Annotated in this window: 33 protein-coding genes and 1 pseudogene (2 of these 34 cut by a window edge); 28 read left to right on the top strand and 6 right to left on the bottom strand. The window is 37.4% G+C overall.

Annotation, left to right across the window (positions count from 1 at the left end; translation table 11 throughout):
- The 19 genes and pseudogenes from Q0486_RS04205 to Q0486_RS04115 all read left to right on the top strand — a co-directional run.
- A protein-coding gene (locus Q0486_RS04205; protein ID WP_299230527.1) for an MFS transporter crosses the window boundary here: on the top strand, positions 1-878 show its 3' portion. The gene continues 754 nt to the left of window position 1, outside the view; 878 of the gene's 1,632 nt are visible here — the last part of the coding sequence; the start codon falls outside the window, past its left edge; its stop codon occupies positions 876-878.
- Between the two features lie 59 nt (positions 879-937).
- Complete coding sequence (locus tag Q0486_RS04200; RefSeq protein ID WP_299230526.1) at positions 938-1,810, top strand: helix-turn-helix domain-containing protein; 873 nt, start codon at positions 938-940, stop codon at positions 1,808-1,810.
- 131 nt (positions 1,811-1,941) lie between these two features.
- On the top strand, positions 1,942-2,535 hold the full coding sequence (locus tag Q0486_RS04195; RefSeq protein WP_299230525.1) for an RNA polymerase sigma-70 factor: 594 nt from the start codon (positions 1,942-1,944) through the stop codon (positions 2,533-2,535).
- A 72-nt stretch (positions 2,536-2,607) separates the two neighbouring features.
- On the top strand, positions 2,608-3,633 hold the full coding sequence (locus tag Q0486_RS04190) for a FecR family protein (RefSeq protein ID WP_299230524.1): 1,026 nt from the start codon (positions 2,608-2,610) through the stop codon (positions 3,631-3,633).
- Between the two features lie 214 nt (positions 3,634-3,847).
- Positions 3,848-7,060 carry a TonB-dependent receptor gene (locus Q0486_RS04185; RefSeq protein WP_299230522.1) on the top strand — a complete coding sequence of 1,071 codons (3,213 nt, stop codon included), beginning with the start codon at positions 3,848-3,850 and terminating at the stop codon, positions 7,058-7,060.
- 18 nt (positions 7,061-7,078) lie between these two features.
- Positions 7,079-8,857: a RagB/SusD family nutrient uptake outer membrane protein gene (locus Q0486_RS04180; RefSeq protein ID WP_299230521.1), complete on the top strand. Its 1,779-nt coding sequence runs from the start codon at positions 7,079-7,081 to the stop codon at positions 8,855-8,857.
- 62 nt (positions 8,858-8,919) lie between these two features.
- A complete protein-coding gene (locus Q0486_RS04175) occupies positions 8,920-10,104 on the top strand; it encodes a glycoside hydrolase family 88 protein (protein WP_299230519.1) in 1,185 nt (394 codons plus the stop codon).
- A 43-nt stretch (positions 10,105-10,147) separates the two neighbouring features.
- The gene (locus Q0486_RS04170; RefSeq protein WP_299230517.1) at positions 10,148-12,184 is read left to right on the top strand and encodes a hypothetical protein; all 2,037 of its coding nucleotides are present in this window, start codon (positions 10,148-10,150) and stop codon (positions 12,182-12,184) included.
- A gap of 100 nt (positions 12,185-12,284) precedes the next feature.
- Complete coding sequence (locus Q0486_RS04165; protein WP_299230515.1) at positions 12,285-14,171, top strand: hypothetical protein; 1,887 nt, start codon at positions 12,285-12,287, stop codon at positions 14,169-14,171.
- A gap of 10 nt (positions 14,172-14,181) precedes the next feature.
- Positions 14,182-16,653 carry a hypothetical protein gene (locus Q0486_RS04160; protein WP_299230513.1) on the top strand — a complete coding sequence of 824 codons (2,472 nt, stop codon included), beginning with the start codon at positions 14,182-14,184 and terminating at the stop codon, positions 16,651-16,653.
- Between the two features lie 35 nt (positions 16,654-16,688).
- The gene (locus Q0486_RS04155; protein WP_299230512.1) at positions 16,689-18,068 is read left to right on the top strand and encodes an alpha-L-fucosidase; all 1,380 of its coding nucleotides are present in this window, start codon (positions 16,689-16,691) and stop codon (positions 18,066-18,068) included.
- A 143-nt stretch (positions 18,069-18,211) separates the two neighbouring features.
- On the top strand, positions 18,212-20,755 hold the full coding sequence (locus Q0486_RS04150) for a family 78 glycoside hydrolase catalytic domain (protein ID WP_299230576.1): 2,544 nt from the start codon (positions 18,212-18,214) through the stop codon (positions 20,753-20,755).
- Positions 20,756-20,897: 142 nt separating this feature from the next.
- A complete protein-coding gene (locus tag Q0486_RS04145; RefSeq protein ID WP_299230511.1) occupies positions 20,898-22,214 on the top strand; it encodes a sialate O-acetylesterase in 1,317 nt (438 codons plus the stop codon).
- A 117-nt stretch (positions 22,215-22,331) separates the two neighbouring features.
- The gene (locus Q0486_RS04140) at positions 22,332-23,648 is read left to right on the top strand and encodes a glycosyl hydrolase family 28 protein (RefSeq protein ID WP_299230509.1); all 1,317 of its coding nucleotides are present in this window, start codon (positions 22,332-22,334) and stop codon (positions 23,646-23,648) included.
- 5 nt (positions 23,649-23,653) lie between these two features.
- Entirely contained in the window at positions 23,654-24,658 is a 1,005-nt protein-coding gene (locus Q0486_RS04135) for a family 43 glycosylhydrolase (RefSeq protein WP_299230507.1), read from the top strand.
- A gap of 3 nt (positions 24,659-24,661) precedes the next feature.
- Entirely contained in the window at positions 24,662-28,243 is a 3,582-nt protein-coding gene (locus tag Q0486_RS04130) for a DUF4450 domain-containing protein (RefSeq protein WP_299230505.1), read from the top strand.
- Positions 28,244-28,310: 67 nt separating this feature from the next.
- Positions 28,311-29,123, top strand: a pseudogene (locus Q0486_RS04125) (rhamnogalacturonan acetylesterase); the annotation flags it as partial.
- 238 nt (positions 29,124-29,361) lie between these two features.
- Positions 29,362-32,805, top strand: a complete 3,444-nt coding sequence (locus Q0486_RS04120) for an alpha-L-rhamnosidase (RefSeq protein ID WP_299230574.1) — start codon at positions 29,362-29,364, stop codon at positions 32,803-32,805.
- A gap of 345 nt (positions 32,806-33,150) precedes the next feature.
- Positions 33,151-35,064 carry a glycoside hydrolase family 97 protein gene (locus Q0486_RS04115; RefSeq protein ID WP_299230504.1) on the top strand — a complete coding sequence of 638 codons (1,914 nt, stop codon included), beginning with the start codon at positions 33,151-33,153 and terminating at the stop codon, positions 35,062-35,064.
- A 107-nt stretch (positions 35,065-35,171) separates the two neighbouring features.
- Here the strand turns inward: Q0486_RS04115 and Q0486_RS04110 are convergent, their stop codons facing one another.
- The 4 genes from Q0486_RS04110 to lysS all read right to left on the bottom strand — a co-directional run bounded on the left by Q0486_RS04110 (position 35,172) and on the right by lysS (position 40,174).
- The gene (locus Q0486_RS04110; protein ID WP_299230502.1) at positions 35,172-35,906 is read right to left on the bottom strand and encodes an HAD-IA family hydrolase; all 735 of its coding nucleotides are present in this window, start codon (positions 35,904-35,906) and stop codon (positions 35,172-35,174) included.
- Between the two features lie 85 nt (positions 35,907-35,991).
- Positions 35,992-37,341: a glucose-6-phosphate isomerase gene (locus tag Q0486_RS04105; protein WP_299230500.1), complete on the bottom strand. Its 1,350-nt coding sequence runs from the start codon at positions 37,339-37,341 to the stop codon at positions 35,992-35,994.
- A gap of 10 nt (positions 37,342-37,351) precedes the next feature.
- Positions 37,352-38,347 carry an NAD(P)H-dependent glycerol-3-phosphate dehydrogenase gene (locus tag Q0486_RS04100; protein ID WP_299230498.1) on the bottom strand — a complete coding sequence of 332 codons (996 nt, stop codon included), beginning with the start codon at positions 38,345-38,347 and terminating at the stop codon, positions 37,352-37,354.
- A 96-nt stretch (positions 38,348-38,443) separates the two neighbouring features.
- Positions 38,444-40,174: a lysine--tRNA ligase gene (gene lysS, locus Q0486_RS04095; protein ID WP_299230496.1), complete on the bottom strand. Its 1,731-nt coding sequence runs from the start codon at positions 40,172-40,174 to the stop codon at positions 38,444-38,446.
- Positions 40,175-40,419: 245 nt separating this feature from the next.
- Between lysS and Q0486_RS04090 the strand changes: the two genes are divergently transcribed.
- The 6 genes from Q0486_RS04090 to Q0486_RS04065 are packed head-to-tail and all read left to right on the top strand — an operon-like array spanning position 40,420 to position 46,529.
- The gene (locus Q0486_RS04090) at positions 40,420-41,181 is read left to right on the top strand and encodes an amidohydrolase (RefSeq protein ID WP_299230495.1); all 762 of its coding nucleotides are present in this window, start codon (positions 40,420-40,422) and stop codon (positions 41,179-41,181) included.
- 8 nt (positions 41,182-41,189) lie between these two features.
- Positions 41,190-42,812: an indolepyruvate ferredoxin oxidoreductase subunit alpha gene (locus tag Q0486_RS04085; RefSeq protein ID WP_299230494.1), complete on the top strand. Its 1,623-nt coding sequence runs from the start codon at positions 41,190-41,192 to the stop codon at positions 42,810-42,812.
- A complete protein-coding gene (locus Q0486_RS04080; protein ID WP_299230492.1) occupies positions 42,809-43,390 on the top strand; it encodes an indolepyruvate oxidoreductase subunit beta in 582 nt (193 codons plus the stop codon). Before Q0486_RS04085 ends, Q0486_RS04080 begins: the two co-directional genes overlap by 4 nt.
- A gap of 22 nt (positions 43,391-43,412) precedes the next feature.
- On the top strand, positions 43,413-44,726 hold the full coding sequence (locus tag Q0486_RS04075; RefSeq protein WP_299230490.1) for a pyridoxal phosphate-dependent aminotransferase: 1,314 nt from the start codon (positions 43,413-43,415) through the stop codon (positions 44,724-44,726).
- A 42-nt stretch (positions 44,727-44,768) separates the two neighbouring features.
- Positions 44,769-46,070: a phenylacetate--CoA ligase gene (locus Q0486_RS04070; protein ID WP_299230488.1), complete on the top strand. Its 1,302-nt coding sequence runs from the start codon at positions 44,769-44,771 to the stop codon at positions 46,068-46,070.
- A 42-nt stretch (positions 46,071-46,112) separates the two neighbouring features.
- Positions 46,113-46,529, top strand: a complete 417-nt coding sequence (locus tag Q0486_RS04065) for an ACT domain-containing protein (RefSeq protein ID WP_299230486.1) — start codon at positions 46,113-46,115, stop codon at positions 46,527-46,529.
- Positions 46,530-46,594: 65 nt separating this feature from the next.
- On the opposite strand, the gene Q0486_RS04060 is transcribed toward Q0486_RS04065, so the two are convergent.
- Complete coding sequence (locus Q0486_RS04060; protein ID WP_299230484.1) at positions 46,595-50,539, bottom strand: response regulator; 3,945 nt, start codon at positions 50,537-50,539, stop codon at positions 46,595-46,597.
- A 303-nt stretch (positions 50,540-50,842) separates the two neighbouring features.
- Here Q0486_RS04060 and Q0486_RS04055 point away from each other — a divergent pair, with 303 nt between their 5' ends.
- From Q0486_RS04055 to Q0486_RS04045, 3 genes are all read left to right on the top strand, one after another.
- Complete coding sequence (locus Q0486_RS04055) at positions 50,843-53,947, top strand: TonB-dependent receptor (RefSeq protein WP_299230482.1); 3,105 nt, start codon at positions 50,843-50,845, stop codon at positions 53,945-53,947.
- An 18-nt stretch (positions 53,948-53,965) separates the two neighbouring features.
- Positions 53,966-55,573: a RagB/SusD family nutrient uptake outer membrane protein gene (locus tag Q0486_RS04050; protein WP_299230480.1), complete on the top strand. Its 1,608-nt coding sequence runs from the start codon at positions 53,966-53,968 to the stop codon at positions 55,571-55,573.
- Positions 55,574-55,653: 80 nt separating this feature from the next.
- Positions 55,654-56,463: a glycoside hydrolase family 16 protein gene (locus Q0486_RS04045; RefSeq protein WP_299230478.1), complete on the top strand. Its 810-nt coding sequence runs from the start codon at positions 55,654-55,656 to the stop codon at positions 56,461-56,463.
- Between the two features lie 25 nt (positions 56,464-56,488).
- On the opposite strand, the gene Q0486_RS04040 is transcribed toward Q0486_RS04045, so the two are convergent.
- On the bottom strand, positions 56,489-57,671 hold the 3' portion of the coding sequence (locus tag Q0486_RS04040; protein WP_299230476.1) for an ATP-binding protein. 65 nt of this gene lie beyond the right edge of the window; the window shows 1,183 of its 1,248 coding nt (coding positions 66-1,248); the start codon falls outside the window, past its right edge; it ends in the stop codon at positions 56,489-56,491.

Genomic DNA, 57,671 nt, shown 5'->3' with positions numbered 1-57,671 from the left:
CTCTCGACTGGTATTCCGATCCTACAATAGTCCGTTCCACTGTGCTTGCCGTGGTGTTCGGTGCAGCCTTCTTCTATATGGAATCTTCCGGACGTTCGCCGTATTTCATGACAGAAGTGTTTCGTTTGCGTACTATCAATATGGGTATCGTACTTTTCCTTCTGCTGATGATATTCAACACCAGTTCCATGTTTGTCAATGTCTTTACCGGGGTAGGCATGAAGATTGATAACTGGCAGAACGCTGCCCTAGGCAACTGGAGCATATTGGGATATTTCATAGGGGCGGTAATAGCCATAGTATTGGGTTCAAAAGGAGTGAAACTGAAATACCTTTTCGGAATGGGCTTTTTTCTGATAGGAATGTCGGCACTGTTCATGTATTTCGAAGTACAGACAGCAGGACTATATGAGAGAATGAAATATCCGGTGATAATCCGTTCCACAGGGATGATGCTGTTATATTCCCTTGCTGCTGTACATGCCAATCAGCGTATGCCATATAAATATATGTCCACTTGGATTTGCATAATGCTTTCTGTACGTATGATTTTAGGACCATGTATTGGTACTTCACTTTATACCAACGTGCTTCAGCATCGCCAACAACACTATATCACACGTTTTGCGCATGACGTAGATAGGGTAGAAGCACAGAATGCCGCTTCGTACGACCAGACAGTGCGAGGAATGCGCTATCAGGGTAAGAGTGAAACCGAAGCAGAGAACATGGCTGCCATATCCACAAAGGGTAAGGTACAGGTTCAGGCTACACTCTCGGCTGTGAAGGAAATGTCCGGCTGGACATTCTACGGATGTATGATTTCTATGATTTTCGTTCTTGTTTATCCATATCGCAAGAGGAAATTATCGGCTTAGCGTGAATTTTTTCCGCTAAGTCCGGTAATTTTACTAACTTAGCGCAAAGTTAAGTTGATATGATAAACTGTTCTGAAAGATTAATAAAGCTGGAAGAAAAAATATCCGGTCAGTCTGATGTATGTTCATCGGGCGGACCGGTTTTTGATTTTCCGGAAAGTATGAAAAAGGGGTTCGTCAATTTCGGTATAGGATTAATTGTATGCCATGAGGGTCAATTTGATTTTATACTTTCCGGGAAACAATATTATGCTCATAGAGGTGAGACAGTTTTCATTCACGAAGGTTCATCCTTCCGTATAACGGGACAGTCGGACAATATTGAAGTAAGTATCATTATATATAAGGTAGATCCTATACGTGATGTTCTCGGTAATATGGTTTATTCCGTGCATCTCTACTCGCAGATGTCGCCGGAAACACATTGTGTATGGAATACCGGTGATGAAGATGATGTGGCAGGGTATATATCACTTATCGGAACAGAACAGCCGCAGCAGGATGATTTCTTTCCGGTATACGAAAAGCGCTTGCTATTATTGTCTCTTACATATCGTCTTTGTTCAGTATTTCAGAAGAAATTCCTTTCCGGAAATTCTGTAGGAGCAAGGCGCACAGAAATATTCCTCCGTCTCATCCAGCTTATCGATCGTTATTTCATGTCAGAACGTGGAGTTGAGTTCTATGCCGACAAACTGTTTCTTTCTCCGAAATATCTTTCCGGACTTTCGAAAGCCTTATGTGGATACACGGTTCAGGAATTGGTGTTCAAGGCCATAATACGTAAGTCAATGGCTATGCTCGACAGTACAAACAAGACCGTTCAGGAAATATCCGATGAGTTCAATTTCCCTAACCCTTCCAGTTTCGGAACATTCTTCAAGAAACAGGTAGGGATGTCTCCTCAGAAATATAGGGATAGGGAAGGGTAAAGGTTTTCATGCTCTTAAAACCGGATAAACGGTTTCTGAACCATTGATACAAACAAATCAAATACTTAAAGCCTTTTTGTTTGCTTAAACATTTTTTTTGTACATTTGTCTGATTAAAAATTCTTAATATTATGGAAGAACTGATTTTGGAAAGACTTAGACAAGGAGATGAAAAGGCGTTCAAGCATATATTTGATCGCTATTATACACTCCTGTGTCGCTTTGCAAATCAGATATTAAATGATACTTCTTTGGCTGAAGAGATAGTGGATGATGCTATTTTCTATCTATGGGAGCACCGTGCGGATATTGAAATCACACATACTATCCGCGCATATTTGATGAGATCTGTACGCAACCGTTGTCTTAACGAACTTAATTCATTGTCACACCGCACGGAACACAGCTTTTCCACTTATCTCTCTGATGATAATCTTGAATTTCTCGATACACTTTTCGCCGATGAAAATCATCCTTTGGGCACCCTGATAGAGCAGGAATTGGAAGATGAGTTGATGCGTTGTATCAATTCATTGCCCGATGAATGTCGCAAAGTTTTCAAGAAAAGCCGTTTCGAACAAAAAAAATATGAAGAAATCGCTCAAGAACTGAATATTTCTGTTAATACGGTTAAATATCACATTAAGAATGCATTAGCATATCTTAATACTCATCTTGCCGAATATCTTAAACTCATTCTGATATATATTTTTATAGAAAAATGAAAAAAAGTTCATTTTTCCACTACCCTATAAATCTATTATTTTGTCTAACCTATAAAGCCACTAATAAAATATATGGAAAGAAAAGAAATACATAAAGAAGAAATTGACAATCTGATATCTATGTATCTTACTGGAGATATAGATTCGCAATCTTTGAAGACTCTTGTTGCCTGGAGTAAAGAGTCGTCTGAGAACAGTCTTTATGTAAGAAACAAGATAGAAATATGGTTTTCATCAGGAGTGGCAGGCAGTATGACTTCTTTCGATAAGGAAAAAGCCTTCGAAAGATTTAAGAACCGTATTGAAAAAGCTACTATAGCAGAAGAGCAGAAACAGCGATTTACAAAATCCCGCAGCTTTAAGATCTTCTATCGTGTGGCAGCAGCAATACTTATTCTATTACTTCCACTTGCCGGTTATTGGGGCGGTGTGGAAACAGTGAAAAGTGGTTTCTCTGATATAGTGGTAGAAGCGCCAATGGGAGCACGTACAAAACTTTACCTTCCTGACGGAACGCTGGTTTGGCTTAATGCTGGTTCAAAAATTACCTACTCACAGGGTTTTGGTGTTGATAATAGAGATCTGACACTTGAGGGAGAGGGGTATTTTGAAGTTAAGAGGAATGAGGAAGTGCCATTTAAGGTTAATACCGAAGATTTGAATTTACGTGTCTTGGGAACAGTATTTAATTTCCGTAATTACATAGAGGATGACGAAGCTGTTGTTGAATTAATTGAAGGTTGCGTTGAATTAAATAGAAATGCAATAGAAAATGATAGATATGTAATGTCTCCTTCTGATAAATATATTATGAATAAGAAGGATGGTTCTTATCGTTTATCACGTTCGAAACCAGACAATGCCAGAGCATGGACTAATGGTGAGTTATTTTTTGATAATGATTGCCTTTCAGAAATTGCACGAATACTAGAGAGAACATATAATGTAGATATTGTTGTAGCTGATTCTTTAAAAAATCTTAGATTTTACGCATCTTTCGTATCTTCTGAAATGAATGTTGAAGAAATATTAAAATCTTTTGCGGCTACAGAACGTATGAAATATGAAATTAAAAACAATAGATATCTTTTGTATTAATTAACCAACCATGAAAAAATTTAATTATGAATGCACATCAAAAAGAATTTACCGGCTAGTAACTAGAAAACCGGAAGACAAGGGGGGTCTCCCGGTTTGGGAAATGTTTTTCTGTTAGGGAAAGAAAAACACGGATTAAGGTTTCGCAAAGTTACGAAAACTTTATCCATTCTAGATTTATTTCATTTTTTTAAACTTAAAATCACATGTTTTTATGATTAAGAGAAAAAGGGTCATTTTAATGACCATGGCTGCTTTTTGCCTTAATTTTGCTGCTTATTCTCAGAACATTACTCTGAAAATGAGGAATATAACAGTTAAAGAGGCAATGGACGAACTAAAGAAAAAGAGTGGATATTCTTTTGTCTTCTCATCTTCGGATGTAGATACAAAGAAACGTATTTCAGTGTCGGCTCAAGACGAAAGTTTAGGATCAGTAGTTGACCAGATTCTTGCAAATCAAGGTTTGACATACGAAATTTCAGGAAAAAATATTATTATCAGAAAAGCTTCGGTTAAAGATAATTCTATAAAAGGTAGGCTTATTGATATCAATGGAGATCCTATTATTGGAGCGACTGTAGTAGTAAAAGGTACTAATAATGCCACTATTACAGATATGGATGGAAATTTTGTTATTAAAGCCGGTAGAAATGAAAAGTTGGAAATATCAATGTTGGGATTTACACCACTTGTGGTAACAGGTGCGCAGGTCGGTGGAAAACCTTTGGTTATGAAAGAAGATGTGCAGATGCTTGATGAAGTTGTTGCTATTGGTTATGGTAGTGTGAAGAAAAGTGACTTGACAGGTTCTGTAGTAAATGTTTCTTCAGAAAAACTTATGAATCAGGCAAAGATGAATGACCCTATACAAGGTTTGCAAGGTCAGATTGCCGGTGCTGATATAACTAGTGGTAACGGTCCAGGTTCAACTTCTTCAATAATAATTCGTGGTTACAATACACTTATGCGTTCTGGTGGTGACGCTCCTCTTATTATTGTGGATGATGCTCCATTTCTTGGTTCAATAGATGAAATAAATCCTTCTGAAATTTCAAAAATTGATGTATTGAAAGATGCTTCTTCATGTGCTATTTATGGTGCTCGTGGTGCAAATGGTGTAATTATCATTACAACAAAACGTCCAAATAAAGAAAGTCGCTTGGAAGTTGAATATGATGGTTTCTTCGGTATGGGTAAATCGTTCCGTGATTTTGATGTAATGGATGGAGAAATGTATGCTGCATATAGACAGCAGGCATATATAAATAACGGTGATCCGGATGTAGCATTTGATGATGTTCAGAAAAGAGTTATGGAGTCTGGTAATTATATAGACTGGCAGAAACTGATGTTTGATGACTGGAGTTACAAAACAAACCATAGTTTGACTATTAATACTTCCACAGGTAAAAACCGTAATGTAGTTGTATTAGGTTATAATAAGGACCAGGGTATTATTGACAATATGTCATATCAGCGTTTTACAGGACGATTTACTGGAGAAATGCAGCTTCATGATAAATTCTCTATGGGATATTCTATAAATCTCGCTTTGACAAATAGAGAGGTAGGAGATGCAAATGTTTGGCGTATGGGTATGCGAATGGACCCTTTGTCAGAACTTTATGATGAAGAGGGAAACATGAATTTCTACACAAATAAATGGATGAGGGATGCATCGCTTGGAAATCCTATTTTTGATACTAAGAAGGAAAATGTAGATGTTCAGAAAAACAGAACAAACATTTCGGGTAATCTTAATGCGAATTGGGAGATTATAGATGGATTAAAATTCAAGACTACTTTCACTTATGGTTTTTATGCTAGTGAAGATGGTGCATATTTTGGCCCTAATAGTAATAATAGAAAGCAGATTATGAATGGGGCTAACTTTATGAAATCAACCATTCAGCAGTTGAACTTTACTAATATGCTTAATTATAACAAGCAGTTCGGTTCAAATCATAAATTGGATATTTCATTAGTACATGATATGCAGACATACGATACTAATGCTGTAAGTTTAGCTGGATTTGATATTCCATATTATGGTATGTGGTATAATGTTAATGAAGCACAGCAAAATGTTACATACGGTTCAAATAGAAAAAGATGGACTTTATTGTCATTCATGGGACGTTTGAATTATACTTTGATGGACCGTTATTTGTTTACATTGACAGGTCGTTATGATGGATCTTCACGTCTAGCTAAGGGAAATAAATGGGATTTCTTCCCTTCTGCTGCTTTTGCATGGCGTATTAGTGAAGAAGAATTTGCTGAAGAACTTGAGAACCTTTCAAACTTGAAGTTAAGATTGAGCTATGGTATGTCTGGTAATACAGCTGTAGATGTTTATGCCACTCAAGGAAAATATGGTAGATTCCCTTATAATTTTGGAACAAAGGAAGTACCGGCTTGGGGATATGTACCAACAGAAATTGCAAATCCAGATCTTGGTTGGGAAAGAACAGGTGAGTTGAATCTTGGTGTTGATTTTGGAGTGTTTAATAACAGAATTTCAGGTACAGTTGAATTTTATGAACGTAATACATACGATCTTTTGATGCAGAGGAATTTACCAACATTTACTGGTTATACCTCTGTTTGGCAGAATGTAGGGCAAGTGCGAAACCGTGGTATAGAAATGTCATTACAGTTTGTGCCTATAGAAAAGAAAGATTTCAGACTTTCAATAAGTGCCAATATGAGTTATAATAAGAATGAGATTGTTAAATTATTTAATGGAACAGAAGATTTTCCAGCTAATAATTGGTTTATAGGTAAACCTGTAAGCGTTGATCGTTTTTATGAGTATATTGGTGTATGGCAATTAGATGAGGCTGAAGAGGCTGCCAAATATAAAACAGTTCCTGGTAAGATTAAACTTTTGGATAAAGACCAAAATTTTGTGTATGATCAAGAAGATATGAGCATATATAACAGGATACCAAAATGGCTTGCCGGACTTACAATAAATGCGCAATATAAACAGTTTGATTTGAGTGTATATACATACGGACGTTTTGATTATGGTACACGTATGGGAAGTATTACATACGAAGCAAGTTCTACAAGATTTAATCAAGTTGGTATTAAAGATTTCTGGACAGAAGATAATCCTACAAATGCACATCCTGCCCCAGATATCGTAAAGAATGGATATTTAGGTGGAAGTTCTTGGGCTTGGCGAGATCTTTCTTTTGTTAGAATAAAGAATATCAATTTGGGGTATACTCTTCCAAAAAGTGTTACAGAAAAATTTGGAAGTAAGCATGTTAGAGCTTATTTGGCTGTTGATAATCCATTCTTGTTTACAAGAAAAGATTATAAAGGTATAGGTCTTGATCCTGAAAACTGTAATTCTGAAGATGTTGCTCGCCCTCTTACCAGTTTTATCTTTGGTCTAAATGTTAAATTCTGATTTATAATTATTACTATTATGAAGACAAAATATATATTATCCAGCCTTTTCTTAGGCTTTTTGTCAATGTCCTGTGCTGATTTCTTGGAGGAAATTCCTTATAATAAAGTTACGCAGGGAAATTATTTTACTACTGCTGAAGGTATTAAAGGTGGTATAAACGGTTTATATGGAAGTTTGAGGGATATATATAATACTGAGAATTTCATGAATTTTGCTGAAAGTGAAACTGATATTACTATTTGGCCGTCAAGTGCTGCTCGTCAACCAGTTTTTGCCGATAATGGTTATGTTACGGGTATGTGGAATACATTTTATAATTGTATCAACAGATGTAATGAAGTAATACAATCGTTGGAGAAAAATAATATACCTGGACTTTCAGATGATTTAAAGAATCGTTATCTAGGAGAAGCTAAATTTATTAGGGCTCATATTTATGCACATCTGGTAAAGCAATGGGAAGATATCCCAATGCCACTGACTCCTACTGTAGGTATAGTAACAAAGGCTCCTAAGACGCAAGAGAAAGATGTTTGGGTGCAGATATTGGCAGATCTGGAATTCGCAAAAAATAATTTACCAGAATCATATCCTGCTGATACTGACTATGGAAGGATTACAAAATATGCAGCTCTACATGAACTGGCTTTAAGTTTGTTGACATGTAAAAGAGATGATCCAGCATCTTTGGAATTGGCACAACAGTATGCTGAAGAAGTGATAAAATGTCCTAATTATGAACTTATGGAAAGTACATGGAATTTATGGGATATGTCTTACGTTAGAAATAATAAGGAAGTGATTTTTGCTATTTGTTATTCAAAGGATAATTTACTTAATGGTTCTGGAAATCAGTCGCACATGTATTTTGTTGCTGATTATACGCAGCATAAAGGTTTGACAAGGAGCCTTGAATATGGTCGTCCTTGGATTCGTGTAAAACCAACAAGATATGCATACGAATTGTATTTGAATCCAGAACTTGATGATGAAGCAAATAATAAAATAGCTGATAGACGTGCAAAAGACTGGTTTCTGACTGATTGGAAAATAAATAGTGGTAAAGATTACACTGAAACATTATTTAGTCCATACACAAAACAAGATGAAAAGGTAACAATAAAAAATGGTGAACTAGCAATGATTGCGTGTCCTTGGTATAATACAATAGAAGCTGCTGAATATGCAAAACAATTTTGGCCGGTTTGGGTTTGGATACCAGATCATATGGAACAGTTTGTTAAAGAAACAGGTGGAATACAATCTAAGGATAACCCTAATGGAATTTGGCCATCTAATGTTAAGTTCTGTAAGATATTGTTCTATCCATATTTGAGGAAACATCTAGATCCTACTAGAATTGATGCAAATTATGCTCAAGGTTCTCGTGACGTTTTTGTATATCGTTTAGCAGATACTTATTTACTGGCTGCAGAAGCTGCATTTTTACGTAATGATAAAGAGACTGCTGCTAAATATATAAATGTAGTTCGTGAAAGGGCAGCAAGACCAGAATTTAAGGAGGCAATTAAAATAACTGCTGATCAAGTTACTGCTGATTTTATACTTGATGAAAGAGGACGTGAATTGATTGGAGAAATGAAACGTAGAAATGATTTGAAACGTTTTGGAGTTTATACAAAACGCATGACTGAACTTCATGATAAAATATGGTATTTGGATCCAGCTTATGAATTCGAAGAATATATGGAGAAACGTCCATATCCTAGAAGTTTCTTATTGAGCATTGAAAATCCTGAAGATTTTAAGAATGCTCCTGGATATGGTAATTAAAATAATAAGGTATAAAAAGATTGTTTTTAGGGATAACTTAATTATAACAAAATAGAACAGATATGAATTTTTTACAGACAACTTTATTAACTATCTCTGCCTCGCTGATGATGTCGTGTGCTGAGACTACACAAAAAAAAGATTATTTTTCAGATTTTCCACAAGGAGCAGATCCTATAGAAGTGGGACAGATTGTTGCAAACAGATTTTTATCACGTCCACATTCAAATACCGGTTCTTGGTACACTGAGGAACAACAAAAGGATTCTACATTGTTTAATAATCCGGTTGGATATGTTGTTTATCCGGATGTATGTGCATGGTATGGAGCATTACTATATGCAAAAGAAGTGAAGAATCACGATTTGGTAAATCGTCTTACTGAAAGAGCTGCTAAAGTGGTATATGGAGAAGAAAAAAATCTTATTCCTGTAGCAAACCATGTAGATAACAACGTTTTTGGTGTGATTCCATTGGAGGTTTATGAAAATACAAAGGATAAGCGATTTCTGGATTTAGGACTTTACATGGCTGACGAACAGTTCAAGGAGCTGACTCCAGAAGAGCTTGCTAAGTTGAAGCCTAACGAGCAGAAGTGGTATAATCAGGGACTTAGTTGGAATACACGCATGTGGATAGACGATATGTATATGATTACAATACTTCAGGCACAGGCATATAAAATGACAGGCGACAAGAAATATATAGAACGTGCAGGTAAGGAAATGGTAGTCTATTTGGATGAATTGCAAAAAGAAAACGGTTTGTTCCATCATGCGGATGATGTTCCTATCTATTGGGGACGTGGTAATGGATGGATGGCAGCAGGTATGGCAGAACTCTTAGCCTATCTTCCTGAAAATGATCCGAACAGGGCTAGAATAATGGAAGGATATCTGAAGATGATGGATACCCTATTGAAGTATCAGGATAAGAAAGGTATGTGGCATCAGATATTGGATGATGAGAATGCTTGGGCTGAGACTTCTGGTACTGGTATGTTTACTTTTGCTTTCATAACTGGGGTAAAGAAAGGATGGCTTGATGCTGACGTATATGGACCAGCGGCTCGTAAAGCATGGATTAGTCTGTGTTCGTATATAAATACAAATGGTGATGTTACAGATATTTGTATTGGTACAAATAAAAAGAATGACTACCAGTATTATTTAGATAGAGAAAAAGTTATAGGCGATTTACATGGACAAGCACCTGTATTATGGTGTGCCGCAGCTATTTTGAAATAATTTTAAATAGATTTTCTTCCACAAAAAATTAGATTTTACAGCTATGCGATTCAATAGGTTTCATTTATTAATATTAGTTCTGTTCTCATTGGTACATTTTTCATGTGCCGATGAGATTAAGATAGAAAACGGTGATAAGCCGGAATATGATGATAGTAAAATAGATATTATTAGGGACGCATTTGATACTAAGAGGGACAATGCTTTTTTAGAGCTTAAAGGTAAACCATTGAATGAAGGGGAAATATTAGGACCGATTTCAGGAACTGGAGTAAAATTCTATAGAACATATTGTTACAGTCTGATAGATTTTGCGGCAAAATGTTTTTGGTTGGAAGAAATGAATAATGAAGCCAACGAAGCATTGATCAAACATTGTGAGATATTTGATAATGATTCAGAGGAAAGTAAAAATTGGCCCAATATGAGAGACGGGGATAGCTTTTATTGGGCTTCTGATGAATTGTGCAGAATTGTTGAATATTGGGGAACAAAAGGTACAAGAAAAGCCGGATTGTTGAAACCTGATGTGGAAGCTAAAATTCTACATATGATGTGGATCTTTGTTAAGGACCAGTCATATCTTAAGGAATATAAGGAATTGCCAGTTAATGGAAAAATGGGATATCTCTCTATTGTACCTGCTGATTTTTTACAAAATAATACGTGGGATGTAGAAGGATCAGAAAATCATCATATAATGAGATTTTATACTAAATGGCATTTTTCAAAACTTTTGAAGGATCTGCCTGAATATAAGGATTTGAAAAGTGATGATGGTCATACTCCTTTACAACATTATGAAGCGTGGACATCCTATATAAAACAGTATATAAAGGAAAGAGCTAAGAAAGGCTTGTTTGTAGAATTCGCCAATGATTTGTATGGTATGGAGTCATTGAAGTGTATATATACTTTATATGATTTTGGTGATAAGGAGATCCATGATTTGACAGGTAAATTTCTTGATGTATATTGGGCATCATGGGGGCAAGAGCAAATAGACGGTGTCAGAGGTGGAAGTAAGGCTCGCATATATCAGGGATTGAATAGTATGCGAGGTGATACACATTTCAGAAAATTAGCATGGTATAATTTTGGAATAGGCGGTAAAAGCGTTATTAAAGAGAATATATTTTCCTTTATAACAAGTAATTATAGAATGCAGGATGTAGTCATGGATATTGTTCTTGATGTTCATGGTAAGGGGGATTATGAGGTTCTACAAAGGAAATTAGGTCTTTCTCAGGACGGTAAGAGTTTTAATATACCATATTATAGATTTCGTACAGATGCGGGATTAGTAAGATATAGTTATTGTACTCCAAATTTTATAATGGGAACTTTTCACTGTGAAGCATTGCCTTCACCAATTCTTTCAGATGGAACAACTGGAGGTGATGAATGGACAATGTTAAGTGGCCAAAACAGGTGGATGGGAGTTATATTTGAAGGAAATCATAGTGCACGTATATATCCTCAGTGTGTTCCGGAAGGAAGTAACAGGGGAATATACAATCAACACTGGGGAGTACAGAAGAAGGGATGTATGATAGTCCAAAAGATGAAAAATGATTATAGCAAATATGCTAAGGACTTACGTGTTTGGGTTAGTGACTTTGGAAGACATGAAAAGGCAAGTAAGGATGGATGGTTTTTTGCTTCGTATAACAGTGCATATGCTGCGATAAAATTTGTTTCGGGAGGTTATAAAGAAGATTTTCTTAATGATAATTTATGGCCTGGATATTGGTTGACAGCAAAAGAAGAATATTCTCCTGTTATCATTGAGGTTGACAAGAAGTCCAACTATTCCAGTTTTGATGAATTCCAGAATAAAATTATTTCTCTAAATGTTAATGTTTCAGACAATTTTGTTGAACATACTACATTATATGGTGATAATATTAAGTTCTATACAGATTTTAGTAAACTGGCGGAAGTTAATGGAGAAACAGTTAATTTGATCCCGTCAAAGGTTATGGACAGCCCTTATATACAGTCTGATTATAATTCTGGAATATATACAATTAAAAAAGGTGGAAGAAGTTTGATTATAGATTTTAATGTAACTGACTAATTTATTCATTTGGTTTTTGAAAGTTGATTCTTGCCTATAATTATATTTTTATCATTATAGGTAAGATGGAATTTATGTTTTCTAATTTAATTTTTTTGAAATGAAACTAGCAAAATCAATATTTTTAAGTCTTAGTTTGATGCTTTCGTCATCATTGATGGCTGAAAACTATTCGTGGAAACAGTTGGAACAGATAAGGGATGGTTATGAAACAAGACGTGAAGAAGCCTTTTCGCTGTTAAAAGGGAAAAAACTTGTGCGTGAAAAGGTTATTCCTCCTATATTTTCTGATGGATCAGACTTTTCGCGTCATTATAGTTATTCATTGATAGATTATGCTTTTAAGTGTTTTTGGCTAGGTGAGGATATAAAGGGTGCTAATGCTGCGCTTCTTGAAAATGCAAATTATTATATAGGTTATCCTCGCGCTTATAGTGATAAAGACAGTTTCTATTGGGCTGCAGACGAATTGTGCAAAATTTTGGAATTCTATGGAAGTAATGGAACCAAGAAAAAAGGATTGATAAAGAAGAATGTTGAGGAAAGAATATTGCTTATGATGTGGCAATATTCAAAGCAACAATCAAAAGTTGCAAAAGCTGATTATAAAAACACGAATACTTGGTATGTTGATGAATCGGAGAATCATCATGTACAACGTTTTTATGCCGCATGGCATTTTGCCAAATTTCTTATGGCTCATCCTGAATATGCAGGAAAGAAATATGATGATGGATATACTGTGGAGCAGCATTTTGAGGCATGGAACAAATATATTAAAGAGTGGATTAGAGAAAGAGGAAGAAAAGGGCTTTTTGTTGAAATGGCGAACGACAGTTATGGTCTTGAGACTTTAAAAGGTGTTTATAATTTTTATGATTTCGGCGACAATGAAATGAAAGCCCTTACTAAAGATCTTCTAGATTTATATTGGGCTGCTTGGGCTCAGGAGCAGGTTTTTAGTGTACGCGCAGGAGCAAAAAGTAGGGTATATCCATACGAGGCTCATAAAGGTAAAACTCCATTTAGAAAGATGGCATGGTATTACTTGGGTACAAACGAAATCAATGCTCCATACAATAATCTATACACCCTGATTACAAGTGACTACCGTATGCCATTGTTGGTAATGGATATTGCTATGAATATTGAAGAAAGGGGTAATTATGTTATACAACAACGTAGATTGGGACGTGCTGAAAAAGGCTTTTTTACTCCTCCAAACTATCATGTGACTGAAAATGACGGTTTATTGAGATATACATACTGTACACCGGAATTTATGGCAGGAAGTTTTATGTGCGAGGCACTGCCATACGAAGATTGGGTCTTAATTAGCAGTCAGAACAGATGGGCAGGTATTGTGTATGCTGATGATGCGGATGCACGTATTTATGCACATTGCAAGACTGGACGTGATAACCGTGCGTATAACCAGTTCTGGTGTGTTCAGGAAAAGGGTGCTATGATATTCCACAAACTTGATACAGTGGTATGTAGCCGTGGTGCACATGAAATGAGAATGTGGATTAGTAAGGCTGGTCTTACAAACAGAGTGGAGCGAAACGGATGGATATTCCTGGAAACGAAAGGTACATATACAGCAATGAAATGTGTCGGTAGTGGCTATAAAATTAATGAAGAGAAAAACGGTTATTGGGTCGTAGCTGACAATTGGTTTGCGCCTTTTGTAGTAGAGGTGTCTCCTAAATTAGGATATGGTAGTTATGATGAATTCCAGAATGCGGTTATTTCTACAAAATGTGAAATAAAAGATAACAGGGTGGTGTATCGTTCACTTACAAATGATGAACTTTCATTGCCTGTTGACTATAAAGGTTTGCCAACCGTTAACGGATGTAATGTTGACATTACTCCTACTTGGGGAATGAATAGCCCGTTTGTGAAATCGGTATTTGATAGCGGTATTGTAAGAATTGAAAAGGACGGTAAATCCATTATTCTTGATTTTAACAGAAAAATTTAAAATTAATTCTATGGAATTAAGAATTTCATATATCAGTTTAATTATTTCTCTTATATCCTGCTCATCAGTGCAGGATATAGAGAGAAAAATGGATTCTATTTCAGGAATATATCCAAAACTTGCATACTATAATAATGAAGGAGAATGTGGTACAGGGGCAGTAGTGCCATGGGCTAATCGTTTGTGGGTGGTAACTTATGCTCCGCATTCACATAAAGGGTCGTCGGACAAACTCTATGAAATAACTCCTGGTTATAAACAGATTATTCGTGATGAAAGTATAGGTGGAACACCTGCTAATCGTATGATACACAAGGAAAGTGGCCAGCTCTTCATCGGTCCTTATGTCATAGACTCATTGGCAAATGTAAGAGTTGTTTCATGGAAGGATATGCCTGGAAGGCTTACGGGTAATGCGAGACATTTATCTGATTCTTCCAAAAAGATATTGTATGCTACTATGGAGGAAGGTTTCTATAGTGTAGATGTAAATTCATTGGAGGTAGATACTCTTTATTTGGATGGTAATATGATACCTAAAGAGAAAGGTGTTCCTTTCTATGTTAATGAACTTTTGCCAGGTGCACACGGGAAAGGATTTTATTCCGGACAAGGTGTAGCAGTATTCAGTAATAATGGTGAAAATTCACGTGAAGCGAGATATAAATTTGATGCTGTGTCAGGTGTGTTGGCTGAATGGAACGGAAAAGACTGGTCTGTGGTAAGGCGAAATCAGTTTACGGAAGTTACAGGGCCTGGAGGTATATATGGGAATGAAAATCCTGCTACGGATCCTATATGGGCTACAGGTTGGGATTATAAGTCCATATTGTTAGGTGTAAGAGATTACCGTAAAGGATGGAAATTCTATCGTTTGCCTAAAGCAAGTCACAGTTATGATGGTGCTCATGGATGGAATACAGAATGGCCTCGTATAAGGAATATAGGTGAAAATGGAAATCCGGATTATCTGATGACTATGCATGGTATGTTTTGGAAATTTCCTGGAGATTTTAATGTAAATAACGCAAAAGGAATAAGACCGAGATCTGCCTATCTGAAGGTTATAGGCGACTTCGCACGTTGGAATGGACACTTGGTCTTTGGATGTGATGATTCTGCTCAGAAAGAATTTCTTAATAAGAGAAAGGCTAAGGGAGGGATAGAAGGTCCTGGGCAGTCTAATTCAAATTTATGGTTTACATCAGTTTCAAAACCAGATGAACTTGGACCTGCTACAGCCGATGGAGCTGTATGGGCAAATGAAAATGTAAAGGCTGGAGAGTGTTCAGAACCGTTTCTTTTCTGTGGTTGGTCCAAAAGGTGTGCCTGGATTAAAAATGAAGGTAGTACAGATGCTTCTTTAATATTTGAAGTTGATGTGAATGGTAATGATAATTGGAAAGAAATTGAAAACATAGAGTTGGCTGCAGGTAAATCATCTTATATCTTGTTTAACGAAAATGAAAAAGCTGAGTGGATTCGTGTGAAATCTGAAACAGATACGAAAATTACAGTAAGTTTTAATTACACTTCGGACGATAATAGGAAAAATGTTCCTTCTGAAATGTTTAAAGGACTATATAAAACAGACTGTAATCAATATATAGGAGGTTTATTATATGGATTGGGAGACAACAGAAGGGTTCTTGGATTGGTAGCTCATGAGCTTGTAGATGGTAAGATGATAACTTCCGGATATTATGAAATGGGTGATGAACTGAAACTCGTAAAGAAGGATGATGTCAAGACGGCAGATTTTATAATGTCTAAATTTGCTATTCCTGATTCTATTGTAACGATAGAAGAAAACTCAGTTCTGATTATTGATGACCTTGGAAGAAGATGGCGTTTGCCTCTTGGCTCGGAGGACTATCGTTTACCAACAAATAACGGTCTGCTGCGTATCTGCAGGGAAGTGGCTACGGAAAGAGATTTGTTTTCTTGTATGGGAACATTCTATGAGCTTCCTGCCGAGAATGCTGATGGGTTTGCAAAAATAAGACCTGTGTCAACTCATCCATATCATATTAATGATTATGCTTCATATCGTGGTATGTTGGTAATGACCGGGGTAGACCCAGATAAATCAGAAGGAAATCTCCACATAGTTGTTTCAGATGACAAAAAGGCTGCAGTATGGGTAGGAACTATAGATGATTTGTGGGAAATGGGCAAACCGGTAGGAGTGGGTGGACCCTGGAAAAACACTAAGGTAAAAGCTGGTGAAACATCTGATCCATATCTGATAGGTTTCTATGATAGAAAATATCTTACAATAAAACAGGATTCAGATAAAACTGTTGAGATGAAAGTTGAGGTAGATCCTACTGGTAATGGTGACTGGATTGAGTATGCTTCGTACTCGCTTGAGCCGGGAGTGGCAAAGAATGTCACTTTTGACAATAGCTTCCAGGCAAGATGGATTCGTTTCAGCGTAAATGCCGATACCAACGCGACAGCTTGGCTTGAATATAAATAATTATTCTTTGAATAAAATAATTAATAAATTTTGATATGAGACAACTGATTTTGTTAATAATTTATTTATTGACATTTTTGAATTTATCGGCACAGGTAAATGATAGTATAGTCAATTGGTTCAAGGATGCAAAATTAGGAATGTTCATACATTGGGGGCTTTATTCTCACACAGCAGGTGATTGGAAAGGTCGCCCTTCTAAAGGTGCAGAGCACTTTATGCTTTATGAACGTATACCATTAAAAGAATATGCCAAAATAGCTAATGTATTTAATCCTGTAAATTTTAATGCTTCAGATTGGGTTAAGAAGGCTAAGTATGCGGGTATGAAATATATGATAGTTACTGCAAAACATCATGATGGATTTGCTATGTATGACTCTAAGGCGAGTGATTACAATATAGTGAAGACAACACCTTTTGCAAGGGATCCTATGACTGAAATTATAAAAGCCTGTAGGGAAGAAGGTCTCAAGTTTGGCTTTTATTATTCTTTGGGAAGAGATTGGGAAAATCCGAATGTTCCTACAAACTGGCCGGTAAAGGGAGGAAGAAGTAATACATGGGATTATCCGGATGAGGATAATAAGCGTCTTGAAATATATATTGAAGAAAAGGTAAAACCTCAAATAACAGAGTTGCTTACGAATTATGGTAAAATTGATTTTATATGGTTCGATACTCCTGAATTAGTGACGAAAAAACAGAGTCTTGAGTTGAGAAAGTTGATATTTGAAATACAACCGAACTGTATGGTTAATCAACGTATTGGTAATAATTGTGGAGATTATGAAATAGTTGAACAGAAACTTAATAATGATATAAGAAATGAACCTTGGGAAGCGTGTTTGACCATGGGGAAGAATTGGTCTTTCAATAAATATGATACGATTTATAAAAAAACGGACGTGCTAATTAGGCATTTTGTGGATATAGTAAGTAAAGGAGGGAATTTATTATTGAATATAGGTCCAGATGGTAAAGGATGTTTTCCTGTACAAACAGAACCAGGTCTGTTGGAGTTTCATAAATGGTTGGGAAAATATGGTGAGGCTATATATGGTACTCGACCTTGGAGGGTTTATGGAGAGAATCTTATGCAGCAAGTGAATAAAGAACGTATTAATGAGAATTTTCATGATGCTGAGTATGATGGGACACCTCAAGAAATTGTATCTGATTTCAGATATACGTATAAAAATAATGTTGTTTATATCATAGCTAGACATATAGAAGATAAAGATTTTATTTTACATTCTTTTACTTCTGATGATAAAATAAAATCTATTGAAAGTATGGACTCAAGTATGAATGTAGAATGGGACTTCATAGATAGTAAGTTGAGAATATCTGTAGGTGGTAAGCGAAATGATTCAATATATGTACTGAAAGTGAAATTAGTAGATATACAATAAAATTATTGTGTAGATATTTATTGTCGTTTTATTTGAATTCTTAGTTAAGTGTATAATTTACAGAAATTGAAATTAAGTTTAAAATATTTGATATGAAAGTCAGACAAATAAATATGATTATTCCAAAAATGATATTCGCTGGAATGGTTTTGTTCTCATTTTCTTGTAATGAAAGTAAAAATTATAGTATTAAGCGTGCAGAATATCTTGAAAGTTCTGTATGGGATGTTTCATCGTGGATTTCTGTGGCAAATACACCGGTAGTGACTGGAAAAATTGTTGATGGAATGCGTTCGGCAGACGGAGCAAATTGGTTTTATTCACAGATAAAAAATAATAAAAAGGTTTCTTCTGCCATTTGGATGACTACAAGTTTAGGTATTCATGATATTTATTTAAATGGAAGTTTGATTGGTGATGAAATATTTAAACCCGGATTCACTCATTATGAAAAGACAAAACTCTCATTCACTTATGATATAACTGATGCTTTTAATAAAGATGATGGAGCGGAAAATATTCTGTCGGCACAGGTTACTCCGGGATGGTGGGCAGACAAAATAATAACTCCTAATGGTAGCGAAGGTATGAAAGGTAAGAAATGTGCTTTTCGTTCTGTTCTTGAATTGACATACTCTGATGGAAGTAAGGAACTGTTTGGAACTGATACAAAGAATTGGAGAGCTGGTATTGCTGGTCCGGTAACTCATGCTTCAATATTTGATGGGGAAGAATATGATGCCAGGATACTTCCAGGATACAAGACTCCGGAAAAGTTGTCTGTACCGGAAATTAATACAGAGTTTAATGGTGAAATATTGCCTTCAGAAGGTGCTGAAGTATATTTCCGACCAGATATTGCACTCAATCCAGTAAAAGCATATATATGGAAAGGTATAACTGGAGAGAGTGAAGAAGACTATGGAAAGATTGTTGTTATTAAGGAATTTAAACCAGGTGAACAGCTGATTGTGGACAAGGGAGAAAACCTTGTAATAGATTTTGGTCAGAATTGTGCTGCTGTTCCTTCATTTGTTTTTAAGGCTGAGGAAGGTACGGTTTTGGAGTGTTTTCCTTCAGAACTTCTAAATGATGGCAATGGAGCAAAAAGTCGAGGTATGGATGGACCGGAGGGAAGTGTTCACCGTTTGAATTTGCGAATACCTGACAATGGCATGAAACTTAAATATATATTTGCAGCATCAAATTCGTTTGTGGAATTCTGTCCACGTAATACATTTTTCGGTTATCGTTTTGTCTCGATTACAGCTTCTGATAAAGTATGTATTAATAGTATAAAATCTGTTCCTGTTACTTCTATAAAGAAAGAAATGGAGACCGGAAAAATCATTACCGGAAATGAAATGATTAACAAGTTGATTTCTAATACAGTATGGAGTATGCGTTCAAACTATCTTTCTGTACCTACTGATTGTCCTCAACGTAATGAACGATTGGGATGGACTGCCGATACTCAGGTCTTTGCAGAAACAGGTTCTTTTTTTGCCAACACTTCCTCTTTCTTTCATAAATGGATGCGTGACTTGATGGATTGCCAAAGTGAAAAAGGTGGTTTCCCTGGGGTTGCACCATTTGGCCAATATGGAGTTGAAATGATGAGATTTGGATGGGCTGATGCAGGTATTATCGTTCCATGGACAGTCTGGAAACAGTACGGCGATACAAACATAATTAATCAGTGTTGGAATTCTATGGAGAGATTTATCAATCATGTCTATGAAACAAAATATGATCATAATTTATTGAAGGAAGAAAATAGAAATTATCAGTGGGCAGATTGGCTTAGCTATGAACCGTTGGAAAGTTGGGGAGGAGGAGCTTTTGGTAAAGATGCAAAAGGTAAGCGTACCCCACTTCCAGAGGCTGTAGATTATTGGAATTATTTGGGCGCTTCATACTGGATGATTGATGCAGGAATGATGCGTGATATGGCTATGGCTACTGGGCGTGATGCTTCACGTTATGAGATGATGATTGAAGAATCGAAGAAATACATTAAAGATAATTTCTTGAGTTCAGATGGCGAGTTTAAGACTGCTATTCTTAATACAATGCAGACACCGGCACTTTTTGCACTTAAAAATGGAATTGTGGAAGGAAAAGCTAAAGATTTAATGATAGAGCGTTTGAGGAGGAATTTTGCTGAACATGATAATTGTCTTCAGACTGGTTTCCTGGGAACTTCTATTCTTATGCCTGTATTGACGGAAAACGGAATGGCGGATATAGCATTGAATCTGCTCTTTCAGAGGAAAAATCCAAGCTGGTTATATTCCATTGATAATGGAGCCACTACGATATGGGAAAGATGGAACAGTTATACGATAGAGTATGGAATGGGACCTAGAGGAATGAATAGTTTTAATCATTATGCATACGGTGTTGTATGCGAATGGATTTGGAAGAGTGTTGCCGGAATAGCGGCTGATACAGCCAATCCTGGTTTCAAGAATATTATAATGAGACCTGTTCCTGACAAAAGGTTAGGTTTTGTCGATGCTGTTTATGATTCAGCTTCCGGACAAATTAAGAGTTCATGGAAATATGAAGGTGATAAATGGATTTGGGAATTCACAGTTCCAGAGGGTTGTACGGCTTCTGTAACTCTTCCAGGTGAAAATGAGGCTAAAATGTATGGTGCTGGATCATATAGGATTGAGCGGTAAAGTATATATAATTAATCTTTCTTTTATTAATAGTTATATGGATAAAAAGTGTTTAATACAGTCCTTGGCTTTCTTTATTTTAGTACTATGGACTATAGATTTATCGGCCAAAGTTTCTTTGCCTTCCTTATTATGTGATAATATGGTAATACAAAGAGATACACAAGTTTGTTTGTGGGGTAAGTCAGATGCAAAGAACATTAGTGTCAAAACATCATGGAATGATAAGATTTATAAAGTTGATGTGTCAGAGAATGGGGATTTCAAGGTAATGGTTGATTCTCCTTCTGCCGGTGGTCCATATAATATTGAGTTTAACGATGGTGATAAATTATTGTTGAACAATGTAATGTCCGGTGAAGTGTGGATATGTTCAGGGCAGAGTAATATGGATATGCCAGTTTCAGGTTATCCAGGACAACCAACAGAAGGTGCAATGGAGGCAGCTATCGAAGCTAAGGAATATCCAATACATTTGTTCAGTGTGAAACGTGAGCTTTCTTCTACACCTAATTACCAATGTAGTGGTATTTGGGAGGCACATTCTGCCCAGGCCGTTATGCATTCAAGCGCTACAGCTTACTTTTTTGCCAAAAATCTGTATAAATATTTGAAGGTTCCGATTGGTATCATTGTTTCAGCCTGGGGAGGTACATCTATTCTAAGTTGGATGTCGGAGAATTCTGTAAAGAGCCTTCCTTCGGATGTTGTAGATGCTTGTGTAAAGCGAGATTCAAGGGAACAGAATTTGCCTGGAAGATTATATAATGCAATGATAAATCCTTTAAGGAATTATACAGCAAGAGGCTTTATCTGGTATCAGGGAGAACATAATCTTCAGGAACATCTGACATACGATATAATGATGAAGACTATGGTTGATGAATGGAGAAATATATGGAATGATAAATATGGGCTGATGCCTTTCTATTTTGTTCAAATAGCTCCTTACAGATATTTTAACGATTCAAATGGAACACAGCGTCCTTTGATTGTTGAGGCTCAAAAACGTTCATTAAGTATAATACACAATTCCGGTATGGCTACAACTACTGATATAGGAGAAGAGTTTTGTATTCATCCGGCAAAGAAGCCTGTTGTTGGTCAACGCCTTGCAGTGTGTGCATTAAATGGTACGTACAACGTTAAAGGGCTTTGTGTAAGTGATATAAAAATTGACAAAATACAGTATGATTCCGATAAAGCTGTCATTAAATTTAATAGTGATTTTAAGAGCGTTTATCCAGCGCATATTAAAGGGTTTGAGATTGCGGGTGATGATAAAAAATTCTATCCGGCGGAAGCTGTATTTAGGAAAGGAACTGTAGAAGTCCGTTCGGATAGTGTAAAGTCTCCTAAGGCTGTAAGATATGCATTCAGAAACTATATTGAAGCCAATATGAAAAATGCCATGGGGGTAGCTGCAAGTTCTTTTAGAACGGATAATTGGAATAATTGATATTCTTATAATGGTGGATTTATAGGTTTGTAAATAAATCTCTATGTTGATTCTAATGTATAAAGACTAATATGAGGGTTTTTAATCTACTGAAAATTTAAATTATTACATAGAAAAATGAATACAAAAATAAAATCTCAGTTAATAGCTTTTTTATCAGTTTTTGCAATACATGGTAATGCAGATTCGGTTTTTCCTGATGGGGAAAAAATATCCGGTTGGTTCAGTGATAAAACCATAGTTGATATTAATTCTTTGGGAGAAAAATATAATGTATTAGATTATGGAGTTATAAACGATAGTACAATCTTACAGACTGATAAATTACAGAGAGTTATAGATTTGGCTACGATTAAAGGTGGGGTTGTAGTGGTGCCTAAAGGAACTTTCCTCACGGGGGCTTTATTTTTTAAACCCAATACACATTTATATATAGAAGAGGGAGGAAAAATTAAAGGAAGTGATGATATATCAGATTATCCAATAGTTGATACCAGAATTGAAGGGCAAAACATTAAATATTTTCCGGCAGTTGTAAATGCAGACAATGTTGATGGATTTACTGTTTCCGGAAAAGGTACTATTGACGGAAATGGACTTAGATATTGGAAATCATTTTGGTTGAGACGTAAATTTAATCCGGATTGTACAAATCTGGATGAAATGCGTCCGAGAGTTTTGATTGTTTCAAATTCTGATAATGTACAGATTTCTGGGATAAGGCTTATAAATTCGCCATATTGGACTACTCATTTTTATAAATGTGAGAACGTGAAAATGTTGAATCTCTATATATATGCACCGGCAAAACCTGTTGGAGCACCAAGTAGTGATGCTGTTGACATTGATGTATGCAAGAATTTCCTTATCAGTGATTGTTTTATGTCAGTAAATGATGATGCAATATCTCTGAAGGGTGGAAAAGGGCCATGGGCCGATAAATCAAGTGATAATGGCTCGAATGTGAATGTCATTATTGAAAACTGTAACTTTGGTTATTGTCATTCGGCTTTGACATGTGGAAGCGAATCTATTCATAATAGAAATATAATTCTAAGAAACTGTAGAGTGGATAAAGCAGACAGACTTCTTCATCTGAAAATGCGCCCAGATACTCCACAGCTATATGAATATTTGCTGATAGAGAATATTAAAGGTAATATGAAATATATGTTGTATGTCAGACCGTGGACTCAATTCTTCGATCTTAAAGATAGAAAAGATGTTCCGTTGTCGTCAGCAAAAAATATAACTTTTAATAATGTTGATTTAGTATGTGATAAGTTTGTAGAGATAGAGAAATCTGAACAATATGTCCTAAGTGATTTTGATTTTAAAAATATGGAAATTTCTTGTAAAGAGATTGGGGTCGATCCTAAAAAACTTGATTTTCTTTCTATCTATAATGTTTCTATAAATAATAAGAAGTATTAATTATTATGAAACGCTTTTTTGTTTTATTGAATGTTTGCCTGATTGCTGTTGTTTTTTTTGTGTCATGTGGTCGTGGCGGAAAGAATAATAAAAGTGTAGACAATCAGAATAAATTTATGCATTTTGCAGACACAACAAGTGATGGGAGACGATTCTCAAAGGATCCTCATGTGGTTTATTTCAAAGGAAAGTATTTAATGTATTATTCTATTGGAGCAGGAAAGGGTACAGTATGGAGTATTGGTGTCGCAGAAAGTTCTAATTTAAATGAATGGAAACCAATAGCGCGAATAAACCCAGTAGAAGCCTACGAACAGAAAGGTTTTTGTGCACCATGTGCTTTGGTCAGAAATGATACTGTTCATCTATTTTATCAGACTTATGGTAATGGCGCCAATGATGCAATATGCCATGCCTGGTCTGTGGATGGAACAAACTTTGTTCGTAACAAGACAAATCCAATTTTCTCACCGCATAAGTCTGACTGGAACTGTGGCAGAGCGATAGATGCGGAAGTTGTATTTATAAATAATAAATATCATTTATATTATGCTACAAGAACACCTGATTTTGTAAAACAGATAATAGGGGTTGCCTTTGCTCCGGCAGGTACCAATTTCGATAAAAATGATTGGATACAAACTGTAGATAAACCTATTATGGTTCCAGAATATCCTTGGGAGGAAACGTGTATAGAGGGAGCGTCTATATTGAATCGTGATAGTGTGTTTTATATGTTTTATGCAGGAGCATATAATGTTCGTCCTCAACAAATAGGTGTGGCTAAAAGTTATGACGGTATAAAATGGGAGAAACTTAGTAACAAACCTTTTTTGGAAAATGGAGATCCTGGAACGTGGAATTATTGTGAGTCAGGACATCCACATATTTTTAAGGATAAAAATGATGATACTTACTTGTTTTATCAGGGTAATAATGATAATGGTAAAACTTGGTATTTATCGAATGTAAAAGTGAATTGGAAAAACGGTGTTCCTAATATTAAATAAATCATGGAAACTACAAGTAATCTTTTAAAGTATTTTATATTGGCAATAATTGCATTTTTGCAAATCAGTGAATCAAAAGCATATTATATCCCCAATGGTAATGGAATAACATGTATAAACGGAAAAAACCGTTTTACAAGGGCTATATATGGAACAAACTCTCCGTTTCGTTTCGAGACAAGCGACTTCCCCGAAATAGGACTCTATATGCCGAACATGGGGGGAAGCGTATATTTTGCGATAAAGAACGGAGATAAGATAAAATGGATAAGCAAGGCTGAGAATATTGAGGCTACTTACCTGTCAGGAAGCAGGAAATATGTTATTTCGGACAGTGAAATATTGGGAACTGGAAAGCTCATTATGGAGATGTTAGCTTGGGCTGATGCAGACGGGGTTATAGTTAAACTTGAAGGAGAAAATCTGCCGGAAGAGTTCAGACTGATATCATTCGTTGGTGGTGCTACAGACGAACATTTCAGACGTGAAGGTGATATGGGAGCAGATCGTTTTGACTGTTTTTACATTAAGGCTGAGAACTGTAAGGGTAACTTGTTTAAATTACATAAAAACACGTTCACTTTAAATTACGGTACCAAGCAGGAAAGACAGCTTTATGGTGTAATGCCTGAAAATTCAATGCTCAGAGTTGTCAATGCCGATTACATCAATGAAACGCCGGATAAGTTGGTCAATTCCGGAAAGAATGAAGAAAAGCAGCTTCTTATGGCAGTGTCGGAGATAAAGGGCACTGAATACATGGGGATAGTAAATCCGCTTACTACTCCTCTTGAGGCTGCAAGAAATCTTTCGGCGCATTTCGCTTTAGCAGACAAATACAGGAATGATGTCGCAGGAAAAATAAAACTTATCACTCCGGACAAGTATCTGAACCCTGTAGGAGGTAATCTTGCGATGGCGGCAGATGCGGTTTGGCAGGCTCCTACTTATTTACATGGTGCCATAGGATGGAGAATACCATTGTTGGGATGGAGGCATTGTTACATCGGGGATTTCTTGGGATGGAGAGAAAGATCACGTTCTCATTTCGATTATTATGCGGATTTGCAATTGACGGAGATGCCTGACAAACCTGTTACAATGGATGAGAAACAGAGATTTGCGAGGTCTAAATATGTATTGGGTACTCCAATGTACAGTAGCGGTTATATAGCAAACTGTCAGGATAATGAACTTTATTTCTACGACATGAACTTGGTTTATATTGACGCATTGCTTTGGCATATTAACTGGACTGGCGATTTGGAGTATGCCAAGAAAATGTGGCCTGTGCTGGAACGCCACCTGGCATGGGAAAAGAGAACCTTCGACGCTAATAATGACGGACTTTATGATGCTCTATGCTGCATTTGGGCAAGCGATGCCCTTCAATACAGCGGTGGGGATGTGACTCATTCTTCCGCATATAATTACCGAGCAAACAAGATGGCTGCGATTATAGCAGAAAAGATAGGTGTTGACGGAACTAAGTATGAGAAAGAGGCGTCTTTAATAAAATGTGCAATAGACAATACTTTATGGATAAAGGATAAAGGATGGTGGGCTGAGTATAAGGGCAATATCAAAAATACCCAGTTACATGAGAGTGCTGCCGCATGGACTATATATCATTCTATAGATTCTGAACTTTCGGAAGATAACCTGCAGGGTTATCAGGCAGGACGCTATGCGGTGAAAGGACTTCCTCATATGCCGGTGATTAATCCCGAAACCGGAAATGCGGAATATAGCGTTGTTTCCACTACCAACTGGATGCCTTACGAATGGTCTGTAAACAATGTAGCGCTTGCAGAATCTGCTCATACAGCTCTGGCGTTATTCCAGACCGGAATGAACGAGGATGCATACAGGCTTATGAAAGGGGCTGTGATAGACGTGATGTATAAGGGTAAAAGTCCGGGCAATTTCGGCATGACCACCTCATACGATATCATAGGTGAGGTATATCGTGATTTCAGCGACGGTGTCGGTATTTTCGGACGTCTTCTTGTACAGGGACTGTTTGGTATAAATCCTGATGCTTTGAATGGAAAGATAAATCTTATACCTGGATTTCCGAAAGTCTGGAATAATGCATCTTTAGAAACTTCTGATATTGCTTTCTCTTTTGAAAGGAACGGTATGAAAGATAGATATATAATTACTCAGAAGATGGATAATACATTGGAACCGGTACTGAAAGTGACTGCTATTTACGATAAGGTGAAAGATGTGAAAGTGAATGGAAGCAGGGTTAAGGGTCGTTTTGTCTCTTATGTCGGAAAACCGGTTTTCGAAATTCCCTGTCCTGCGGATGCGGAAAGTATGATTGAAATAGAATGGGCAGGCAATCCTATAGCTCAGGCTGATTACAAATCTGTAGTTGCGCATGGTGAGAAGATGAATGTACAGCTCGACAGACTTCAGACTCTAGTGGGAATAAACGATCCTCAGGGAGTCCTTTCGGATGTGAAAGTGAACAAGAAATCATTCTCAGGAACAGTTTCAGGCGTAAATGGTCATAGGACACTGTTTGCAGAAGTCATACAAGGAAATGCTATATGGCTGATGCCTATAGAAACAGAAGTGAGAGATGTTCTTGAAATAATCCCATCGGAAGAATATACAGACAGAATTGGATTCAGATTCAGAAACAACAGCGATAGAGATATCAATTTGAAATATACTGTTAATGGTAATAAGGCAGGAGAATGTACAGTGACAGCCGGTTCCTTATCCGTAGAATTTACGGCAGCTGGTGATATGGTGTTCATGGGTACAAACGAGATATGCGCCGAGTTTGTAGACGGAAAAATAGTTGAAGGAAAGGTAGTAAATTGGAATATAAGAAACTCAAACAATGTGAAATATAGTAGAATTAATGTATCATCAGCTTTTAATGAAAAGGTTTCTGATATATTTAAGAATAAATATCTTTCTCCACGCTGGCAATATACTACATTGCAACAGCCTATACATGGGTTTGGCGACTGGTGTGTTCCAAACAGAGATCCTAAGATTGCAGAAATCTGTTTTGGAGACAAACTTGTTGGAGATTTCCTTAAAACTGAAATAGGTGTGCCTTTCGATACCAATAACGGAGCTGAAAGAAACAATATAATTTTTACTTCGCTTTGGGATAATTTTCCGGACAGTATTTCCATCGATATTGATGGTATGGCAAGACATGCTTATCTATTGATGGCAGGTTCTACAAACCACATGCAGAGCCGCTTTGTTAATGGAGTCGTAACAGTGGTATATAAGGATGGCACTTTTGATGAGTTACAGCTTAAGAATCCGGATACGTGGGTTCCTATCGAACAGGATTTCTACATCGATGAATATGCTTATAAGATTGAAACTCCAAAACCATATCGAGTGATGCTTAAGGACGGTCTTTGTTCGAGAGACCTGACAAAGGATTTGGAACTTAAAATGAAAGCAAAACGTATGATTGACGGTGGTGCAGCCGTAGTACTTGATATACCTCTTGATGGTACGAAGGAAATTGATAGTCTTGTTCTTAAGACTACAGCATATGAAGTTATAATAGGACTTATGGGTATAACATTGGCAAACTGATTTTATTATGACTAAGTTAAAATATTTATTGCTGATATTTTGTTTATTCTTGTTTTGTATAAATGCTATGGCAAGAATTACCATATTTATGATTGGTGATTCTACAATGGCAAACAAGCCGACAGATAATGATAATCCGGAAAGAGGTTGGGGACAGATGCTTCAAAGTCTTCTTGATCCGGAATTTGTATATGTGGAGAATCATGCAATGAACGGACGAAGTTCGAAGAGTTTTATTGATGAAGGACGTTGGAATAAGGTTCTTGAAAGAATACGTCCAGGGGATTATGTGTTTATACAGTTCGGACATAATGACGAAAAGAAATCTACTCATATACACACTGTTCCTGGAGGTTCGTTTGATGATAATTTGAGAAAGTTTGTTGCGGAGACTAGAAGTCGTGGAGGAATACCTGTTTTGTTTAATTCCATAGTAAGACGTAATTTCAGGAATAATCCGAATGCGGTAACCGAGGATGATGACTTCGGAAAAATATTCACTGGAAGCAAGAAAGTTAAGGACGGAATGATTCTGATAGATACTCACGGCGACTATCTGAAATCTCCGAAAATGGTAGCAGAAGAAACCAATACCTTTTTTATAGATATGAATGATATAAGCCACAGGTTAGTGGAAAATTTAGGTCCGGAGGATTCAAAGCAGCTGTTCTGCTGGATACCGAAAGGTACATGTAAGGCTTGTCCTGAAGGGAGGGAAGACAATACACACCTTAATGTTTATGGCGCAAGACTTTTGTCTAAACTTACCATGTCTGTCATAGCTGATAAAATTTCTGCTTTGGAGCCATTTGTCAGGGATAATGATTTTGTAGTATCTGCTGATGGAAGCGGTGATTTCCTTACATTAGCTGAAGCTGTAAAAACTGTAAACGGAATGGTAGTGCCTAAAGAAAGACCTTTGAGGCTATTGCTAAGAAAGGGTATTTACAATGATGGTGAACTTGGTTTTAACGTTCCGGTTCATGTATCAGTGGAAAATGGAGTAGAATTTAATTATAACATAAAAACGAAATAATATCATGAAAGCATTCTTAAATCTAATTAGTGTTGCTGCATGTGTTTCATCTTCCATGTTTAATATCTCATGTAAAGATGATATGGGTGGAATAGAAGGAATGACTGTAGAATATACAGAAAATTATTTGGGAGTTGACACACAGAGTCCGAGATTTGGCTGGAGAATGGAGTCTGGCGACAATTACAAAAGAGGTATATTTCAAAGTGCTTATAGCATAGAGGTTAAAGATGAAAACGGCAACTCTGTGTGGAGTACAGGAAAGATAAACAGCGGGCTCTCGCAAAACATACAGTATGCAGGCGAAAAGCTTCTTCCTGCCACACGTTATGACTGGATAGTGACTGTCTGGGACAATAATGGAGAAGAAAGAACCGGAAAATCATGGTTCGAAACTAGCTTGATGTCATCTGGTGATAAAGAAGGATGGAACGGAGCTAAATGGATAGGTGGCAATGATGACGACATGGTGCTTTATTCTCATTATTTGCCTGTGTTCAAGATGAACCTTTCGTTTAAAATGAAGGACGATGCCAAGCAGAAAAAGGTAGGTTTTATTTATGGTGCAAATGATGAAAGACTGTTGGATGGCAATAAGAATATTTATCATATCGCAAATACGGAAGATGCATCGTATGTGAAAGTCGAGGTTGACTTGTCGAAAGTCTATTCAGGCAGACAGGCTGTTCTTGAAGTGTATCGTGTAGGATATCATAAAGATGACAAAGTTGACAAGCCTTTTGTCTCTTTCAATATTCCTAATAACATTATTAATAAGACTAATGCTGTTTCTTCTCATGTAGTAACTCTTTATTCAGATCTTGGTTTCACGAGGTTCTATTTAGATGGAAAGAAAATAGGTGAATATAATATCAATCCTATGGGACTTGGAGGTGACTTTATCGCTTTTCCTGTAGTTGGTGATGTCGGTTACACACTTTCTTCAGCAAACGATTTTTCGGAAGCAAGCATTGAAATTTGTAATTTCAGAAGTCCTGAAAATGTTATTACTACAATAGTGATGGATGCAGAAAAGGTGAAAGCTTGTGGAAAAGATATGTATCTTATAAATCCAAGCCGTAATTCAATGCCGATGTTGAGGACTGAATTTACTGCAGAAACCAAGAGAATAAAGAAAGCAAGACTTTATGCCACAGCCAGAGGTATATATGAAATGTATATCAATGGTAAACGTGTAGGTGATGATTATTTCAATCCGGGTATTACTCAATACAATAAGACTCATTTGTATCAGTCGTATGATGTGACTGAACTACTGAATAATGGCGAGAATGCTATCGGTGCATTATTGGCAGAAGGATGGTGGAGCGGAGCATCTACTTATACCGGCGAGCATTGGAACTTCTTTGGTGACCGTCAGTCCCTGCTTGCACAGCTCGTGATAACATATAAGGACGGAAGTGAACAGGTGGTTGTAACTTCTCCGGAGACATGGAAGTATTATTCTGACGGTCCTATAGTATATGGCAGCTTCTTCCAGGGTGAGATTTATGATTCTTCTAAGGAAAAGTCTGTGGAAGGATGGACTACAGCTGCGTATGATGATTCCACCTGGAGCAAAACACTTGAGATACCTCTTGAAGGTTATGTAAGCAAGGCGGAGACGATGAATCGCAGTGTTACTCATCCGCGTCCAAGGGTGGACGATTATTCCAACTTTAATCTTATTTCTCAATACGGACAGACTGTAAAAGCTATAAAGAAATTGACAGCACAGTCGGTTGAAGAGGTTAGACCGGGAGTCTTTGTTTACGATATGGGACAGAATATGGTGGGCGTTCCTGAAATCACGTTTAACGGTATGGAAGCCGGAAATGAGATAAATATGAGATTTGCCGAGGTTAAGTATCCTGATCTTCCACGATATGCAGGAAACGAAGGTATGATAATGCTTGAAAATATCCGTGCTGCAATGGCTCAGGATAAGTATATCACGAAAGGTGGAAACGAAACCTATTCACCGCGCTTTACTTATCATGGATATAGGTTTATAGAGGTTACTGGTATAGACAAGGCTTTGCCTGTAGAGAATGTTAAGGGTATTGTACTTAGTTCTATAGACGGATTAGCTTCACATTATGAAACATCTAATGAAAAGGTAAACAAACTATGGAACAATATCGTGTGGTCAACATACGCGAACTTCTTTTCTATTCCTACGGATTGTCCGCAAAGGAATGAGCGTCTTGGTTGGGCAGGAGATATATCAGTGTTCTCAAGAACATCTACTTATCTGGCAAATGTACCACAGTTCTTGCGCAGATATCTGCGTGCCATGAGAGATGTACAGCGCGAAGACGGTCGTTTCCCTGATGTAGCTCCTATAGGAGGAGGCTTCGGAGGTTTGCTTTGGGGAAGTGCAGGTATAACCGTACTTTGGGAAATATATCAGCAATATGGTGATGTGGCTGTTTTGTCTGAACATTATGATGCCATGAGAAAGTATATTGATTATATTCTTGAAAAGAACATAGACCCGAAAACCAATATTCTGGTACAGGAGAATGTGTTTGGGAATCTTGGCGACTGGTTGGGACCAGAAGATATGAAAAATGACAAGACTCTGATTTGGGAAGCATATTTCATTTACGACCTTGAAATAATGAATAAGGTTGCAACAATTTTAGGAAAAACTGCAGATGCAGAGAAGTATGGTAAATTGCATGATGAGCGTATGGCATTCTTTAATGATACTTATATAGATACCAAAACAGCCAAAACTATTTCTTCAGGAGCTGATGGACCCAAGAAAGGTAAACTTGTTGATATTCAGACATCATACGTATTACCTCTGTCATTTAATATTGTAAATCCTGAAATGAAGGATGATTTTGCATCTAACTTGGCAAATGCTGTAAAGAGGGAAAATGTTGCAGACGATGGGAAGACATATCCTCAGTATTCGCTTATGACTGGTTTTATTGGTACAGCATGGATAAACAAGGCCCTTTCTGACAACGGTTATAATGATGTTGCATATAATTTATTGCAGCAAACATCATATCCGTCGTGGCTATATTCGGTTGAGCAAGGCGCCACTACAATATGGGAACGCTTGAACTCATATACACATGTTGACGGTTTCGGTGAGAATAACCGTATGAACTCTTTCAATCATTATTCTTTTGGTGCGGTTGGTGCATGGATGTATGCATATTCGCTAGGTATTATGCGTGATGAGGCTAATCCGGGATTCAAGCATTTCATTCTGTCTCCACGTATAGATCCTACAGGACAGATGACATTTGCCAAAGGATACTACGATTCATTGTATGGAAGGATAGAAAGTGAGTGGAAGATTACAGGTGATAGAGTTGAATATTCATTTATTGTTCCTGCTAATACTACTGCCACTTTACGACTTCCGACTAAGAATATGGAAAGTATTTCTGAAAATGGAAAACCTGTTGAAACTGTAGAAGGAGTATTGTCATCAGAATATATCGATGGTAATGCTGTGATTGAATTGAGTTCTGGAAAATATGAATTCACTGTGCTTAAGTGATATGTTTGTTATTGACGACTTATGAAAAAGACTTTATTTATATTGGGCTTTTATATAATGCTTGTTGATTTTGCTTTTGCGGAAGGAGGATTAACGAAAGAATGTTTTCTTAATCCTCCTACGGAAAGTCATATACATACTTGGTGGCATTGTAAGGTTATATAATGTTTACATTTATTCAAAGAAGAAACTTTTTGGCTCAAAAAAAGATGATCTTTTGAATCTAGATTTTATTGTTTTTTCTAATTATAATAAATATGAATTTAAGAAAATAACAGTTGAAGATCATTTTAGTTTACGATAAAATGTTTTTATTTGCTTTTATTAATTGTAAAAGATAAAGAAATGAAGTCCGTATTAATTATTCTGAGTATATTCTCTTTAATATTCAGTTCGTGTAGCAATGGTGAATATCGTCTGGTCTCGCCTGATTCAAAAATAAATTTTGTTTTAGATAATGATAGTGGTATCGTTTATAAACTATATTATGATGATAGGGTCCTGTTAAATCAATCTGATTTAGGTTTTCTTTTAAAGAGTGGGGAAAAATTGATAGGTGGTGATGGTTGGATTGTTGATGATGTTGAATCTATTTCGGTATCTGATAAATGGTATCCTGTTTGGGGAAAAAGAAAGGTTGTTGATGATGTCTATAATCAAAAAATTTTTCATTTGAGAAATAATCGTTCAGAGATTAATAGAATAGATCTGATTGTGAGGGCTTATAATGATGGTGTAGCATTCAGATATGTTATACCGGATGATATTAAATCCGATTTTGAAGTAGAAAAGGAACTAACTACTTTTAATTTTTCTGATGATTTTACTGCCTGGTTCTATAATTTCGAGAATCATAATTTAGGTCCGGAAAAACTTTCAGAAGTAGATAAAACACGTTATCCTGTGATGACTGTTCAAGTTGATGACAGTTGTTATATGGCTATACATGAAGCTGATTTGGTTTGTGGTGAGCCAATGATTCTTGGCTCGGATAAAGGAAGTACACGGTTCTCTATTCTGTCAAAACCCTCAAAATTATTTGCAGGATATGTTTCTTCATGGAAAACTATTATGTGTTCACAAAAAATCGGAAATCTTGTCGATTCGCATTTGTTGGAGCTGCTTAATCCTGCTCCTGACGAAAAATACGATTTTAAATCGTGGGTAAAACCTGGAGTCGCATTATGGGACTGGAGAATTAATGGCGCAATTGTAGATAACTTTACTTATGGAATGAATTATGCGTCTTGGTTACGTATGGTGGATTTTGCCAATAAGAATGACATTAAGTATCTTGTGTTGGACGCAAACTGGTATGGTCCGGAGTTTGAGTCAAATTCAGACCCTTTAAACGGAAATAAGGCAAATGATGTTAAAAAGCTGATATCTTATGCGAGAGAAAAAAATGTTGGTATATGGCTGTATTTAAATGATATAGGAGGACGTGAATATCCAATTGAAGAAACATTGAAAAATTATTCCGATTGGGGAGCTGTAGGTGTTAAATACGGCTTTATGAGGGGTAATTGGGAAGAAAAGAATATAAGGACACGGATGATAACCGAATTGTGTGCGAAATATAAGTTGTATGTAGACTTTCATGACGGACCTGTACATCCTTATGGACAGATGAGAACTTGGCCTAATGCCTTGACTCGTGAATACTGTCAGGCTCAATTGGATGCTCATAAAGTATTTTATCCAAGTACTTTTGTAACTTCTGTATTTGTAAATATGATTGCCGGTCCTATTGACATGAATAATGGGATGTTTGATTTGAGGCAAGGACCAACTACCAGAGTAGATGAGAATACACCGGTGCCTTCGACTGTAGTATCTGAAGCTGCTAGAACTTTGATTGTGTTTTCTGGTGCTACAATTATTCCTGATATTCCTGAATATTACAATAAGTATCCGGAATTACTTCAATTCATTTCTTCTCAAAAAATGCCATGGTTGGAAAGCCGAACTTTAGGTGGAAAAATCGGTGAATATATAATTATGATGAGAGAAACTGATGAGGCATATCTTGTAGGTGCCGTGACAAATGAAAAAGATAGACAGTTATCTATAAAGTTGGATTTTTTATCTGATGATAAAACTGAATATGAGACAATTATTATTGAGGATGGTGAGGAAGCTGATTATTTGACAAATAGAGAAGTTGTAAAATCCGAAATCAGAAAAGTAAAGAGGAATGATGTGTTGACAGTGTCTTTAGCTCGTGGCGGTGGCTCATGTATTTTGATAAAGAAATAAAATAGTGTGTTTTATTCTCCATTTCGCCTTCGCATCTTTCATGGTGAAGAAGAAATGGAGTTTTTTGTAACTAATCTTACTTCTTCTTATATGTATTTATGGTTCAATTAGGAGATATTTAGAGTATTTTTTAATATGTGAAAATTATCAGATAATTCCTGCATCGAACCGAACAGAAGGTTAGCCCCCTCGTCAAGTAGAGCTGAATCAGGAAGCGGACCTGTATTTACGGCAATGGTGAATATTCCTGCCGCAACTCCTGCTTTTACTCCAAGCGGAGCGTTTTCTACCACTACAGCTTCATTGGGCTCTATTCCGGCTTTTTTCAGTCCAATAAGATATGGTTCAGGGTTGGGTTTACCGTATTTTACGTCGAATGCTGTTACCATGAATTCTTTTTGAAAGATACCAGGAAAATGGTGATTCAGATTATCAAGAAGTGACAATTGTCCGGAACCGGTTACAAGTACAGGTTGTAGTCCCGCTTCCTTGACCTGAAGGAGTAGATTGTATGCTCCAGGCATAGGCTCTGCTTTAGGGAGAGTGTTGAAAATATCGCTTTTGGTCTGATAGATTCGTTTTATTTCTTCTTCGTCTGCACTGAATCCTCTCTCGCGTGTGGAAACAATGTTTATGGTGCTGGCTCCGGTGCGTCCTTCGTGCATGTATGCTTCTTCTTCGCTCAGATTCATGCCATACATTGCCATTGCTTTGTTCCATGCTTTTGCATGGTTTTTCATCGAGTCGAACAGTACTCCGTCCATGTCAAACAGAACGGCTTTAAGATTGATTTTGTCGTATCCTTTTTCCTTTAAATATTTTTGTATAGCTTGATCAAACATTATCGTTGTCTTTTAATCATTGAAAGGCACGTATTACAGTGATTCCGTAATACGTGCCTTGTTATTTCAATAGGTTCGTGAGTCTTTATTTTTTCAGACGAGCCTGGATAGTTTCTGATTCTTTTTCATAACCTGGCTTATTGAGCAGAGCAAACATGTTCTTTTTGTATGCTTCAACTCCAGGCTGGTTGAATGGGTTTACTTCGAGGATATAACCGCTGATACCGCAGGCTTTTTCGAAGAAGTAAATCAACTGTCCGATGTAGTATTCGTTCAATGCCGGAACGGATACTCTCATGTTTGGAACACCACCGTCTACGTGTGCAAGCTGAGTACCGAGTTCTGCCATCTTGTTTACTTCGTCAACACGTTTTCCTGCAAGGAAGTTCAGACCGTCGAGGTTCTGTTCGTCTGTAGGAACACGCAATTCGTGGTTAGGAGTTTCTATAGACACAACAGTTTCGTAGATTGTGCGTTCGCCTTCCTGAATCCACTGACCCATTGAGTGAAGGTCTGTTGAGAAGTCAACTGAGCTTGGGTAGATTCCTTTGCCGTCTTTACCTTCTGATTCGCCGTAGAGCTGTTTCCACCATTCGTTGAAGTAATGGAGTTTTGGCTGGAAGTTAACCAAAATTTCAATTTTCTTGCCGTTACGGTAAAGTTCGTTACGGGTTGCAGCATAAAGGGCAGCAGGATTTTCGTACATATTTTCGTTAGCACAAACTTCTTCCATTTTGCGTGCACCTTCAACTAGCTTTTCGATGTCTATACCTGCCACTGCAATAGGAAGCAAACCTACCGGAGTAAGAACTGAGAAACGTCCGCCTACGTTGTCAGGGATGATGAATGATTTGTAACCTTCGTTGTCGGCTGTTACACGTGCTGCACCTTTCTTTGCGTCTGTAACGGCTACGATAACCTTGCGTGCCATTTCCTTGCCGCGCTGGTCTTCGCACTGTTTTTTAAGAAGACGGAAAGCAAGAGCTGTTTCTGTTGTTGTACCTGATTTTGATATGTTGATTACACCGAATTTCTTGTCTTTCAAGAAGCTTGTCAGTTCATAAAGATAGTCTTCGCCGATGTTGTGTCCTGCGAAAACGATAGTAGGTTCGCCTGCTTTCTTTTCTTTCAGCCACTGGAAACTGTCAGACATAGCTTCGATAACGGCACGTGCACCAAGATAGCTACCGCCGATACCTGCAACAACTACTACTTCGCAGTTTTCACGAAGAACAGCTGCTGTAGCTTTGATGTCTTCGATATGTTCTTTTGTTATAGAAGATGGAAGGTGAAGCCAGCCCAGGAAGTCGTTTCCAAGTCCTGTACCTTTTTCAAGAGTTTCCATATAAGTCTTAACCAATGGCTCGTAAGAAGCCAATTTGCCTTCTGTCATGAAGCTGACAGAATTTTCGATGTTTAATTTAATATTTTCCATATTCACAAGTTTATCTGAATGAGTCAGTTAAAAGCTTTATTTCTATCATAGGAGTTATGCGTTCGTACAATATGTTGTACACGGCATCAACTATAGGCATATTAACGTGTAAATGTTTGTTCAATTCTTTAATACATTTTGTACCGTAATATCCTTCGGCAATCATTTCCATTTCTATCTGTGCGCTTTTTACAGAGTATCCTTTACCAATCATTGTTCCGAAAACACGGTTGCGGCTGAAATTGGAATAGCTTGTCACCAGCAAATCGCCAAGATATGCGGATTCGTTTGTACATCTGTCCACTGGATGAACAGTATTAAGAAAACGGTTCATCTCCTGTATAGCGTTTGAGATAAGTACTGCCTGAAAATTGTCTCCATATTTCAGACCGCTGCATATTCCTGCGGCAATTGCATATACGTTTTTCAATACAGAAGCGTATTCAATACCTGCCACATCGGTATTTACTGAAGTTTTAATGTAATGACCTGCCAGTTGTTGTGCAAAGATTTTTGCCTTTTCAATGTCCTTACAGCCGACAGTGAGGTATGAAAGGCGTTCAAGAGCCACTTCTTCGGCATGGCATGGACCTGCTAATACAGCGATATTTTCTTCAGGAACATCATATACCTTATTAAAATAGTCAGAAACAATAAGGTTCTCGTCAGGAACGATACCTTTTATGGCTGTCACTATGAATTTGTCCTTGATTTTTGTTTTCAGTTTCTTTAGATGACTTTTAAGGTAAGGTGATGGAGTAACGAAAATCAGTGTGTCTGATTCTCTTACTACCTTATTTATATCTGATGAAAAGTTGATATTCTTTACGTTAAAGCGTACACTGGTCAGATAAGCCGGATTATGTCCGAGACGTTTGAAATCTTCTATTCTGTCGTCCCTACGCATATACCAGTTTATTGATTCGGCTTGGGTAAGAATAATCTTTGCGATAGCTGTAGCCCAGCTACCTCCTCCCATAATAGCTATTTTACCAGGGAATTTCACTTTGGTAATTGTTTTATTGGTTTTTAAGTCATAAAGTCTTTAAGTTTGTAAGTCCTGAACCAAATCAGAAACTTACAAACTTAAAAACCTAAATACTTATTTTATATTCTGTATCCAATTGCTGACTTCGTCAACTGTAGGATTCTTAAGCTCAAGTTTATACTTTTTGTTCACTCCGCAGATGTCCATGTGAAGTTTCTGAGGATTTACATCCTTCATGTCGGCTACCATGTTGTATCCGGCTTTCTGGATCAGTGCTACCCATTCTTCAGGAACACCTATTTCCATGAATTTGGCAGGAGCATCCTTTGGTATTACCTTTTCAGGTCTCATCTGAGGGAAGAATAATACTTCCTGTATTGTGCTCTGACCTGTCATAAGCATAACCAGACGGTCCATACCGATACCCATACCTGATGTAGGAGGCATACCGTATTCAAGTGCACGAACGAAGTCCTTATCGATAATCATAGCTTCGTCGTCTCCCTTTTCGCTAAGTCTCATCTGCTCTTCGAAACGTTCAAGCTGGTCGATAGGGTCGTTAAGTTCTGAGTAAGCGTTACACAATTCCTTACCGTTTACCATAAGTTCGAAACGTTCTGTCAAGTCAGGATTGCTGCGGTGACGCTTAGTAAGCGGAGACATTTCGATAGGGTAGTCAGTGATGAATGTAGGCTGTATGTAGTTGCCTTCGCAGAATTCGCCGAAGATTTCGTCGATAAGCTTGCCTTTACCCATAGTATCGTCAATTTCCATATTGAGCTTCTTGCAGACTTCACGAATCTGGTCTTCATTCATACCTGTAAGGTCATAGCCAGTGAATTCCTTGATAGAATCAAGCATAGTCACACGCTTGAATGGAGCCTTGAAGTTGATGATATTGTCGCCCACCTTCACTTCTGTAGTACCGTTTACGTCAAGACAGATCTTTTCAATCATGTTTTCAGTAAATTTCATCATCCAGTTGTAGTCCTTGTATGCTACATAGATTTCCATACAAGTAAACTCAGGATTGTGTGTACGGTCCATACCTTCGTTGCGGAAGTTCTTACCGATTTCGTAAACACCTTCGAAACCACCCACGATAAGACGTTTCAGGTATAGTTCGCTGGCAATACGCATGTACAAAGGAATGTCAAGCGCATTGTGGTGAGTTATGAACGGACGTGCAGCCGCACCACCTGCGATAGCTTGAAGGATAGGAGTTTCAACCTCGATATAACCTTTAGAGTTGAAGTATTCGCGCATTGAATTGTAAACTTTGTTGCGCTTGAGGAATATGTCTTTCACTCCGTCGTTTACCACGAGGTCAACATAACGCTGGCGGTAACGGAGTTCAGGATCTTCGAACTTGTCGTAAGCCACACCATCTTTATATTTTACGATAGGAAGTGGTTTGATAGATTTAGATAGAACTGTAAGTTTCTTTGCGTGTATTGAGATTTCACCCATCTGAGTGCGGAATACGAAACCTTCTATACCAACAAAGTCACCCAAATCAAGTAAACGTTTGAAAACTACATTATATAAATCCTTATTTTCATCAGGACAGATGTCATCGCGAGTGATATAAACCTGAATACGGCCTTTAGAGTCTTGCAATTCGATAAAAGAAGCTTTACCCATTACACGGCGTGACATGATACGTCCGGCTACAGAAACCATGCGAGGTTCTGTCTCATCATCCTTGAATTCATCTTTTATATCAGTAGAAAATGCGTTTGTTACATACTCTGCTGCAGGATACGGGTCTATGCCCATAGCTCTCATCTCATTCAGACTGTTGCGTCTGATAATTTCCTGTTCACTTAGTTCTAATACGTTCATTTCTTATATATTAACTATATTTTGGTACAAAAATAAGAAACATTTCGGAATATATTAATATATGTGTGTCACTTTTTATACAAATGCCTTAATATATATGCTTTTTGGAGTTCGTTTGATTCTGTATTTAACATCTACTTGTTATCAAAAATATTCATTTGATAGCATTTGTCAAATAAAATGTCGTAATTTTTTGTGAGTTATCATTAAATTGTTACCTTTGGGCTCTTCTAAATGTGAAAAGCATGAAAATAGTGATTTTACAAACAGATATTGTTTGGGCCAATCCTTCGGCCAATGTAAAAAAAGCGGACGAGATTATCAATAGATACGAAGATGTTGATATTTTTGTTCTGCCTGAAATGTTTTCTACCGGTTTTTGTACCAATCCGGAAGGTATTGCTGAAAAATCTGATTCAGGAACTTTGGATTGGATGAAACATACGGCTCAGCGTAAGAAATGTGCCATTGCCGGCAGTATAGCGCTGGAGGATAAAGGTCAGTATTATAACAGGTTTTATTTCGTACATCCGGGGGGGACTGTTGAATGGTACGACAAGAAGCATCTGTTTACTTACGGTGGAGAGCACAAACGTTTCACGGCAGGAACCCGACGCGTGATTGTAAATTATAAAGATGTAAGGATCTTGTTGCAGGTTTGTTATGACCTGAGATTTCCGGTTTGGAGCCGAAACAGAAATGATTATGATATAGTTTTTTATGTGGCAAGCTGGCCGACTCCGCGTGTGGAGGCCTGGAAGCTGTTACTAAAGGCGAGAGCAGTAGAAAACCAGTGTTATGTAGTAGGAGTAAACAGAGTGGGTAAAGATCCGAACTGTGATTACATAGGCGGAAGTGCTGTGATTGATCCGTACGGAAAGGTGATTGCTGCTTGCGAAGACGGTAAGGCTTGCGAAGCTGTGGTTGATATTGATATGTCTGAACTGGAAGCATTCCGTAAGAAATTTCCGGTATTGAACGATGCCGATCCTTTTGAAATAGTATAACTCGAAATATGGAAAACAATAAGAAATTATTACTCTTGGGCGACCAGGCTATAGCATTGGGAGCCATTCATGCAGGTATCTCCGGAGTATATGCTTATCCGGGTACACCTTCTACAGAAATTACAGAATATATACAGGAACATCCTCTGGCAAAAGAACGGAATTTACACAGCAGCTGGTGTACTAACGAAAAGACCGCTATGGAAGCTGCTCTTGGAGTAAGTTATGTCGGCAAGCGTGCTTTGGTGTGTATGAAGCACGTAGGTATGAATGTATGTGCAGATGCTTTTGTCAATTCCGGTATGACAGGGACAAATGGGGGAGTGGTAGTGGTTGCAGCCGATGACCCTTCCATGCATTCGTCGCAGAATGAGCAGGACTCAAGATTCTACGGCAAATTTGCCATGATTCCTATCCTTGAACCTTCGTCACAACAGGAAGCTTACGATATGATGCAGTATGCTTTCGAAATGTCAGAGCGCGAGGGAACTCCTGTCCTTATGAGAATTACCACACGCATGGCGCATTCGCGTGCCAATGTAGCTGTTAAAGATGAGGCTTCTGAGGTAACTTCGACAGGTAAGCCTTCTTCTCCTGCCAACTGGGTTCTTTTACCGGCAAATGCACGCCGTCGCAATAAAGAAGTAATTGGGCTTCAGCCTGTGTTGCGCCAGCTTTCTGAAGAGTCTCCTTTCAATAAGGCAGAGAATATATCTTCCGAGAAGGCTGATCTGGGTATAGTAGCTTGCGGCATAGGATATAATTATGTAATGGAAAATTATCCTGACGGATGTCCTTATCCTATTGTCAAAGTATCACAATATCCTCTGCCTACAGATAAGATAATATCTTTGGCAAATTCATGTAAGGAAATATTGGTGGTTGAAGACGGACAGCCTTTCGTGGAAGAACAGCTTCGAGGTGTATTGCCTTCACAGTATGTGGTTAAAGGACGATTGAGCGGAGCATTGCCTCGCACAGGTGAGCTCAATCCTGATTATGTAAAATCCGGATTAGGTATGGATGACACAGAAGTATATCCTTCGGCTCAGAATGTAGTTCCACGTCCGCCTGCACTTTGTAACGGATGCGGACATCGTGATGTATACGACGCTCTGAATAAAGTGGCTGCCGAGTATGCCGATACAAAAATTTTCGGTGATATAGGTTGTTACACTTTAGGAGCACTTCCTCCTTTCCGTGCTTTGCACAGCTGTGTAGATATGGGTGCTTCCATTACCATGGCCAAAGGTGCAGCCGATGCCGGTCAGTTCCCTTCAATAGCCATTATCGGCGATTCTACTTTTACTCATTCCGGTATGACAGGACTTCTTGACGCAGTGAATGATAAGTCTAATATCGTTGTAGTAATTTCCGACAATCTAACCACTGCCATGACAGGCGGTCAGGATTCAGCAGGAACAAACAAGTTCGAGGCTATCTGTCTAGGTCTTGGGGTTGAGCCGGAACATGTGCGTGTAGTAGTGCCGCTGCCTAAGAACATGGACGAAATTACCCGCATAATTCGTGAAGAGATAGAGTATAACGGTGTATCTGTGATTATTCCACGCAGAGAATGTATGCAGACACTTAACCGTAAGTTGAAACAGAAAAGAGCCGAAAAACAATGAAAACAGATATAATTCTTTCCGGTGTGGGAGGACAAGGTATCCTCTCCATCGCAACCATAATAGGCGAGGCTGCCACACGCAGCGGACTGAATCTGAAGCAGGCTGAGGTTCACGGTATGAGCCAGCGCGGTGGTGATGTTCAGTCAAATCTTCGTCTTTCGGACAAACCTATTGCTTCCGACCTTATTCCTCTTGGAGGAGCAGATATGATTATTTCGCTTGAACCTATGGAAGCACTTCGTTATTTGCCGTATCTGTCAAAGGACGGATGGATTATAACATCTTCCACTCCGTTCAAGAATATTCCTAACTATCCGGAGATTGAGGCTGTAATGGCAGAACTTAATTCGTTACCCAATGTGGTTTCGCTTGATATTGATGCTATAGCCAAAGAAAATAATATGCCTAAATGCGGAAACGTGATTCTTTTAGGTGCAGCAGCTGCCTGTTTTAAGATTTTGGATAAGAAAACTCTTTATGACAGTATAGAACGAATATTCGGATCTAAGGGTGAGGCTGTAGTCGAAATGAACCATCGTGCTTTTAATATAGGTTATGAGGCTGCAGCTTCCAAATGAATAATTTAAGACAAAAACTATTATGAGTAAAGTCTTCAGTAAAGAATTGGTAGAGCAGGTTGTAAAAGAGATGAAGGTTGCCGACCTACGCAATGCCACCATAGGCGATGTACTGCTTGTGGCATCACGTTTGGAACAGCTTACGGGCATACCTTTCATCCGTATGGACCAGGGTTCTCCGGGGTTGCCTGCCAACAAGATAGGAATTGAAGCCGAAAAGGCTGCTCTCGACAAAGGATTGGGCGCACAGTATCCCGCTGCAGCCGGAGTTCAGGAGCTTAAGGATGCGGCATCTCGTTTTGTAAAGGCATTTATAAATATAGATATTTCGCCACGTGCATGTCTGCCTACAACAGGTTCTGTGGCTGCATCGTTCGGAGCATTCATTGCATGCACACAGCGTATTCCGGGAAAAAACAAGGTTCTGTTCATTGACCCTGGCTTTCCTATCCAGAAATCGCAATTGCGTATTCTCGGTATCAAATGGAAACTCTTTGATATATACAATTACCGTGGTGAGGCTCTCCGTGCTAAACTGGAAAGCATGATGACGGACGGTGATATTGCTGCAATAGTATATTCCAATCCGAATAATCCTGCATGGTTCTGTCTGGATGAGGATGAATTGAAGATAATAGGCGAACTTGCCACTAAGTATGACACAATTGTTATGGAAGACCAGGCATATTTTTGTATGGACTTCCGTAGCCCGTTTGGTCGTCCGTATCAGGAACCATATGTGCCTACAGTGGCAAGATATACCGACAATTATATCCTTATGCTTTCTGCTTCGAAGATTTTCAGTTATGCCGGACAGCGTATTGCACTGGCATGTATTTCTGACAAACTTTTCGACAAGCAGTATCCCGCACTAGCGCAACGATATGAGGATTCAGGAATATTCGGACCTACATTCATTGCATCCATCATGTATATGATAACTTCAGGATGTACTGCCACAACACAGTATGCCATGGCAGAGATGTTGAACAAATCGGTGGAAGGAGTGATAGATTTCGTAGAGGATACACGTGAGTACGAGCGTCGTGCACGCCGGATGAAACAGATATTTACCGACAACGGATTCAGTATCGTTTATGATTATGATGTACGCCAGAAGGTAGGCGACGGTTTCTTCTTCACATTGGGGTATCCCGGAATGACAGGTGGAGAGTTGCTAGAAGAACTTATGTACTATGGTGTCAGCAGTATCTCACTTTCCACTACAGGAAGCGATCAGCAGGGAGTACGTGCATGTACATCACGTATGAGGGAAGAACTTTATCCTGTTCTTGAAGAACGAATGAAAGCCTTTAAGGCAGATCATCCTATATAATTACAATTGCAAATATAACATTAACGATTAAAGATAATACCCATGTTTTGGAATGAAAATAAGGAATGTATGCCTCGCGAACAGATGCGCGAGCTGCAGGGGAAAAGACTTCAGAAACTGGTGACATACGTTTATCATAACGTCCCATTTTATAGAAAAAAAATGCAGGAGATGGACCTGTCTCCTGATGATATCCGTAGTATTGACGATATAGTAAAACTTCCTTTCACTACCAAACAGGATTTGCGTGATAACTATCCCTACGGTTTGCAGGCTGCACCTGCATCGGAGATAGTACGTGTACATGCGTCTTCAGGTACGACAGGTAATCCTACAATTGTGGGTTATACACGTAAGGATCTTGCAATTTGGTCGGAAGTGATGTCACGATGTCTCACAGCATATGGAGTTACTCGTGATGATACATTCTCAGTGAGTTACGGTTACGGACTATTTACCGGTGGTCTTGGAGCGCATTACGGAGTAGAAAATCTGGGAGCCACAGTAATACCGGCTTCAACGGGTAACACAGAAAAACATATCCGTCTTATCCGCGACCTGAAGATTACCGGTATAGCATGTACACCGTCGTATGCCATGTATCTGGCAGAAGTAATGGAGAAGATGGGACTTACTAAGAATGATCTTGGACTCCGTATTGGTGCTTTCGGTGCAGAACCGTGGACAGAAAATATGCGTAAAGAGATAGAAGACCGTCTCGGATTGAAAGGTTACAACATTTATGGCCTGAGCGAAATAATGGGACCTGGTGTATCATACGAATGTCAGGAGCAGAACGGATCACACATCAATGAAGACCATTTCTTCCCGGAGATAATCGACCCTAACACACTTCAACCATTGCCTTACGGACAGCAGGGTGAACTCGTCTTTACTACACTTACCAAAGAAGGAATGCCATTGCTCCGTTACCGTACTAAAGACCTGACATCTCTTATTGACACTCCGTGTCCGTGTGGACGTACATCAGTGCGTATGACTCCTATCATGGGACGAAGCGATGATATGCTCATTATACGTGGTATCAATGTGTTCCCTTCACAGGTGGAAAGTGTCATCCTCGAAATGAAGGAATTCGAACCTCAGTATATGCTGATAGTTGACCGTAAAGGCAATCTTGATACTCTGGAAATACAGGTTGAGGTACGTCGCGACTTCTTCAGTGATGATATTGGAGCAATGCTTGCCTTGAAGAAATCTCTTGCTGACAAACTGAAGAGTGTACTTTCTATAAGTGCTGATGTCAAGTTGGTTGAACCTAACAGTATAGCTCGCAGTCAGGGAAAATCCAAGAGAGTGATAGATAACCGTAAATTGGTGTGAGACGCTCTTAATTTTTAATTTTTCATTTTTAATTAAAGTAACATGACCATAAAGCAATTATCAGTATTCCTGGAAAACAAGACAGGAAGAATAAATGATGTAGTCCGTACATTGGGACAAAATGGCATAAACATGCATGCTTTCAGTATGGCAGAGACAACAGATTTCGGAATTCTACGTCTTATAGTATCTGATGTAGATAAGGCTGTAGAAGTTTTGCGTGCGCAGAACTTTGCCGTAATGTCAACCGAAGTTATCTGTCTCTCTTGTGACAATACTCCGGGTTCTCTTGCCGTAGTTTTGGAATATTTGGCAGAAGAAAAAATCTTTATAGAATATATGTATGCTTTTGCCCAAAATGACAAGGCTCATGTGGTAATCAAGCCTAACGACCTCAAGGCATGTCTGGCAGTGCTTGATGCAAAAGGCTGTACTGTACTCAAGAAAGGGGATTTGTAATAAAAATCATATTCATAAAACAACAGGTCAGGTGAAACAATCGGATTTACCTGACCTGTTGCTTTTTAAGAATTATTTGTCATGTTCTTCATCTCTTTTTTATATGCAGTAGGTGTTTTCCCTGTATATTGCTTGAACGCTGTGCTGAAATAACTTTGTGATGTAAATCCTACATTTACAGCTATTTCTACAAACGACATATTTGTATTCTGAAGCAATTCTATTGCTTTTTCCATTCTGACCTTACTTATATAATCGTTTATGCCCATATTAGTGAGGTTTTTCAGTTTGCTGTATACTGAAGTTCTACTCATTCCAAGTTCATTACAGATAGTTTGTACTCCCAACTCCGGATTACTTATATTATTATTTATAATTGAATTCATTTTAATTATAAACGATTCATCAATTTGGCTGAATGTGGTAGACTCGGCTGTAGGCAGCTTTCCTGTATCTGAATAGGCTTTACGTGCAATGTCTCTATTTCTTAATCTGTTTTTTATTACTTCCAAAAGCATATCAACATCAAATGGTTTTAGGATATAATCGTCAGCTCCATTTTTATATCCATTAAGCCTACTTTCTTCATCGTCTTTTGCAGTCAATAGAATTACAGGAAGATGGCTTATTGAAAAATCCTGTTTAATTGATTTGCATAACTGATAACCGTTCATACCTGGCATCATAACGTCGCTTATTACGATATCCGGTAAATGGCTTTTTATAAGTAATAGGGCTTCTTCACCTTCGGAAGCAGTAATGACTTTTTTGAAATACCCTTTCAGTACAGATTTTAGGAAACTTCTCAAGTCGGCATTATCATCTACTATCATAACAGTATAAGACAATGTATCCATGTCAGTAAGTTTTGTTCCTTCTGATTTATCATCTCCGTTAAAGTCGAATATCAGTTCATTCATATACTGTTTAGGCTCGTAAGCCCTAGTGTTATCATGTTTCCTTGGAAGCTCGAAAAAGAATGTTGCACCTTCATCCTCATTGTTGTATGCTCCAATTTTTCCTCCATGCATTTCAACCAGGATTTTTGAGTATGACAATCCTATTCCGGTTCCGGTCTCTTCGCCGGCTCCTTGATAAAATCGTCTGAACAGCATGGATGGATCTGTTTCTTTAAGTCCATGTCCCTGATCGGATACTGATATTTTTACGGAATCACTTTTAATAATATTTTCTGTAGATATAGTTATATTACCACCACTGAGAGAATGTTTCAGAGCATTGATTAGTAGGTTTGTAAGTATACTGTCAAATTTCTGTTTATCCACTTCTATTTTACCTACAGAATTATCTAGCTTAAACATAACATCTCCTCCAATGGCTTTTGCTTCTTCAATGAAATCCTGACCTATGTATTTTACATATTCGTTTACATCAGTTATACTTAAATTGAGTTTTCCGTTGCCAACTTCCATTTTCCTGACGTCAAGTACCATATTGATAAGATTCTTCATGCGTTGAGTCTGTCTGTAGATACCTTTAAGAGGAAGTAATAATGGGTTGTCCATATCCAAAGTTTTCAAGATTCTTTGTAATGGTGCATGGATTAATGTAAGAGGAGTTCTTAGTTCATGGCTTATATTTATAAGGAAACGGATTTTATCCTCATACATTTGTTTTTCACGCTCTTTGATAATAAGATTGTGTTTTTCTGTCTTTTTTCTGACTATCAATATGTTTATGTAAATGAATACTAATACCAAAAACAGAATGCATGACAGGAAAAACCATTTGGTTTTATACCATGGTGGAATGACCTTAAGTGTGAGAATACATTTTTCGTCAGTTTGGTTACCATCTTTTGTATTGCACGAGGCTAATATCCGGTATTTACCAGCAGACAATGAATGCAATGCAAGTTCTGATCTGTATGTTTCGATATTTTTTTTTGTATCAGGTCCATATATTTGAAATTTATACATTTTTTTTCTGAATATATCTTCACCGTTAGCAAATACCCTTATAATCAAACTACCTGATTCAGACATCTTCAGTTCCGGTATTTGACCATCGGTAGAAAAAAAAGTTTTCATGCCGTTAAGCTCTATTTCAGAAAGATTCAGAGAAAGTGCAGAGGTACTTTCGTAATCCAATAGTTTGTCTATTTTTAATAATCCTCTTACTCCGCCCATAAAAATCCGTCCGTCTGAATTTACGAGTTTCGAGCTAGGCATATATTCATTAGGCATCACGCCGTCAGATTCTCCGTAAAACAAAAACTTCTGTTTGTCAACATCCCAACAGAAAAGCATGGATTCGGCTCCTACCAATACTTTATTGTTTACACATACCACAGATGATACACGATTGAAAAGCTCTGTTTTTACCCACTCGTGTTTATGACTCTTGTTGTCGTATCTGATTAACCCTTTATCTGTTCCAACCCAAATAATTCCGGAATTGTCCAAACTTACAGATGTAATTGAAGCGTCGTTGGAAACTTTGAAAATCATTTCCAATGTTTTGGTTCTGTTATCCAGTCTGTAAACATTATTTATATCATTAATATATGTATAGGTTGAGTCATTCCCTATTGCAACCAGTGAACCGATACCTAGCTCAACATTATTTTTTTCTTTAATAGTATCGAATGTTCCGGTTTTTTCGTCATACCAATATACAAAATTCGCAAGGAACAATATAGATTTAGGAGTATTTCTATATATGAAAACGGAATTACCGTGGTTACAAAGTTCTTCGTTAGTTTTTTTATCTATAAGTATAAAAGGCTTTTTTGTTCCTGTTACTGTATCAAAAACAAAAATTCCCTGGGCGAAATTAAATATAAGAAGCTTATTCTTTCCGAAATCGCAGATAGAAGTTACTTTGTCACCTATAGTAGTTGGAAAATGAGAAAATTTTTCATCCTTAAGATTATACATATTTAATCCTCCACCGTTTGTACCTATCCAGAGTTTGTCATTTTCTCCTTTGAACAAATATAGTGCGGTGCAATGTGTCAGTCCGCTATTGTCACCAAACAGAACATCTTTATATGTTCTCATCGAAACTTCATGCATACATATAGCTCCGTAATAAATACTGCCTATCCATACATTGCCATAATAATCTTCATACAAGCATATTATAGAATTTGAAGGTAAAGAATAATTGTTTTCGCTAGGAATATGTTTCAGAATTCTAAAAACACCTGTTTCCTGATTGAGTACAGATATTCCATCACCATCAGAACCAAACCATATTTCTCCTTTATGCTCGATAATACTCAAGACAATATCACTGCTTATTTCAGAATTCTTTTTTGAATAGTAATTAAGAAATTTGAGTCTCTTGTCATAGCAGCGTACTCCTTGGTTATACGAAGAAATCCATATTTTGCCTTCATTGTCTTGATATGTGCATATTATATCATTTCCGCATTCTGGAAAAGCTGTGTATGATTTTTTTGATTTTAGGTCAACAATTCTCATTCCATACCATCTGTCGCTGCAAATAAGTGTATCTGTTCCTGAAAGAATCATATTTGATACATTATAATCATTTGATTCATTGAATGATATAATTGGGCTTATTTGTTTTTTGTATATGTCGTAACTATAAATAGTATTTTTCCCTCCAAGTATAATCTTTCCCTTATGGACGATAGCACTTAAAGCGATGAGAGGTATATCATTGTCATTTTTTATTAGGCTGAAACCATTTATTGAATAGTCGTATATACAAATACCTTTGTTGGTAAGTACCCATAAATGTTCGTTGTCATCCTGAAATATTTTATAGATATAACTTCCCAAAGGGGAATTCTTATCTTTATTATAATCTTTTATATTTTGACCATCATATCTGAATAATCCGGCTCTGGTACCCATCCATATAAATCCATACTTGTCTTTAAAAATACAATGAACAACTGAAGGAACATCAGACGGTAAATATATCTGGCTATATGAATAGTCTGCATAAAGTTTGTTGATATGGAGCAATGAGCCCCCAATTATTATTATAAATAATATTATCCGTGAGATTCTCATATTGGATTTTTGAGGTTTGTTTTTACAAATGTAATAATAATACTTCAATATATAATACCTTTAATGTTTAATCTTAAAATGGATTTTTCTTATTATGTATTTTCAAAAAATACAAGAAATACTATAACAATATTGAAAATCACATATTTATGTCGATTTTTTAAAATCTAAAGTCATTTTTTTAAAGTTATGGAACAGTCAATTATATAGTTTTGCAATGTGAAAAATGCAAAAGGAAAATAATCAATACAGTATTTTTTTTAAACTCAATTTTATTGAATAGTTAACTTAAAACAAAAACCTATGAAAAAAGACATTTTTTTCAGACAGAATTCTCCATGGAGGAGATGTTTATTACAGTCAGTTCCTGTAACCATAGGTTTACTTGTCTCAATAAATGCTTATGCGGAGGCAAGTACAGATCAAAACCTAAATCTTGTTTCAGTAACACAACAGAATTCTACCATTACAGGTACAATAGTAGATGAGAGAGGTGAAGCCCTTATTGGTGTAAATGTACTTGAAAAAGGAACTACCAATGGTACAATTACAGATTTTGATGGCCGATTTTCTCTAAATCTTTCATCGAAAGATGCGGTTTTAGTTGTTTCGTATATTGGATATAAGACTCAGGAAATAACTACTAATGGAAGAACAGAAATCAAATTAACTCTTCTGGAAGATTCAGAGACATTGGAGGAAGTGGTTGTTGTAGGTTACGGTACACAGAAGAAAGTTAATCTTACAGGTTCTGTTTCTTCTGTATCAGCAAAGGATATTCAGGATGTTCCAACATCTAATACAGCTTCATTGTTGCAGGGACGTATGCCAGGTTTGATGATTAGTCAGAATGGCGGTCAGGCAGGTAAGGAGGATATGGAAGTCCGTGTGCGTGGTGTAGGAACATTCGGAAACAATAATCCTATGGTTATTATTGATGGTGTTGAAGGTACCCTTTCGCAAATGAGTGATATCCCTTCGGCTGATATTGAAAATATTTCAGTATTGAAAGATGCCGCATCGGCAGCAATTTATGGTGTTCGTGCTGCTAACGGTGTTATACTTATTACTACAAAGAAAGGTAAGGCAGGTAAAGTAAGTGTTAATTATTCTGGTAATTACACTATCCAGAAAGCTATGCTTCCTAATTATGTGGATGCATATAACTGGGCATTGATGAAGAATGAAGTTAAACCAGGAACTTACGATGATGTTGCTTTGCAAAAACTTAGAGACGGTTCCGATCCGGATCATTATGCAAATACCAACTGGCTTGATGAAGTATTCAGAACAGCAGGTATGCATCAGCATCATTTGTCTGTGTCCGGTGGTAACGAAAATACACATTACATGACATCCATTTCTTATTCAAACCAGGAAGGTATCATGCGTAAAACAGGGGCAGAAAAGTTTGCTTTCCGTTCTAATATAGACAGCAAACAAGGTATTTTTAATTTTGGTTTGAATCTTTCGGGCAATAAGAATAACGTAGATCAGCCGGCATATGTTTCTCCTAGTGGAGATACCAGCGTAATGCGTTATCTGTCGTGGTTCTCAAGACCTACAGTTCCTGTAAGATATTCTAATGGTCATTATGGATATGTTGACGGTTCTCTGAAAGATGCTGAGATGGTGAAAAATCCAATGCAGTTTATAAATGAAGGTTATCGCAAAGACGAAACATGGAGATTTAACGGTAAAGCATACGCAGGAATTGACATTATTGATGGACTTCAGTTTAAAACAAGTTTGGCCTATTCTTTCAATATGAATGCAGTGAAAACATATAAGCCTAAAGAATTGGGAAGATATGATGCTGAAGGAAATGAGTTGAAAATTCCGGGAGCAAACAACAGACTTGAAGATTATTATTGGAGAGAAACTACATGGACTAATGAAAACATCTTGACTTATAACAAAAAATTCGGTTTGCATAGTCTGAATGTGTTGGCAGGTCACTCATTGTTAAGTTATTCACGCTCTACAACTACGGCAGGTAAAGAAGGCTTCCCTACAGAAAATATTTATGAACTTGATGGAGGATCAAAAAATCCATCGGCAATAGGTAATAGTAACGAATATAGATTACAGTCATTTTTCGGACGCATAAACTATAGTTATGCGGACAAATATCTTTTTGAAGCGAATATACGTCATGATGGTTCTTCTCGTATGCCTAAGAGTAACAGATATGCTACATTCCCGTCTTTATCAGCAGGTTGGGTATTTACAAATGAATCATTTATGGAAGACTATCAATGGTTATTCGGTAAGCTTCGTTTCTCATGGGGTAAATTGGGTAATCAGGAAATAGGTAGTTATGCTTATCTGTCCAGTTTGGGTGCTTCCGGTAATTATTACTTTGATCAGGGAAAAGATCCACAGACAGGTATGGTATCAACTTCTATTGCTAACGAGAATATAAAATGGGAAACAACCAGAACTATCAATGCTGCAATAGACTTGGGATTCCTTAATAATAGGATACAGACTACATTTGAGTGGTTTGATAAAAAGACTTCAGATATCCTAATGCAGTTGGCTATGCCTAACATTTTCTTGGGATCATTGGGAGCTCCATATCAAAATGTAGGTACTGTACGTAACAGAGGATGGGAATGGAATGTTAATTATAATGACAGTAAAGGTGATTGGAATTGGTATGCAGGGTTTAATCTTTCACATGTGAAAAATGAAATTCTTTACATGGGTGGATTGGATGAACGAATTAGTGGACAGACAATAAATCGTGTCGGTGAACCTATCGGTGCTTACTATGCTTATCAGGCCATTGGTATCTACAGAACTGAAGCTGATATTAATAGAACAAATTCTAAAGGTGAGCAGATTCTGCAAAATGGTGTAAAACCAAAACTTGGTGATATTATGTATGCTGATATTAATGATGATGCTAATATTACACCAGAAGATAGAACTATTATCGGTAATCCATTCCCTAAATATACATACGGTGTTAATTTGGGAGCAGGTTGGAAAGGTTTTGATTTGTCAACTTTCTGGCAGGGAGTAGCAGGTATATATCGTTATAATTGGGAAACAACAACAGATATCCGTGGTAATTTTACCGATAGATGGCTTGACAGATGGTCTGCAAGTAATCCTAATGGCTCTATGCCTGCTTTGGGTAATACAATGAACGATCAGTTCTCGTCATTCTGGTTGGAAAATTCAAGTTATTTGCGATTGAAGAATCTTGAATTTGGTTATACTTTTGGCGAAATACCTAAAATTGGGGTTTCAAAACTCCGTATTTATTTTGCCGGAACAAATTTGCTTACATTCACTAAACTTAATAACTGGGATCCAGAAAAAGGCTCAGGAGATACCCGTAACGATAATTATCCGAATGCTAAATCATTCTCATTCGGTGTAAACGTAACCTTCTAAACCATAAAAAATACGATTATGAAACTAAAATATTTATACAAAGGAATATTATTTTCCGGTTTGACTTTGGCTGTAGCTTCTTGTTCAGACAGCTTTCTTGACCTGAATAATCCTAATCAGGTTTCAGATGCAACCTACTGGCAATCTGAAAATGATGCAGTAATGGCTCTTGCAGCTTGTTATGATGCAATGCAGGCTGCCAATTTATATAACGACAATGTTGACGGATGGGCATTTGGCTTTTTAGTACGTGAAAGCTCTACAGATAATGGTGATCATACTTGGGGTGACTGGATGTTGGGAAGTACTATTTCAAAAGGAACATCTGCTACTACAGACGAATGTTTTTCAATGTATTGGAATTCTAATTTTGAAATGATAAAGCGTTGTAACCTTCTTATATCAAAGATAGATGGAATTCCTATGTCAGATGATACAAAAGCTGCAATAAAGGCTGAAGCAATAGCTTTACGAGCTTTAGGATATTGTAATTTGACATCTGTATTCAGGGACGTCCCTTATCTTACAGCTCCTTTGACTTTGGAAAATCCTGAAGCACCTAAAGAATTGAAAGCTAAAATAGCAGAAAATGTTCTTGCTGATCTGAAAGCAAACTTACCTAATTTGCCTGTTAAGGGTTCGGAAGCAAAAGGTAGAATGACTCGTGAGGCCGGATATGCTATTATGGGACGTATGGCACTATTCAATGAAAAATGGGATGATGCGATTGCTGCATACGATAATGTAATAGGAAAAGTACAGTTGTTTAAATCTGGTGATGGTTCAAACTATGAGGCTAACTTTAGAGATTTGTTTAAAGAAGAAAACGAACAATGTGATGAAGTTTTGTTGAGTGTTCACTTTAAGGGTCCCGGACTGAAAGAAGGTAGCACATTTGGAGTATGTTGGGGAGGTCCTATGAATGCAATTGAAGCATCAATGAACTTATGCGATGATTTTTATTGTATTGATGGTCTTCCAATTGATAAGTCTCCTTTATTTAAAGGAAGCCTTGAAAAAGGTGGACATACTAAAGATAAACCTGATTATGCAAGATACGAAAACCGAGATCCACGTTTGAAAGCTACATTGATGTTGCCTGGTATGAAATGGAACGGTAAGGAATTTACAAATAACCTGCCTGCATCTTCCACAGCTTGTATCTTGAAATGGTATACTCCTGAAAATACAGCTAATGAGTATGATGGAAGTTTGGATTATTATATTATCCGCTATGCAGAAGTTCTTTTGTCAATGGCTGAAGCTAAAATAGAAAAGGGTCTTCCACAGGAAGAAGTCAGCAAATATATCAATGAAGTTCGTGCCCGTGTTGGAATGCCTGCTATCGAAAAGGTGGAAGGTACTAATTTAGGACAGGACGAATTGAGAGCTATTGTCCGTCATGAGCGTCGTGTAGAATTGGCATTCGAGGATTTGCGTTTTGCCGATCTGTACAGATGGGGTGAATGGGAAAATGGTATCAAACGTATGCAACATGACAAGGAGTTCTATGGCTTTGGAGTTTATGACCGTACTTATCGTGGTCCTCAGGATACAGTGTGGCCAATACCACAAGGTGAAATTGATACCAATAAGCAACTTGTACAACATGATGAATGGAAATAATTAAATAAGAGTTTGAATAATAGGGGTTGCTCAAAAGGCAACCCTATTTTATTAACCTTCATAATTTTAATATAATAACTATGTATAAAAAAGTTTACACTCTTATGTCGTCTGTTTTTATATTGCTTGGTATATTTTTATCATCATGTAACGGACAGAAAGATGACAATATATTATTTGTTGATGATTTTTCAGGTGATTCATCAATTCCTGATACTTCCGTCTGGGAATTATGTAAACATGGAAACAATGCGTGGGCGCAACATTTCAAATATGTTAAGGGATATGAAAATGTCAAGGTGGAAGAAGGAGTATTAAAACTTAAGGCATCTAAGGAAGACGGAGTATATAAAAATGGTGGTATCAGAACAAAGACAGGCTTCCCTTGCAATACACGTCTTGAAGTACGTGCCAGGTTGACAAAACTAGTGAAAGGTGGTTTTCCCGCAATATGGCAGATGCCTATGAATGCTCCGGTTTGGCCAAGAGGAGGTGAAGTGGATATTATGGAATGGGTACAGGGAACTCCTTATGATATTTATCAGACTGTACATACTTATTACATAAATGGTGATCATGGTTCTTCTGGTGCTACTAATCCTAATCGTCCTACAGATTTTGATGTAACACAATATCATGTATATGCTGCCGACAGAACAGAAGAAGCTGTAATATTTTATATCGATGGTGTAGAAACATGGAGATATAATAATCAGAATTTACCTTCAGAAGAAATGCAGTTTCCGTTTTGTGACTATCTTTATGACATAATATTGAATTTTTCTCTTGGTGGAGAATTGAATGGTAATCCTACATGGCCAGGAGAAATTGATGATAATGATTTGCCAGGTGAGTTATGGATTGATTGGGTTAAAGTGACAAAAATATGATATATGTAAAATATTTGTTTTGTTATTATTTGAACATCAATTTGAAAACGGTAATTTTTTCATTGCTGCATACCAGTGATATACTTCCGTTATGGAGACGCATAATCTGGCGGGAAAGACTTAATCCTACTCCAGTACCTTCCTGCTTTGTTGTGTAAAATGGAACGAAAATATCCTCATAATTCTCTTTGCTTATAGGATTTCCGTTGTTTGATATATTCACTATAACAGCTTCGTTAAGGTCTATTTCGGCAGTTATATCTATGGTTGTGGCTTTGGCTTGAATAGCATTCCTTATCAGGTTTACCAGTACTTGCGAAATCTGGTCTTCGTCTGCATAAAGAAGAATGTCATCCGATTTCTCTAGGTAACTTAGTTTCGCTCCTGAAGCACTGATTTGTTCACGTGTCAGCTGTGTAACTCTGTCAATAAGCTCTTGCATATAGAATGCCTTTTTTACAGGTGCGGATACACGTGTCAGCGAACGGTATGTGTCAACAAATTTTATCAGTCCGCGGGCAGATTCAGATATTGTGTCAAGACCTAATTTTAGTTCTTCTTTGTTTACAGCCTTGTTTCCGGATGAAGTTATGTCCATTGACAGTGTATGGCTCAGTGAAGCTATTGGAGTTACAGTGTTCATTATTTCATGCGTAAGCACACGGATAAGTTTGTTCCACGACATCTCTTCGTTGCGCGACATTTCGTTGCTTATGTCATTTATAACTATAATTTTTACATTCTTTCCCTGCAAAGATGTTTCAGATGACGAAACTGAAAGTGTGATCTGTCCCTTTTCGTTGTAGAAGGAAACACGCATTTCGTTGTTTGTTTCGGAAATATTTTCAAAACATTCCTGTATTTCCTGACTGACATTTGCCAATTGGCGTATGTTGCTTAGCGTTGCCACTCCTAGTATATTCAGTGCTGCCGCATTGCAATATGAAACTTTTCCACTGAATTTCTCGTTCAGTTCCACTACCACTATACCTGTCTTTACCCTGTCCAGCATCTGGCCGTAGTAACGTTCCTGTTCGTTTATTTCCTGCTTTTCCTTTTCGAAAATCAGACGTATTCTGTTCAGAGTCTTGTTTAATCTGCGGTACAACACTTTCTTTTCGTCAAAACGGAAATTTGTCTCCTTGTCTTCCAGTGCGTCAAGAATGTACGAAACCTTGCGGTGTGTCCTTCGTGCGTAATACATACCG

The sequence above is a fragment of the uncultured Bacteroides sp. genome (genome assembly GCF_937912035.1).
Lineage (GTDB): Bacteria > Bacteroidota > Bacteroidia > Bacteroidales > Bacteroidaceae > Phocaeicola.
Note: the sequence above shows the minus strand (reverse complement) of the source record. Positions and strands in the feature narration are given on the sequence as shown.

What these genes read in the sequence shown, in the direction of transcription:
- Q0486_RS04055 (WP_299230482.1), top strand. Translation starts at nt 50,843, where the DNA reads ATGAAAAAAGACATTTTTTTCAGACAGAATTCTCCATGGAGGAGATGT.
- Q0486_RS04180 (WP_299230521.1), top strand. Translation starts at nt 7,079, where the DNA reads ATGAAGACAAAATATATATTATCCAGCCTTTTCTTAGGCTTTTTGTCA.
- Q0486_RS04070 (WP_299230488.1), top strand. Translation starts at nt 44,769, where the DNA reads ATGTTTTGGAATGAAAATAAGGAATGTATGCCTCGCGAACAGATGCGC.
- Q0486_RS04120 (WP_299230574.1), top strand. Translation starts at nt 29,362, where the DNA reads ATGGGTGGAATAGAAGGAATGACTGTAGAATATACAGAAAATTATTTG.
- Q0486_RS04075 (WP_299230490.1), top strand. Translation starts at nt 43,413, where the DNA reads ATGAGTAAAGTCTTCAGTAAAGAATTGGTAGAGCAGGTTGTAAAAGAG.
- Q0486_RS04090 (WP_299230495.1), top strand. Translation starts at nt 40,420, where the DNA reads ATGAAAATAGTGATTTTACAAACAGATATTGTTTGGGCCAATCCTTCG.
- Q0486_RS04145 (WP_299230511.1), top strand. Translation starts at nt 20,898, where the DNA reads ATGGTAATACAAAGAGATACACAAGTTTGTTTGTGGGGTAAGTCAGAT.
- Q0486_RS04140 (WP_299230509.1), top strand. Translation starts at nt 22,332, where the DNA reads ATGAATACAAAAATAAAATCTCAGTTAATAGCTTTTTTATCAGTTTTT.
- Q0486_RS04115 (WP_299230504.1), top strand. Translation starts at nt 33,151, where the DNA reads ATGAAGTCCGTATTAATTATTCTGAGTATATTCTCTTTAATATTCAGT.
- Q0486_RS04150 (WP_299230576.1), top strand. Translation starts at nt 18,212, where the DNA reads ATGGTTTTGTTCTCATTTTCTTGTAATGAAAGTAAAAATTATAGTATT.
- Q0486_RS04135 (WP_299230507.1), top strand. Translation starts at nt 23,654, where the DNA reads ATGAAACGCTTTTTTGTTTTATTGAATGTTTGCCTGATTGCTGTTGTT.
- Q0486_RS04200 (WP_299230526.1), top strand. Translation starts at nt 938, where the DNA reads ATGATAAACTGTTCTGAAAGATTAATAAAGCTGGAAGAAAAAATATCC.
- Q0486_RS04195 (WP_299230525.1), top strand. Translation starts at nt 1,942, where the DNA reads ATGGAAGAACTGATTTTGGAAAGACTTAGACAAGGAGATGAAAAGGCG.
- Q0486_RS04050 (WP_299230480.1), top strand. Translation starts at nt 53,966, where the DNA reads ATGAAACTAAAATATTTATACAAAGGAATATTATTTTCCGGTTTGACT.
- Q0486_RS04105 (WP_299230500.1), bottom strand. Translation starts at nt 37,341, where the DNA reads ATGGAAAATATTAAATTAAACATCGAAAATTCTGTCAGCTTCATGACA.
- Q0486_RS04160 (WP_299230513.1), top strand. Translation starts at nt 14,182, where the DNA reads ATGGAATTAAGAATTTCATATATCAGTTTAATTATTTCTCTTATATCC.
- Q0486_RS04170 (WP_299230517.1), top strand. Translation starts at nt 10,148, where the DNA reads ATGCGATTCAATAGGTTTCATTTATTAATATTAGTTCTGTTCTCATTG.
- Q0486_RS04045 (WP_299230478.1), top strand. Translation starts at nt 55,654, where the DNA reads ATGTATAAAAAAGTTTACACTCTTATGTCGTCTGTTTTTATATTGCTT.
- Q0486_RS04085 (WP_299230494.1), top strand. Translation starts at nt 41,190, where the DNA reads ATGGAAAACAATAAGAAATTATTACTCTTGGGCGACCAGGCTATAGCA.
- Q0486_RS04080 (WP_299230492.1), top strand. Translation starts at nt 42,809, where the DNA reads ATGAAAACAGATATAATTCTTTCCGGTGTGGGAGGACAAGGTATCCTC.
- Q0486_RS04155 (WP_299230512.1), top strand. Translation starts at nt 16,689, where the DNA reads ATGAGACAACTGATTTTGTTAATAATTTATTTATTGACATTTTTGAAT.
- Q0486_RS04185 (WP_299230522.1), top strand. Translation starts at nt 3,848, where the DNA reads ATGATTAAGAGAAAAAGGGTCATTTTAATGACCATGGCTGCTTTTTGC.
- Q0486_RS04165 (WP_299230515.1), top strand. Translation starts at nt 12,285, where the DNA reads ATGAAACTAGCAAAATCAATATTTTTAAGTCTTAGTTTGATGCTTTCG.
- lysS (WP_299230496.1), bottom strand. Translation starts at nt 40,174, where the DNA reads ATGAACGTATTAGAACTAAGTGAACAGGAAATTATCAGACGCAACAGT.
- Q0486_RS04190 (WP_299230524.1), top strand. Translation starts at nt 2,608, where the DNA reads ATGGAAAGAAAAGAAATACATAAAGAAGAAATTGACAATCTGATATCT.
- Q0486_RS04065 (WP_299230486.1), top strand. Translation starts at nt 46,113, where the DNA reads ATGACCATAAAGCAATTATCAGTATTCCTGGAAAACAAGACAGGAAGA.
- Q0486_RS04060 (WP_299230484.1), bottom strand. Translation starts at nt 50,539, where the DNA reads ATGAGAATCTCACGGATAATATTATTTATAATAATAATTGGGGGCTCA.
- Q0486_RS04175 (WP_299230519.1), top strand. Translation starts at nt 8,920, where the DNA reads ATGAATTTTTTACAGACAACTTTATTAACTATCTCTGCCTCGCTGATG.
- Q0486_RS04110 (WP_299230502.1), bottom strand. Translation starts at nt 35,906, where the DNA reads ATGTTTGATCAAGCTATACAAAAATATTTAAAGGAAAAAGGATACGAC.
- Q0486_RS04130 (WP_299230505.1), top strand. Translation starts at nt 24,662, where the DNA reads ATGGAAACTACAAGTAATCTTTTAAAGTATTTTATATTGGCAATAATT.